This is a genomic window from Streptomyces sp. NPDC031340, from assembly GCF_055569945.1.
In genome coordinates, this window is record NZ_JBVIIE010000004.1 from 56,766 (window position 1) to 112,310 (window position 55,545).

Genomic DNA, 55,545 nt, shown 5'->3' on the forward strand with positions numbered 1-55,545 from the left:
ACCCGAGTCGAGTGATCATGCGACGATCGTTCCGGATTCAGCAGGCCGGACGAAGCACCGGGAGCGGGGGTCGGCGATGTTCCTCATGGTGCTCCCGGTGGTCGTCGTTCGGCCTCCGCCGTGGTCAGGCCTGGACGCTGTCCTTCGCGGCGTCTTCGCTCTCGGAGGGCGCCGTCTCGGCCTCCGCCTGCTTCCTGGACGCCCTGAGGCTGGTGAGCGTGGTGACCAGGAGGACCGAGCAGATCACGCCGAGGGAGACCGGTATGGAGATCTCCGGGACGTGGACGCCGGACTCGTGCAGCGCGTGCAGGACCAGCTTGACGCCGATGAAGCCGAGGATGACCGACAGGCCGTAGCTGAGGTGGACCAGCTTCTTCAGCAGGCCGCCGATGAGGAAGTACAGCTGCCGCAGACCCATCAGCGCGAACGCGTTTGCGGTGAACACGATGTACGGGTCCTGGGTCAGCCCGAAGATCGCGGGGATGGAGTCGAGCGCGAACAGGATGTCGGTGGTGCCGATCGCCAGCATCACGACCAGCATCGGGGTCATGACCCGCTTGCCGTTCTGCCGGATCCACAGCTTGGTGCCGTGGTAGCGGTCGGCGACGCCGAATCGGCGCTCGACTGCCTTGAGCAGCTTGTTCTCCTCGTACTCCTCGTCCTCCTCCTCGGCCCGGGCCTCCTTGACCAGCTTCCAGGCGGTCCAGATCAGGAAGGCGCCGAAGAGGTAGAACACCCACGAGAAGCTGGTGACGATCGCGGCTCCCGCGGCGATGAAGACCGCCCGCAGGACCAGGGCTATGAGCACGCCGATGAGCAGCACCCGCTGCTGGTACTGCGAGGGCACGGCGAACTTCGCCATGATCAGGACGAAGACGAAGAGGTTGTCGACGCTCAGCGACTTCTCGGTGATGAAGCCCGCGAAGAACTCTCCGGCGGGCCCGCCGCCGCCGAAGACGAGCAGGCCGAGGCCGAAGAGCCCGGCGAGAGTGATCCAGACGGCCGTCCAGATCCCGGCTTCCTTGAGGGACACGTCGTGCGGTTTGCGGCCGATGAAGAAGTCGACCGTGATCAGGGCGGCGAGGCCCACGATGGTCAGGACCCACAGGGTCGTCGAGACATCCACTGCGCCTCCGGCAGTACGTGAACGGCAAATGTCAGCGTCGTCGCTGCCGGAGGTCTCTTCCACCCAGTGACATCGCTCTGGGCCGGCGCCCCGGGATCTGGCCGGATCCGTATTGACGGGAACGCCGCAGCAGGCAGGGAGTACTCCCCTCCGTACGGAAGACAGTACCCCGATCACCAAGGAAAGGTAAAGAGATCGGTAAAGAATGTTCCAAAGTCGCTGGTCAGCGCGCTTTGCTCACGCTTGATGCTTGTCTTGACGGTCAGCGCTTCCACGCACGGCGGGCCTGCGCGACCTGCGCGAGAACCTGGTTCAGCACCTGGCTGTGGGGCGGCACGAGCGTCGGCTCGTAGGTCCAGGCGTGACCCACCCACGGGTCGGCGAGGTGATCGTCGGGCACCGGGGTGAGTCGCAGCAGCGAACGCCACAGCGGGTCGAGCAGGGGGCCGTACCCGGCGGCCTCCTCGCGGTCGGCGATCATCATCAGGTGGACGCCGACGGCCGGTCCCTCGTCCGCCAGGTAGCGCAGCTGGTTCACGGCGCGGTCGTCGAAGCCGTGCGGGAAGTCGTTGACGACCAGCAGTTGCTCGGCCGTGTCCAGGTCGCGCGGCAGCGAGTCGGCCACGCCGCCGCGTATGGCCATCTGCACCAGGTCGACGCGTTGCGTCAGCCGCGCCAGGACCTCCGAGACCCCGGCGGCGCCCAGGGCGGGCGGGCCCGCGAGCACGCCGTTCTGCACCAGCGGTACGAGCTGCTGCGCCGCCGACCCAGCCGGGTCGATGACGTGCACGGTGAACTCGCCCGCCGGGTAGACGGCGAGCAGCCGGGCGGCGAGCGCCACCGCGGTCTCCATCCCGAGGCGCCGCAGGTCGTGGGCGTCGGCGAAGGTGTCGTCGAGCATTCCGGCACGCCCGCTGTCGATCCACAGTCCGCGTTCGAGCGGCAGGCGGACCAGCATCGGGATGCGCAGCGGGTCGCTCTCGGGCAGGTAGAGGTCGCCCAGGCGCACGGCCATCGGGATCTCCATCGGCACCCGGTAGGCGTGCCAGACGGGGTTGTCCCAGCGCGCGTAGGCCGGCGGCAGCGCGGGCTCCACGACGTCGGCCTCGGCGCCGAGCTGGGCGAGGTCCCGGTCGAGGGCCTGCCGGGCCTGGTCGACGAGCTGGGCGTGCTTGGCGCGGGCCGCCTCCCGCGCGGCGTCGCCCTGCCCGCCGATCCTGCTGCGGGGGTCGGACAGGACCTGGTCGAGCTCCTTCTCCATGCGGGAGTCGGCGAAGTCGACGGCGCTGCGGTAGGCCGCCGTGGAGCGGGCCAGGTCCTCGAACATGCCCCAGACCTGGTTGTAGAGCCGCTCGTCCATGGACCAGCCGGTCGCGTCGCCCGCCACGGGCTGCGCGGGCCGGCCCGGCTGGGCCGGGGGCGCGGTCGGCGGGGGCGGCGGCGGGGCGCCGGTGTGCCGGCCCGGGTGGCTGTAGTCGATCGTGCCGCCCGCGGTGGGCGCGGACGGCTGGGTGCCTGCGGACGGACCCGCCGGAGGGGCGGGCTGCGCGCCCTGCGCCGCGTACGGGGACGCGCCGTCGGGCACCGGGTGACCGCTCGTGGGCTGGGGTACGGGGCCGCCGTGGTCGGGACCGGGTGCGGGTGCGGTCGTCCGGCGGCTGCGGTCGCCGTCCGCGGTGCGCGTCTGCGGCGCCTGCACCGAGCGGGCCAGGCCCTGGGCCACCGCCTCGTTGATGCCGGTCGCCAGCCGCTGGGCCTCGGCCAGACCCTGACCGGTGAAGAGCTCGGCGAGACCGCCGGCGTACCCCTGGCCGACGGCGCGCACCTTCCAGGCGCCCTGTCTGCGGTAGAGCTCCAGGGCGACGACCGCCGACTCGGCTTCCAGGCCGGTGATCGTGTAGCTGGCGACCTCGGTTCCGTCGAGGCCGGTGACCGCGACGAAGGGGGCGGCGACGGCGCCGAACCGGACCGGGCCGCCGACTCCCATGGGCAGGGCGAGCAGCACACTGACGCGATGCACGGCCTCCGGCATGGCGTCCAGGTCCACCGCGAGACGGTGGTCGGCGGCCGCCTGCCGGGAGACCTCGAGACCGGGCAGGGTGGGTGTGCCCGGATGGGCCACCCATTCGACGCCGCGAATCTTGCCGTTCTCGTCGCTGAGCGTGGCCGCCGCCACGATCGGCTTGCCGGCCGAGACCCGGACCTCGAGACGGGCCTGGGTAAGCGGGTGGTTCTGCCCCCGCACCAGCTCGGCCGTCATCGCCTTCGTCCCCCTGTGTCGCTGGTGTGTCGTGTCGTGTGCCGCTCGCCGGCCGCGCCGGAGACTAGAGAAGCGGCAGGATCGCCGGCATCAGGTCCTGGAAGGTGCGGCCGTTGGCCGGGTTACCGAGGGCCGTCATGGTCCAGCCCGCACCCGAGCGGTGCACCTTCGCCATGACCTGGGCGGTGTAGGCGCCGCCGCCCGCGAGCGTGTACCGGGCGAGCTCCTGGCCGTTGGTCTCGTCGACCAGGCGGCAGAACGCGTTCTGCACCTCCTGGAAGGTCTGCCCGGTGAAGGAGTTCACGGTGAAGACGATCTGGTCGATGTGGACCGGGACGCGCTGCAGGTCGACGAGGATGGACTCGTCGTCACCGCCCTGGCCCGCGCCGCCGACGAGGTTGTCGCCGGTGTGGCGCACGGAGCCGTCGTCGCTCACCAGGTGGCGGAAGAAGACGACGTCGACCGGCTGCTTGTCCGCGAACAGGACGGCGGAGGCGTCCAGGTCGATCTCCCGCGTGCGCGAACCGAACAGGCCGCGCCGGGGAGCCGCCTGCCAGCCGAGACCCATACGGACCGCGGACAGGCTGCCTCCGTCGTTCTTCTCCAGACTGATGGCCTGACCCTTGGTCATGTTGACGGTCACGCGCTGATTCCCCTCTCGTGCTTTCCCCTGTTGCCGCGGAATCCGCGGTTGATGAGCACCCTACGCAGGGCCACTGACAGTGCCGTACCCCGGCCCGTACTTTGTGTCGGTCTTGCAACACAGCGCGTGCGGAGGGGCCCGGACGACGTCCGCCGACGAGCCGTCAGGCCAAGCCCGCTTCCTTCATCTGACGCAGTTCCTTCTTCATCTCGGAGACCTCGTCGCGCAGCCGGGCGGCGATCTCGAACTGAAGGTCCGCGGCGGCGGCGCGCATACGCTCCGTCAGCTCCTCGATCTGCTCGGCGAGATCCGCCGCGGGACGGTCGGTCGGCACCGTCTGCTTGGCCTTGCCCTTGGCGGCCTTGGCGCCGGCCGCCTTGCCGAGGGAGGGCACGGGGGCCTTGGCGCCCTTGCCGTCCTTCATGTTGCGGTACCCCGTGCCGAGGAGCTGCTCGGTGTCGACGTCCTCGCGGGCGATCTGCGCCACGATGTCGTTGATCTTCTTGCGGAGGGGCTGCGGGTCGATGCCCCGCTCCTTGTTGTAGGCGATCTGCTTCTCGCGGCGGCGGTTGGTCTCCTCGATGGCCCGCTCCATCGCCGGTGTGATCTTGTCGGCGTACATGTGGACCTGGCCGGAGACGTTGCGCGCGGCGCGGCCGATGGTCTGGATGAGGGAGGTGCCGGAGCGCAGGAAGCCCTCCTTGTCGGCGTCGAGGATGGCCACCAGGGAGACCTCGGGCAGGTCGAGGCCCTCGCGCAGGAGGTTGATGCCGACCAGCACGTCGAACTCGCCGGAGCGCAGCTCGCGCAGCAGCTCCACGCGGCGCAGCGTGTCGACGTCGCTGTGCAGGTAGCGCACCTGGATGCCGAGCTCGAGGAAGTAGTCCGTGAGGTCCTCGGCCATCTTCTTGGTGAGCGTGGTGACCAGGACGCGCTCGTCCTTCTCGGTCCGCGTGCGGATCTCGTGCACCAGGTCGTCGATCTGGCCCTCGGTGGGCTTGACGACGACTTCCGGGTCGACGAGACCGGTGGGACGGATGATCTGCTCGACGATGCCGTCCGCGCGGGAGAGCTCGTAGGTGCCGGGCGTGGCCGACAGGTAGACCGTCTGCCCTACCCGCTCCTTGAACTCCTCCCACTTCAGCGGGCGGTTGTCGAGGGCGGAGGGCAGGCGGAAGCCGTGGTCGACGAGGGTGCGCTTGCGGGAGGCGTCGCCTTCGTACATGGCGCCGATCTGCGGGACCGTGTTGTGCGACTCGTCGATGACCAGCAGGAAGTCGTCCGGGAAGTAGTCCAGCAGGGTGTTGGGCGGGGATCCGGGCGAGCGGCCGTCGAAGTGCATCGAGTAGTTCTCCACGCCGGAACAGGTGCCGATCTGGCGGAGCATCTCGAGGTCGTACGTCGTCCGCATCCTCAGGCGCTGGGCCTCCAGGAGCTTGCCCTGCTTCTCCAGGCCGGCCAGCCGCTCCCCCAGCTCCTTCTCGATGTCGTTGACGGCCCGCTCCATGCGCTCGGGGCCCGCGACGTAGTGGGAGGCCGGGAAGACGTACAGCTGCCGGTCGTCGCTGATGATCTCGCCGGTGATCGGGTGGAGGGTGGAGAGTGCCTCGATCTCGTCGCCGAACATCTCGATGCGGACGGCGAGCTCCTCGTAGACCGGGAAGATCTCGATGGTGTCGCCGCGCACCCGGAAGGTGCCGCGGGTGAACGCCATGTCGTTGCGCGTGTACTGGATGTCCACGAAGCGGCGCAGCAGCTCGTCCCGGTCGATCTCGTCGCCGACCTTGAGCGGGACCATGCGGTCGACGTACTCCTGTGGCGTGCCGAGGCCGTAGATGCAGGAGACCGACGCGACCACGATGACGTCGCGGCGGGTGAGCAGCGAGTTGGTCGCGGAGTGGCGCAGGCGCTCGACCTCCTCGTTGATCGAGGAGTCCTTCTCGATGTAGGTGTCCGACTGCGGGACGTAGGCCTCGGGCTGGTAGTAGTCGTAGTACGAGACGAAGTACTCGACGGCGTTGTTGGGCAGGAGTTCGCGGAACTCGTTCGCCAGCTGGGCGGCCAGTGTCTTGTTCGGCGCCATCACCAGGGTGGGGCGCTGGAGCTTCTCTATCATCCACGCGGTGGTCGCGGACTTGCCGGTGCCGGTCGCGCCGAGCAGGACGACGTTCCTCTCGCCCGCTTCGATGCGCCGGGCGAGCTCGGCGATGGCCTGCGGCTGGTCGCCGCTGGGCTGGTAGGGGCTGACGACCTCGAAGGGCGCCACCGTGCGTTCGATCTGGGAAACGGGCCGCATGCAATCCACCGTACGACCCGCCACTGACAATGCGGCGGGATCAGCGGTTTTGCGGGGTCCGGGAGCCGCGGCGGCCCGGCTGCTGCCGGTCGGGGCGGTGCGGCGGGCGGCGGACCGGGTGCCGTGCGGCCGGACGGGCGGGGACCCCCGGCTTGTGCTCGGCCGGGGACCAGGACGGTTTGCCCATGACCATCAGCGGGTCGAACACCACGATCACCCCGGCGAGCAGCAGGAAGACCAGGGGGCCGATCAGCATGGGGGCGAGCAGCCCGGCCGGCGAGTCCCCGGTGGAGGAGTCGCCGGGGCCGTGCAGGTGCACGCTGAGGGCCGCCATGCCGGTGTAGTGCATGCCGCTGACGGCCAGCCCCATGACGAGGCTCGCGCCGACGCTCCACACGAACCCCCTGACCTGTGCGGCGGCCCACAGGGCGGCGGTGGCGGCGGCCATCGCTATGACGACGGAGACGGCGACGGTGAGGGTGTTGTACTCGAACTTGCCGTTCAGCTGCATGCCGGCCATGCCCAGGTAGTGCATCGAGGCGATGCCGAGGCCGGTGACGGTGCCCCCGGTGAACAGGGCCGCGCCCGTCGCGCCCCGGTAGCCGACGATGAAGATGCCGATCCCCACCATGAGGACGGCGACGCCCAGACTGGCGTAGGTCAGGGGTCTGTCGTAGTGGATGGGCGCGCCTTCGACCGTGAACCCCATCATCGCGACGAAGTGCATCGTCCAGATGCCGGAGCCGATCGCGGCGGAGCCGAGGGCGAGCCAGCCGGCGCGCCAGGAACGTGCCACGAGCATGGACCGGGTCGTGCAGCGCAGGCCGAGCGCACCGCCCAGGCAGGCCATGAGATAGCCCACCAGTGGTGTGACGAGCCCGTAGCTGAATCCGTCGACCGTGCCCTGCATGCGCGGCTGCCCTTCCGCCCTTTTTGCGTCCGGAATCCGTGGAAAGCGCCCCCCTCCCAGTACCGCCCGAGCGGTGCAGGGCTGACGCAGAGAGTATGACCCTCACCTGAATGGTCGAACGATTTTCCGGCAAAGAAACACGCGCCTGACCCAGTTGTGCGCCATGAGTGAGCGGAGTTGTGCGGATCTCTTCGCCGTGTGGCCGTTCTGCGCCCCGCCGCCGGTTACGCGATGCTGTCACAGTTGAGCTGTCCGTGATGTCGCCGACCGCTCGACGCGAGGAGTACGCATGCACGTGCGCGCCGTAGCCGCCCTGACCACCGCGCTGCTGGGGGCCGTCACCCTCCTGTTCCCCACCTCCGACGCCCGGGCCGGCGACGTCGGCCGGGCGCCCCTGGTCGTCGCCCATCGGGGCGCCTCCGCCGTCGCGCCCGAGAACACGCTGCCGGCCGTCGACGCGGCGGCTCTGATGGGCGTCTCCTGGGTCGAGAACGATGTCCAGCGCACGAAGGACGGAGAACTCGTCGTGATCCACGACGACAGCCTGCGGCGCACCACCGACGCCGAGGCGGTCTTTCCCGGGCGGGCGCCCTGGAAGGTGAAGGACTTCACCGCGGCCGAGATCGCCCGGCTGGACGCGGGAAGCTGGTTCGGCCCCGCGTACGCGGGCACGCGCGTGCCGACGCTGGAGCAGTACCTGCGCCGTGTCGGGCTGCACCGGCAGAACCTGCTCCTGGAGATCAAGAGCCCCGAGCTGTACCCGGGCATCGAGCGCCAGACGCTGAAGGTTCTCGGCAACGAGGGCTGGCTCGACGACCGGCACCTGGCCGGCCGGCTGGTCGTGCAGAGCTTCAGCGCCGGCAGTCTGCGGATCGTGCACGACCTGAAGCCGGGCGTCCGGACAGCCCTCCTAGGGACGCCTCCCCTGTCCGACCTGCCCGCGTACGCGGCCTTCACCGACGGGATCAATCCCTCGTACGCCTCGGTCTCGGCGGGCTACGTCTCCGCCGCCCACGCGCTCACCGGACCGCATGGCAGCCCGCTGTCCGTGTTCACCTGGACCGTGGACGACGCGGACACCGCCCGCCGGGCCGCCGGGTACGGCGTCGACGGCGTCATCACCGACAAGCCGGACCTGGTGCGGGCCGCGCTGCAGGCCCCCTGAGGCCTCCGCGGGAGGCCGTCGGCCGTTGCCTCGCAGGGCGTTGTCAGTGGCGGGCCGTACGGTGGGGCGCATGGACAGCCATGGGCAGCAGAACGAGCAGCGGGTCGTGTGGGCCGTCGTCGACACCGGGATCGGTCCGCTGCTGCTGGCCGCGACCCGCGAGGGCCTGGTCAACGTCGTTTTCCACGCCACGGACGCGGTGCGGGACAAGGCGCTGGGCCGGCTCGCGTCCCGGTTGGGCGGCGAGCCCGTCGAGGCTCCCGGCTCGCCACTGCTGGCCGAGGCGATACGGCAGGTCGGGGCGTACTTCGCGGGCGAACGGCGCGCTTTCGAGCTGCCGCTGGACTGGTCGCTGATATCCGGCTTCAACCGGCAGGTGCTGCGTGAGCTGGCGACCGGCGTGCCGTTCGGCCAGGTCGTCGGCTACGGCGATCTGGCCCGGCGGGTCGGCCAGCCCGGCGCGAGCCAGGCGGTGGGTGCGGCGATGGGGTCCAATCCGCTGCCGGTCGTGGTGCCCTGCCACCGGGTCGTCGAGAGCGACGGAGGCATCGGCGGCTTCGGCGGTGGTCTTGAGGCCAAGCGGAAGCTGCTCGCACTGGAAGGGGTGCTCCCGGAGCCGCTGTTCTGACAGGGGACCGGCTCGGTCCGCTCGACGGCGCAGGTGCCGCTCTGCCCCGACCGGGGAAGGGCCGGCCGGGAACGCGCCGATCGGGACCGGCCGACCGGGAAGGGGCCGCGCACAGGCGGCCCCGTGTCGCTAGTCGTAGTGCCGGGCCTCGAAGACGTTGCCGTCCGGGTCGCGGAAGTAGAAGCTGCGCCTGGCCATTCCGCGGGCGCCGTAGGCGTCGTACGAGAAGTCGGACATGGGGACGCCGTGTTCCTCCAGGCGGCTGCGGAGCGCCTCGAAGGCGGGGCCGGCGAGGGACACGCAGACGTGGTTGACCGGGTGACCGGCGCTTTCGGCGGCCCCCGGGACCATGTTCATCTCCTCCGCCATGGTGAGCGGTGCGAGGTCGAAGATGGTCTCGTCGTTGAGCCGTACGGAGGGGAAGGACGTCGTACCGGCGGCGAACTCGGTGACTCGCAGGGGCTCCAGTCCGACCACCTTTTCGTAGAAACCGGCCGAGGCGACCGGGTCGCGCACCCACAGGACGACGTGGTCCAGACGTGCCGTGTTGTCCGTCATGCATCCCAGGCTGAGGTCCTCCGCGACGGGCCGCAAGGGTTTGGCAGGGGGTGCCGCCCGCCAGAGATGAGGGAAGACCGACTGACAGGAGGCAGGCACGTGGTGCTGGTGGTGTCGGAAGAAGTGCGGGAGGCCGTCGACGCGCGTCGCCCCGTGGTGGCCCTGGAGTCCACGATCATCGCGCACGGCCTGCCACGCCCGCGCAACCTTCAGGTGGCACGGGAGCTGGAGGAGGTCGTACGGCGCGAGGGCGCTGTACCGGCGACGATCGCGGTGCTGGACGGGCGGCCCCATGTCGGCCTCGACAAGGAGCAGCTGGAGCGAGTCGCGAACGAGGACGGCATCCGCAAGCTGGGCCACCGTGACCTTCCGCTCGCGGTGGCCTCCGGCGCGAGCGGGGCGACCACGGTGTCGGCGACCGCGCTGCTCGCCGCCCTTGCGGGCGTGCGGGTGTTCGCGACGGGCGGGCTCGGCGGGGTGCACCGGGAGTGGACGGTGACGCAGGACGAGTCGGCCGACCTGGGGCTGCTGGCGCGCACTCGGATCACGGTGGTGTGCGCGGGCGTGAAGTCGATCCTGGACGTGCCGGCGACGCTGCAGCGGCTGGAGACGCTGGGCGTCGCCGTGGCGGGATACGGCACGGACCGCTTCCCCGGCTTCTACCTGTCGGACTCGGGCCACCCGGTGGAGTGGACGCTGGAGTCGCCCGATCAGGTCGCCGACGTGATGAGGGCGCAGGACGCGCTCGGCGGGCCCGAGTCGGCGCTGATCGTCGCCAACCCCGTACCGGAGGCGGAGCAGCTGGACCCGGGGCTGCACGCGCGCGTGCTCGCCGACGCGCTGCACGCGTGCGAGGCCGAGGGCGTCACCGGTCAGGCGGTCACGCCGTTCCTGCTGGACTACCTGGTACGGCACACCGACGGCGCCTCGCTGAGCGCCAATCTGGCGGCGGTGCGCGGCAACGTACGGCTGGCATCGCGGATCGCGGCGGCCTGGGCCGGGGCGTGACGGCGGAGCCGGGCGGAGCGGGGGCCGGCAGCGCGGGCGGAGCCGCGGGCTCCCCGGGCCCGGGGTCCGGTGCTCTGCTGGTGGTCGGGGATGTGATCACTGACGTCGTCGCCCGGCACCGGGGGCCGCTCGCGCCGGGGACGGACACGGCCGCGGCGATCCGTACGGTGCCGGGTGGCGCGGGTGCCAACGTGGCCTGCTGGGCGGCGCACTGGGGCTGTCCGGAGGTGCGGCTGCTGGGCCGGGTGGGTGAGGAGTCGGCCGCGTGGCACGAGCGTGAGCTGGTCGCCTGTGGGGTCCGTCCCCGCCTCGTCGTCGATCCTCGGGCGCCGACGGGGACGGTGATCTGTCTGGTGGACACGGATGACGCGGCCGAGCGGACCTTCCTCACCGACAGCGGCGCCTCGTTGCGGCTCGACCCCGGTGACTGGTCCGACGCGCTGCTCGACGGAGTCGCGCGACTGCACCTGTCGGGCTACCTGCTGTTCTCCGAACCGAGCCGGGCACTGGTGGCGGCGGCCCTGCGTTCGGCACGCGCGCGTGGCGTGCCGGTGAGTCTGGACCCGGCATCGGCGGGCTTTCTCACCCGGTTGGGCGTCGACCGTTTCCTGCGGCTCGTCGAAGGAGTGGACGTCCTGCTGCCGAGCCGGGGCGAGGCCTGCCTGCTCACCGGGTTGCCCGATCCGGGGGACGCGGCGACGAAGCTCAGTCGGCACGTCCCGCTCGTGGTCGCCAAGCAGGGCGCTGACGGCGCGCTGGTGGCCAGGTCCGGCGAGCTGTGCGCCCGGGTACCGGCCGTCCCGGCGACGGCCAGGGACACGACAGGGGCCGGCGACGCCTTCACCGGCGCATTCCTCGCGGCCCTGCTCACGGGCGCCGACCCGGAGCACGCGGCGCGGGAGGGCTGCCGGGCGGGGGCCCGCGCCGTGGAACGGGTGGGCGGGAGGCCGACGGCCGGGAAGTGACCGCGAGGCGGAGAACCGGGGGCGGCGGCCCGCAGGAGGAGGCCGGAGATCGCTACGCCTTGCGTCCCCACGCCGAGATCATCGGGGCGGTCGCCAGGTCCATGTCGCCGGACGCGACGTTCGCCAGGTGGCGGTCGATCTCCTCGTCCGTGGCCAGACCCGCGGCGACGAGACGTTCGCGGATCTGCCGGATCGTGGCGGATTCCAGGGCGGTGCAGGCCGGTGATGAGACCGGGAAGTACGCGTCGGCCTCGACCTGTCGCAGGCCGGCCTCGCGCAACAGTCGCGGCAGCCTGCGGCCGTAGGACAGGTCGGCTCCGCTGTCGGCCAGCAGTCGGCGGAAACCGTGCCGCAGCCGGTTGGCGAGGTGCTGTTCGGGGCCGTGCTCGTCGGGGCAGAGCAGCGGCTGGAGCGTGGGGTCGGCGTCCTCGACGAGGAGGCGTCCGCCGGGGCGCAGGGCCTTGACCATCGAGCGCAGTGCCCGATCGCGCTCCGGGACATGGACGAGGACCAGCCTGGCGTGCACCAGGTCGAACCCCTCCCCCGGCGGCTCCTCGGCGCCGACGTCGTGGACCCGGACGTCCACCGGGGGCCGGGCGACGGAGGCGAGGCGCGAGGTGTCGATGTCGGTGGCGACGACCTTGCCGGTCGGCCCGACCTTCTTGGCCAGCCAGGACACCACGGACGTGCCGCCGGCCCCGACCTCCCAACAGCGCCATCCGGGTCCGACACCGCACTCGGCGAGGTGCCGGAAAGTCGTGGGATCGAAGAGGGAGGCGAAGGCGTCGAAACGCTCACCCGCCTCGGACTGCCGGTTGTCGAGGAGGTATCCGTCGGATCGCATCATGGTTCGATCATCCCAGTTGTCCCCCTTGTCCGGCATCCCAGTTGTCCCCCTTGTCCCACAGGTCGAGGCACTGTCCCGTCAGCGCGAGGCGGTGCCCCGTCAGCGCGAGGCGGTGTCTTGTCGGTGCGGGGCGATGCGCCGTCGGGGCGATGTCCCGCTGAGGCCGGGCGACATCCCACCGGCGTGAGGGGCCACCCCGCCGGGCGCGGGCGACCGGCGTCCGCAGCGCCCGGCCCTCTTCGTCCACAGGAGGGAACAAAGCGGAGCGCTGAGTTCCCACAGGGTCACCCACGGTTCGCCGGAAACTGGCAGACTGGCGCGCCACGGGGCAGATACGCGACGCGCCGCAGGAGCACGGACCACGGCCCACAGCCCACGGCGCACCGCACGAACAGAGCATCAGGCCCGAGGAGTTGCACGCGAGGAGATCCAGATGTCGATGGCGGGGAACCTGCGGAAGGTCACGCGTCTCAGCAAGGTCGGCGGCCTCCGCAAGGTGGCACGGCTCGCCCGGCGGCGCCCCCGCGTCGACCTGAGCCACCCGGCCCGGTCTCCACTGGGGTCCTCGGTGGTGAACTGCGTGACGTACCGGGACGGTGCCCGGACCTCCGGTGGCGAGGACGTGGTCGAGGCGGTGGAGCGGGTGCGCAGCAGCCGCCACGGCTTCGTGTGGCTGGGCCTGCACGAGCCGACGGACCAGGAGTTCGCGGGCATCGCCGAGCTGTTCGACCTGCATCCACTGGCCGTGGAGGACGCGGTCGAGGCCCATCAGCGCCCGAAGCTGGAGCGCTACGGGGAGACGCTGTTCGCGGTGCTGAAGACGGTCTGCTACGTCGAGCACGAGGAACTGACGGCGACCAGCGAGGTGGTGGACACCGGCGAGATCATGGTGTTCGTCGGCGAGGACTTCGTGATCACGGTGCGGCACGGCCGCCACGGCTCGCTGGGCCCGCTGCGCGAGGAGCTGGAGGCCGACCCCGAGAAGCTCGCCAAGGGGCCGGCCGCGGTACTGCACGCGGTCGCGGACAACGTGGTCGACGACTACCTGAGCGTCACCGCCGCGGTCCACGAGGACATCGATCAGGTCGAGACGGACGTGTTCACGGAGAACGGCGCGCGGGCCGATCCGGGACGCATCTACCAGTTGAAGCGGGAGCTACTGGAGCTGAAGCGGGCCGTGGTACCGCTCGGGCGGCCGATAGAGGACCTCGCGACCCGGCCGATCCGGGTGGTGGACCCGGAAATACAGGCCTACTTCAGGGACGTCCTCGACCATCTGATACGGGCCAAGGAACAGATCGCCTCCTTCGACGAGCTGCTGAACTCGATCTTGCAGGCGCACCTGGCCCAGGTCACGGTCGCGCAGAACGAGGACATGCGCAAGATCACGGCATGGGCCGCGGTGATCGCCGTGCCGACGATGGTCTGCGGGCTCTACGGCATGAACTTCGACCACATGCCGGAGTTGCACTGGAGGTTCGGATATCCGCTGGTCATAGCCGTGATATCCGTCGCGTGCCTGGTGCTGTACCGCGGTTTCCGGCGCAACGGCTGGCTGTGATCCGGCGGGGTCAGCGCGCTCCGCTCCGGGCGTAGACGCTCTCGGCCCAGTCGGCGATCTGGTCCTCCGGCAGGTGCCTGGCGAGGTCCGCTTCGCTGATCATGCCGACCAGCCGCTTGTTCTCGATGACGGGGAGCCTGCGGATCTGGTGATCCTTCATCTCACGCAGGACGTCGGAGATGTCGGCCCTCGCGTCGATCCAGCGCGGGGTGCCGTGGGCCATCTCGCCGGCGGTGGTCCTGGCCGGGTCGTGCCCCATGGCCACGCAGCCGACGACGATGTCACGGTCGGTGAGGATGCCGCAGAGCCGTTCGTTCTCGTCGCTGATGGGCAGGGCGCCGACGTTCAGCTGGCGCATGAGCTGGGCCGCCCGGTCCAGCGTCTCGTGGGCGGGGATCCACTGGGCTCCCCGGTGCATGATGTCTCCGGCGGTGGTCATGGAGTACCTCCTGGTACCGGACGGCCGGCGCGGCACGGGACGCACCGCTTGTCCCGGCGACATACACATTCTCGCCGCGCAACGGAACGGGCGCATCCGGAGCCGGGCGGGGGCCGGGGCTGTGCGTCACCCGCTCCAGGCCGGGTGGCGTGGGTCGTCGGCGCGTACCAGCACGTCGGCGGTGCCGGCCGGGTCGGTCTCGGCCTCGTAGCGCTCGTAGGCGGGAAGCGTCCAGTGGTCGGTCTCGGGGGTGCGGCGGCGCAGGGCGTCGGGTGAGAGGCGGAGGTGCACGGTCAGGTCGAAGGGGAACCAGTGGCGCAGCAGGAGTGGACCATGCAGCAGCAGGCAAGAGCCGGGCCGGAGTGGGACGTACGGGCTGCGGGTGGCACGGTCGGTGGCCGGGTCCCGCAGATCGGGCAGGACGCGCCCGTCGCCGCCGGGTTCCAGGGGACCGAACACCTCACGCCACAGGGCGCCCGTGTCGAACCACCCGTCGTAGTAGGCGTCCACGTCCTGCCGGCCGTGTTCGAGGCGGAGCGAGGCCGGACGCAGGAAGCCCTCCGTGCCGACGACCAGCGAGGGGCGGCCGAGCGTGCGCAGTGCCTCGGCGACACGCTCGGCGAGGTCTCCGGGGCGGGCCGCCGGGGCGCCGTCGAAGGCGATGCGCGGCCAGGGGCTGCCGTCGGCCGGTTCCAGGTCGAGCAGTCGCTCGGCCAGGAGGTCGCCGAGCCGGTCCCAGGTGATCGCTTCGAGTCGCACACCGGCCATGATGCGTCAGGCGCGGAGCGCAATGGGGCGCGGGCGGGCCGCAGAGCGCCGGGCCGCACGGGGAACGGCCACACGGGGGACGCAGGTGCGGGCGCGGTGCCGGATCGCGGGCCGACTTCTCCGGTCCTTCCATGGTCGCGGGTCCCGTGCGGGAATGCACTTGTGGAGAGGCGACGCACCGGGGAAAGTCCCGGCTGGACAGGGGAGTTGATATTTGATGATCGATGGTCCGTATTACGTGCTGACGGTGTTGGGGGTGCTCGGGACCGCTCTGGTGGCCGGGGTTTTCTGCGCCTTCTCGACCTTCGTGATGCGAGGTCTCGCCGCGCTGCCGCCCGCACAGGGCGTCGCCGCGATGAACGCGATCAACGTGACGGCGGTGACACCGGCGTTCATGGCCGTGTTCGTCGGATCGGCGGTGCTGTGCTCGGTGATCGCCGTGGTGACGTTCGTGCTGTGGCCGGACGACGGGACGGTGGAGTTGCTGGTGGGGAGCGCGCTGTTCCTGCTCGGCTCGTTCGGGGTGACCATGGTCGCGAACGTGCCGCGCAACGACGCGCTGCTCCGGCTGGACCCCGGGACGCCGGAGGCGGCCGCGTACTGGCCGTCGTACGTGCGCGAGTGGACGAGGTGGAACCACGTACGGATGATCGCCTCGGCCGGCACGGCGGTGGCGTACGTGCTGGCACTCACCTGAAGCCCTGTCCAGCCCCCTGTCCGGCCCCCTGTCCGGCCCCGCCCGACCGCGGCAGGAGCCGCCTCGGTGAGGAGCATCTCGGAAGAGCACCGTCACGCCTCTGCACGCCCGGTCGACGGGTCGTATCGTGGCCGCAGGAGCGCCGCCCGATGACGCACGCCCTGTCGTACGCGGACGCAAGGAAGACGGCCATGGCCGATCCCAAGGGTTTCCTCACGACGCCTCGCCGGGACTGGCCCCGCCGGCCCGTCGCGGAGCGGGTCCGGGACTGGGACGAGGTCTACGTCCCCGGTGGCCTGCTGCCCATCATCAACCGGCAGGCCGACCGCTGCATGGACTGCGGGGTGCCGTTCTGCCACGACGCCTGCCCGCTCGGCAACCTGATCCCCGAATGGAACGACCTGGTCAGCCGCGACGACTGGCGCGTGGCCGCCGAACGGCTGCACGCCACCAACAACTTCCCCGAGTTCACCGGCCGGTTGTGCCCCGCCCCGTGCGAGGCGGGGTGCGTGCTCGCGATCAACCAGCCCGCGGTCACCATCAAGAACGTCGAGTGCGCCATCGCCGACCGGGCCTGGGCGGACGGACTCGCGCCGCCGAGCCCGCCGGAGCGGCTGTCGGGACGGACGGTCGCGGTGATCGGATCGGGACCCACCGGGCTGGCCGCGGCACAGCAGCTGACCCGCGTGGGGCACACGGTCGCGGTGTACGAGAAGGACGACCGGCTCGGCGGGCTGATGCGGTACGGCATACCGGCGTTCAAGATGGAGAAGCACCGTGTGGACCGGCGCATCGAGCAGATGCGGGCCGAGGGGACCGGTTTCCGCACGTCGACGGCGGTCGGACGGGACGTGGAGGCCGCGGAACTGCGCACCCGGTACGACGCGGTCGTGATCGCCACCGGGGCGACGGCATGGCGTGAGCTTCCCGTGCCGGGACGGGAGCTGGCCGGCGTCCACCAGGCGATGCAGTACCTGCCGCTGGCCAACCGGGTGTGCGAGGGGGATCTGGAGATCTCCCCGCTGTCCGCCGCCGGGAAGCATGTCGTCATCGTCGGTGGCGGCGACACCGGGGCGGACTGTCTGGGGACGGCGGTGCGCGAGGGTGCCGCGTCGGTCACGCAGCTGGACATCTACGCCCAGCCGGGGACCGAGCGGGACGAGGACACCGAGCCGTGGCCGACGTACCCGAAGGTGTACCGGCTGTCGCCCGCGCACGAGGAGGCCCGTGATCTTCGGACGGCGTCCGCGGCGGACGCGGACGCGCGGCTGTTCGCGGCGTCCACGCTCCGTCTCACCGGGGACGCGGGCGGGCACGTCCGGTCGTTGCACCTGGTCGAGGTGGACGCGGCGCGGCGCCCGCTGCCGGGTACCGGGCGTTCCCTTCCCGCCGATCTCGTGCTGCTTGCCCTCGGTTTCTCCGGGCCCGACCGGGGGGACGGGCTCATCGACCAGCTGGGGCTCGTGACGGAGCCGCGCGGGACGATCGCGCGGGACGCCGGGTTCGCGACGAACCGGCCCGGGGTGTTCGCGGCCGGGGACGCGGCGCGCGGGCAGTCGCTGATCGTGTGGGCGATCGCGGAGGGACGGGCGGTGGCGGCGGCCGTCGACCGGTATCTGACGGGCAGTACGCGGCTGCCGGCGCCGGTCTCCCCGCACGACCGACCGATGGCCGTGTGACGCCCGCGCGACGGCCACGCCGGAGCCGTCCGACGGGCCAAGCCCTGGCCGCCGAGAACAGCGGCCAAGGCTTACGGCGGAGCGAAAGCGTCCAGGGCCTCCGGCAAACGAAAACGGCCAGGGCTTCGGCGCAGAACGGCGGCTAAGGCTTGCGGGCCACCGCCCCGTACCCCGGGATCACCCCGTCGTCCTGGCCGGGGACCGGGTCGCCCAGTTCGGGGTGCCAGTTCTGCGGCACCTCGACGCCGGGTTCGACGAGTTCGAGGCCGTCGAAGAAGCGGGTGAACTCCTCGCGGGAGCGCAGCGCCAGGGTGACGCCGGCCGCCTTCAGCTTCTCGGTGGCCGCCTTGGACTCCTCGGGGGTGAAGTCGGCCGTGGCGTGACTGAGGACCAGGTAGCTGCCGGAGGGCAGTTCGGACAGCAGCCGGTTGACCAGCTCGTAGGCGCCGTCCTCGTCGGAGACGAAGTGCAGCAGCGCGATGAGCGAGAGGGCGACGGGCTGGGTGAAGTCGAGGATCTTCCGCGCGCCGTCGAGGATGGCGTCCGGATCGCGCGCGTCGGCCTGGAGGTACTCCGTCACGCCCTCGTCCGTACCGCGCAGCAGGGCGGCGGCGTGGGCGAGGACGATCGGGTCGTTGTCGCAGTAGACGACGCGGGCGTCGCGTGCGGTCTCCTGGGCGATCTGGTGGAGGTTCGGCTCGGTCGGGATGCCGGTGCCGATGTCCAGGAACTGCCGTACGCCGTTCCGGGCGAGCCAGCGTGTGGCCCGGTGCATGAACGCCCGGTTGACCCGCGCCATCACCGGCACGCGCGGGTCGAGGGCGAGCATCTGGCGGCCCATCGCCTCGTCGACGGGGTAGTTGTCCTTTCCGCCGAGATACCAGTCGTACATCCGCGCGGGATGGGGTTTGCTGGTGTCGATCCGGACGAATGGCTGCTGTTGCCCGGTCATGGGGAACTCCGTGTGAGTGTGCCGCAATTGACGTAATTAATGATCAACTCAGTGCCGGTGGAACGAGGGTCGGTGAACGCAATCGGCTGAAAACAGGCCTCAGGACAGCAGGAAGTCGGCCTCACCCGCCTTGGCGCCCTCGATGAAGGCGGTCATCTCGTCGGTGGTGTAGATCAGCGCGGGGCCGTCCGGATCCGTCGACTGGCGGACGGCGATCCGGCCGTCGGCGAGCTTCATCGCCTCCAGGCAGTTGCCGCCGTTGCCGCCGCTCCACGGCTTGTGCCAGCCCTCGCTGCCCAACTCCCGTGCGGGCATACCGTTGTAGACGTGTTTGCGCGGCTTGATGCGTTCCATTCACAGCTCCTTGCGGAGATCCCGGAGGATCTCCTTCGTGCGATGTGCCGTAGCGGCCTGCGCCGCCATGCGGTCCATGACCTCGAGGTGGGTCGCCACCTCGGTGCGCGCGTCGAGGTAGACGGCGCCGGTCAGGTACTCGCTGTAGACCATGTCCGGCAGTTCTGACATGGCAAATCGGAACAGCACGAAGGGCCCGAACGTGCCGGGATGCGGCCCGTTCGCAAACGGCGCGACCTGCAGGGTCACGTTGGGCAGCTTCGTGGCCTCGAGAAGTCTGTCGATCTGGGCACGCATCACCTCCGGGCCGCCGGCTGGGCGGCGCAGTGCGGTCTCGTCGAACACGGCCCAGAAGTGGGGCGCGTCCTCACGGGTGAGCAGTTCCTGTCGTTGTATGCGCAGCGCGACATGGCGCTCGATGTCCTCGGGCCTGGTCTGCCCGACGGCACCCGAGCGCATGACCGCGCGGGCGTAGTCCTCGGTCTGCAGCAGGCCGGGGACGAAGTGCGGGTCGTAGGAGCGGATGAGGCTCGCCGCGCCCTCCAGGCTGACGTACATCGAGAACCAGCCGGGCAGGATGTCGTGGAAACGTTGCCACCAGCCGGGCTTGTTGGCCTCCTCGGCGAGCTGGACGAAGGCCTCGGCCTCCTCGTCTGACACGCCGTAGGACTTCAGCAGCAGCTGGAGGTACGGGATCTTGAGACCGACCTCGGCCATCTCCATGCGGCGGACGGTGGCCGGCGCGACGCGGAGCACACGGGCGGCCTCCTCGCGCTTGAGTCCGGCACGTTCCCGCAGGTCCAGCAGACGGCGTCCGAGGACGACCTGACCGACCGTCGGCGCGGACCGCGGCTCGCTCACGCTCCACCTCCACGAATGAATGCTGACAGCCCGACGGCGCCATTCGAAGACCCACTCGAAGATCTGTGCGGATCTCCGTCGATCCCAACTGGCGCCGCTCGAGGTGCTGTTGCGAGCAGTGTGCCATGGCCGTCCAGAACGTCACACCGCACTCTGCATTTTTCAGAGTGACACTTGCCAAGTGTTCACGCCGGGGAGATAGTGGCAAGCGTGATTCCGTCCGCGCCCTTAGGAACAGACGCTGCCGCAGACCGCCCGCTCGGTCTCGGCGCCACCGCGGGGGTGACCCCTGACCGGGCCGCCGCCGAGCGCCGGTTCCGCTTCGAGCTGGCCGCACATCCGGGCTCTCCCGCGCAGGCCAGACGCCTGGCCAAGGCCTGGCTGAACGGCTGGTCGGTGTGCGAGGACGTCTGCGACACGGCAGCCCTGGTGATCTCCGAGCTGGTCACCAACGCCGTCGTGCACACCGCGAGCAGGCACATCGTCTGCGAGCTGCACGACGGCGACGACCTGGTGCGCATAGCCGTGCGCGACCAGGGGTGCACGCCTGGTGAGCCTCATCCGGCACGGGCGCGGCCCGAGGAGGAGCACGGGAGGGGACTGCTCCTCATCGACTCGCTCTGCAAGGCCTGGGGCGCCCAGGAACACGGCCCGGGGTTGCTGGTGTGGGCGGAACTGCCGCGCAAGGCCGACGAGCCCCGGCACGACTGCGGGCCGTGCAACGACCTGGGCTGGGGAGCCCGGCCCAAGCCCGGTCCGGCCGACGGCCCGGGCGACGAGGACGAAACGGAATCGCGGTACGGGACGGGGGGCGCATGGGCGTGAGGGCTGCGTCCGGCGGCCAGGTGCTGAGCCTGGACACGCTGGTCCGCCTGCGGCGCGGGCTGCACTCGCCGGGCACGCCCCGACGGCTGCCCGTACCGGAGGGCATGACGGCTCCGCTGGGCTGCGACGCGGTGTCGGTGCCCGCCCGCCTCGGCCCCCTGGTTCTGCCCCGGCTCCCCCGGGTGGGGTGCGTCTACGCCGACGAGACGCACTGGTGGTGGATCGTGCCCTCCGACTCGGACTACGCGCTGGAGTGGCCCGCGCCCGCCGAGTACGCCGCCGGGGCGGTCGTTCCGGACGCCCCGGCGGTCCCCGGCCTCATCCACAAACCGGACAGCACGGTGCCGTACACCCCGCCGATCCCGCTGTACCTGGCGCTGTGCCGGGTGACGGGCACGACCCCGACGTGGTCCCGTTCGGTGACCGCCTAGCTGTACCGGCCCGGGACGGCGGGGACTCGGCCGGCAGGGGGCTCAGGCCGTCGCGTCGGCGGCGTCGCCGGTGCGGACGATCACCAGGAACGTGTCGGTCGCGAGGTCCATGACAACCTCGGCGGGCAGACCTTCCTGACGTCGCGCGTGCGCGAACTCCTCCGCGGGCCACGATCCTCGCGGCCCGCCCGCGGGAAAGCGTTCGAGCACCGTTCGCCCGTTCACCATCCTGCACCTCCAGTAAAGCGTCGTAGCTTGTAGGAGTTAACGCCCTGGACACCTGGAAAGCCTCGTCCAGTTGCGGGACTGAGACGTACTTGACACTTGTTCCGCGCGGAGTGTGAGGGCTTGATCACTGTACGACGATCAATGTCACTTTCCGCTCCGACTCACCACCCACGGTGACCCTCCCGGATATGGGCGCGCGACACCTGGGAAGACCTGACTAGGACCGGACACGGCCCGCAAGCCCGGCGACGGACAGCTCGGACAAGCCGGACAGCTCGGGCAGTGACAGTCTCGCCGGTTCGCGTCGCTGCCCGAACTCCTCGACCAGTTCGGCGAGCTGCCGGGCGTGACGGGGTGAGATGCGGCCCGAGTCGTCGAGGTGGACGGCGCAGGCGGTGGTCGTGTCGACGAGCCGTTCGAGGGTGGCGACGAGCTGGTCCGCGCCCGCCGAGTGCCTTGCGAGGGAGGGCAGTTCGGCGGCGGTGAGGGCGATGGCGGCTCGGGCCTCGGCGAGCGTGCGGTAGGCCTCGCGGCGGAGCGTCCAGCGTTCCTCGCGGTCTGCGGACTCGCCGAGCACGTGGGTGAGGTAGGCCTGTGCGGCCGCACTCGCCGCCGCCAGGCGGGTCCGTACCGCGCCGCCCCGCTGCCCCGGCATCGGCAGGTGCCCGACGACGAGCACGATCGCGCACGCCAGCAGGGTCTCCCCGATCCGGCTGACGGAGGCCTGCGGCTCGCCGCCGACCATCACCAGGGCCAGCACCAGGACGGTGACGACGGCGGTCTGCGCGGCGAAGTGGCGCGTGGCGACGGGGATGAGGGCCCCGCTGACGGCGACCAGCGCGACGAGCCCCTCCGGCCGGGGCAGCACGGCGGCGAACCCGGCGAAGACGACGGCGCCCAGCACGGTCCCGGCCGCCCGGCACAGCACTCTCGACGCGAGCGGTCCGAGGTCGGGCTTGACGAGGAAGACGGCGGTGGCGGGCAGCCAGTACCAGTGCTGGTGCTGCCCGTGCCAGCGGGCGTGGTGCAGCGCCTGGGCGACGGCGGCGCCGGCCCCGAAGCACAGCGCGACCCGCAGACCGTATTCCCGGCCGCCGGCGCCACAGGCCAGACGCAGGAGTTCCCCGGCGGTGCGCCGCCGGGTGTGCAGGTCGCTCGGCCGGCCCCGGTCGAAGGCGTCAGCGGCGTGGAGCAGGGCGTCGTCGAGGGCGCGCAGGGCGGGCGCGGACCGGTGCGGCGCGGGCAGCGGCCCGGTGGGGGTGTTGCCGCGTACGGCGGCGGCGAGCCGCCGGGGCCCTTCGGAGGCGCGCCCGGCGACGGCGTCCCCGGCCCACGCGAGCGCGGTCGCCGCCTCGGCGAGCGGCAGCGCGGCGGCGTACTGCGCGTGCAGCCGCCGCTCGGCGGAGGAGGACGCGTACCGCCGCAGCCGGGGCCCGGCGAGCGCGTCCTGCGCGTGATCGAGGGCGGCGGTGAGCGCGGCACGCCGGGCGAGGGCGTCGTCACCGCCGACGGCGTCGAGCAGGTCGGCGACGGCGTCGTACACGGCGGCCACGGCGGCCCGCTCGCCGTCGAACCGGAAGTCGAACCGGAAGTCGCCGGCGAGCGAGCCGGGCGTGGGCAGCAGCAGCCGCAGGGCGAGCAGCCAGCCGGCGCCGGCGAGGAAGGCCAGCGCCCTGGCCGCTCCGCTGTCGGGCAGCGGCATCCCGGCCCCGACGGCGGAGGCGACGAGCAGTTGGGTACCGGCCCCGGAGGCCACGGGACCCACGGCGCTCACCGAGCCTGCCAGCAGCCCGAGACCGGCGAGCAGGAAGGTCAGCGCCACGGCCCCGGCGTGGTCCCCGGCATACGTCCCGACGAGCAGCCCGCCCGCCCCGGCGAGCGCCGGCCCTCCGATCCGCTGCACGGCCGCCCGACGGCTGCCCGGCCGGTCGTTGATCCCGGCGAGCATGGCGGCGATGGCGGCGACGACACCGAGCGAGGTACGGCCGAGCAGCACGGCACCGACGAGGAGCGGCCCGGCGGACAGGGCGCCCCGCGTGACCGCGCTCCAGGGGACGGGACCCCGCTGGGCGCGGAGGGCGTGGGCGAGCCAGGGCGGAACGGCGAGGGGACGCGACACGGGGCTCCTGTCCGGACGAGGGCGGGGTGTGCCTTCGGGCGACGGTGGCCGGGCGTGAAGAGGTGTGGTGTCCACGATAGATCGGCTACGCGGGAAAAGCGGAACGCGGGCATTTCGGTGACGTGACGATCTCCCCGCAACGGCGGCGGATCCACCGGCGGTTCTACGGCCTGCGGGATGCGGCCACGGCCCGGGCCAGGACCGCCTCGGCCTCGGTGACCGACCGAAGGAGCGCGTCCTGTCGCGGCGTCAGATCTGCCACGAGCGTGTCGACCTCGCGCAGGCCCGCCCGCTCCAGCAGACCTTTCTCGTTGGTGACCCACTCCCCCCGCGCGGCGAGGACCGCGTGCGCCGTCTGGACCGCGGCGAGGGCGACCGCGCCCGCGACCTGGGTGACGGCTCCCTTGGGCGCGTGCGCGGCCTTCGCGTAGTCCAGGGCCGCACGGGCCATGCCGTACCAGTACTCGGGGGCGGTCCGGCGCAGGGCCGGCGGGTACAGCGCGGGGCGCAGCAGTTCACCGCGCAGCACCCGGTTGACGGCCAGTTCGGCGACGACCAGATACGTCGGGATGCCGGCCAGGTGGAACAGCAGCGGCTCCACCCGGAAGCGGCCTTCCCAAGCGTGCGTCAGTTCACGTTCCACCACGTCGAGATCGCGGTAGTGCACGTCGACGCGGCGTTCGTCGATCGTCAGCCAAGCGCCGCCGTTGAAGACTCCGCCGCCCCAGGCGCCGATGTCGCAGACCTCGCCCTCCCAGCCGAGGGCGCGGAGGTCATCGGGGTCGAAGGAGCCGCGGTAGTAGACGGCCAGGTCCCAGTCGCTGTCCGGGCGGTGCGTGCCCTGGGCCCGGGAGCCGCCGAGGGCGACGGCGCGGACCGCCGGGAGGGCCGCGAGACGGTCGGCGGTGGCGTCGAGGAAGGCGGAGTCGGAGAGGGAGGGCGGCGAGGACGGCATGGGTGCGGCTCCTGGAGGTGGGGGCGGCGCGGGAATGCGGCTCGGGCGGCGCCCGGCTACGCGGACTGCCGGATTGGTAGCGGCCGCGGGTGCGGGGCGTCGAACGGTTTTCCGTCGGGGGTCGTCAGCGCTCGTCGCCGGTCGTCGGCGCTCGTCGGCGGCCATGGACGGTCGCCTCCGGTCGTCGCCGGACCTCAGGCCGCGCCGGCACCCCGCGGGATATTGGGATGCGCGCCCGGCGTCCGCGGCGGACGATCGGCAGGACGTCCGCTGCCCGTCCGCGGAGCATGTGTGGACCGACCAGTGCAGACCCAGGGCAGGAGAGCCGTATGTTGATCGAGCACCGTGGGCAGCGCCCTGTCGTCCCCGACTCCGCGTACGTCGCCCAGACGGCCGTCCTGTGCGGCGCCGTCGTCCTCGGCGAGCGGGCCAGAGTGCTCCACGGGGCCGTGCTCAGCGCCGAGGACGGTGAGGTCCGCGTCGGCTCGGACGTCGTCGTCATGGAGAACGCCCTGGTGCGCGGGCGGGCCGGACACCCCGCCGTCATCGGCGACGCCGTGCTCGTCGGTCCGCACGCACACGTCAACGGGGCGACCATCGAGGACGAGGTCTTCGTGGCCACCGGTGCCTCAGTCTTCCCGGGGGCGGTCGTCGGCGCCGGCTGCGAGTTGCGGATCAACAGCGTGCTGCAGGTCAACTCCGTGCTGCCGCCCGGCACCGTCGTACCGATCGGGTGGATCGCGGCCGGGGCGCCCACGGCCCGGCTCTTCGCACCCGGACAGCACGACGAACTATGGGCCGTGCAGCAGGAGCTGGACTTCCCCGGCACGGTGTACGGCGTGCCGCGCGGCACCTCCATGCGGGACCTCATGGCGCGCCAGAGCGAGTTCTACGGCGCCCACTCCGAAGACCGTCCCCTCGACGACTGACGACTGAAAAGTGAGCACTGCCAAGTGACAACTGACACGCACCGAAGGGATCCCCTCTTGTCTTCCGTATCGTCCGCCGTCACTCTGCGCCGGGCCGTGGCCGCCGACGCCTCGGCCGCCGCGGACGTCTGGCTGCGGTCCTTCCGCGCCGCGCTGCCCACGGTCGTCAGCCCGCGGTCCGACGACGAGGTGCGCGACTACTTCCGGGAGGTGGTCGTGCCGCTGCGGGAGACGTGGGTGGCGGCGGACGCCGGAGCGGGGATCGTAGGCGTGATGGTGCTCGCCGGCGACGAGTTGTCCCAGCTCTACCTGCGCCCCGACTGGCGCGGGCGGGGTGTCGGGGACCGGTTCGTCACGCTCGCCAAGGAACGCAGCCCCGGCGGGCTCGACCTGTGGACCTTCCAGGTGAACAAGCCCGCCCACCGGTTCTACGAACGCCACGGCTTCGTCGCCGTCGAGTACACGGACGGCAGCGGCAACGAGGAGCGCGAGCCGGACGTGCGCTACGTCTGGCGCCCCTGAGCGCACCACCGGCCGGGCGCCGGACCCGGCAGCGGACCGGCGCCCTGCGCCCCGGCGTCCGGCCGCACACGCTCAGTCCCCGGCCGCTGCCCCCGCCGCCTCCTCCGCCGGGTTCGGCGCGGACGGGCGGGACACTCCCGGGCCTCCAGTGCCTCCAGTGCCTCCGGTGCCGCCCGACTCTCCCGGGCCCCGGTGGCGGTAGGCCCAGTCGGCGGCCCGCGCGGCGAGCTGGACGAGGTCCGGTTCGCCGGTGTCGCCGTCGAGGTGGCGGTACTCGACGGCGGTCAGGATCACGATCCGTTCCGGCAGGCCGAGGTGGTCGTGGTAGCCGGTGGCGATGATGTCGGCGGCGGCCTCGGCCGCGCTCAGGCCGGCCGCGTGACGGGCGTGGACGAGCTCTTCGAGCCCGCGGAGATAGGCGAGTTGGTCGCGTACCTCCTGCGGGCCCATGACCGGGCCGTGTCCGGGGACCACGGTCTCGGGGTCCAGGCCGAGGATCGTCTCGCAGGCGGCGGCCACCCGGTCGAGGGGGCCGTTCCAGTGGACGGGGTGGTCGCCGTGGAAGAGGACGTCGCCGGCGCAGACGGTTCGTTGCGCGGGCAGGTGGACGACGAGGTCGCCGGCCGAGTGCGCCGGGCCGACCTCGATCAGCTCGGCCTCGACGGCGCCCACCCGCAGCTCGTGCCGGCCGCTGAAGGTGCGGGTGGGCGGGACGGCGTCGACGTCCTCGTACCGGTAGCGGCCGAAGTGCTCGCGGGCGTACCAGCCGAGGGGCTCGTCGGCCGGTGTGTCGTGGGTGAGGAAGTGCATCTGCCGGGGCGACGGTTCGCGGCAGACGTGCTCGGCGGAGGCCCGGGTGGCGATGATCTCGGCGCCGGGGAAGCAGCCGTTGCCGAACGTGTGGTCGCCGTTGACGTGCGTGTTGACGATCGTCTCCACGGCCGCGCCGTCGGGCAGCACCCGCCCGGCCGCCGCGATCAACGCCTCGGTCATCGGCCGGTCGTAGGGGGTGTCGACCAGGGCGGCCTGCCGGCCGGAGGTGATGAGCAGGCAGTTCGCGAAGCCCCAGGTGCCGGTGTGCCCGGGGGCCCACAGATGGAGCCCGTCGGCCAGGGGGGTGAGTCCGTCAGGAAGGTTCATGCCGGTCATTGTCGTGAAGACACGCGCGCGTGGCGCGGCAACTCCCCGGCCGCACGCACCCGTTGTCCGGATCGGCGCCGGCTCAGCCGGTCACCGGCAGCCCCGCCGTGCGCGCCGCCGTGCGCAGCACCTCCCGCAGCATCGCGGGTGTGAGCCTGCCGGTGAAGGTGTTGCGCTGGCTGACGTGGAAGCAGCCGAAGAGGTCGAGGCCGTCGAGCGGGACGCGGGCACCGTGAGCGAAGACCGGCCGCGGCCGGGGCACCGCCCAGCCCGCCTCGGCGAACGCGGGCAGCGCGGCCTGCCAGCCGAAGGCGCCGAGCACGACGACCGCGCGCAACGTCGGCCGCAGCAGCCGTAGTTCCCTTACGAGCCAGGGGCGGCAGGCGTCCCGCTCGGCCGGGGTGGGCTTGTTCTCGGGCGGGGCGCAGTGCACGGGCGCCGTGACGCGGACGCCGTGCAGCGTCAGCCCGTCGTCGACGGACGCGGCGGTCGGCTGCGAGGCGAGCCCCACGTCGTACAGCGCCTGGTACAGCACGTCGCCGGAGCGGTCGCCGGTGAACATGCGGCCGGCGCGGTTGCCGCCGTGAGCGGCCGGCGCGAGGCCGATGATCAGCAGGGAGGCGTCGGCGGGTCCGAAGCCGGGCACGGGCCGGGCCCAGTACATCCAGTCCCGGAAGGCGGCACGCCGGGTCCGGCCGACCTCCTGACGCCACTCCACGAGCCGTGGACACGCGGCGCACCCTGCGATACGGGCGTCGAGCTCGGCCAGGCTGTCCATGCGTCAACGGTACGTCGGTGGCGCCGCCGGGCAGCCGTGGTGCCGCCTCCGACGGGGAACCGGGCTCGGCGGTGCGGTCGCTGAGCCGTCCGCTGCCCCGTTCGGTCATGGCCGTGAGCGGTTGCCGCGCCGACTTGCCGACGTGTTCCGCACGGGGCGGGCCGGGACGGCGGTCCGCTGGATGCCGGCGTCGTACTCATCGGCGTCCTTGCCGGCGCCGCGTTCCCGGCCGGGCCACGTCCCAGCAGCGCCGGAAATCCCCCGGGGTCTTCCGACGCGGGGGACTAAGGTCGGAAACATGGCTTTGCAAGGTGACGAGGAGAGGGGTCCGCAGGCCGCGGGCCCCGACACGGGCGACGCGCAGGCCGCCGGCGACGCGCCGCACCCCGCGGGCGACATGCGGGCCCCCGAGGACGCGAAGGCCGTGGGCGACGCGGAGGCCGTGGGCGACGGCGCGAAGGCCGGCGATCCCGAGGCCGGCGATCCCGAGGCCGCCGAGTCCGAGGCCGTCGAGTCCAAAGCCGTCGATCCCAAGGTCGCCGCCGCGATCGCCGCGGCCGAGGCGGCCGGGCCGGCGCCCGGCGAGACCGTGCGCATCGACAGCTGGATCTGGGCCGTGCGCTTGATCAAGACCCGTTCGATGGGCGCCACCGCCTGCAAGGGCGGTCATGTGCGGGTGAACGGACAGAACGTGAAGCCCTCGCACTCCGTGCGGGTCGGCGACGAGGTGCGGCTGCGGCACGACGGCCGGGAACGGGTCGTCGTCGTCAAGCGCCTGATCCGCAAGCGCGTCGGCGCCCCCGTGGCGGTCCAGTGTTACGTCGACAACTCGCCGCCCCCGCCGCCGCGCGAGGCGATCGCGCCCGCCGGCATCCGCGACCGCGGCGCGGGCCGCCCCACCAAGCGGGACCGCCGCGAGCTGGAACGCCTGCGCGGCCTGATGGGCGGTGGCGCGGGACGGCCGGGCGGACGGTGACGCACGGCGGCGGTGTCCGGGGGCGCTCCCCCGGGGCTCCCTGAGCCCCCGGGCCCGCGCGGTCCCGCCGGACGCCGCCGTGGGCGGGGCGGGGCATTCAGCCCCGCCCGCGTACCAGCCGCAGCAGGTCCGCGTTGGAGCTCCGCCGCGCCCAGGCGATCAGCGCCAGCGGCACCATCAGGATCAGCGGCGTCGCCGCGTTCTGCCCGTCGAAGACGGTCATCTGGACGATGAACGCGCCCACCATGAGTGCGCTCAGGGCGACGGCCGCCACCGACTGCAGCACCGGCACCAGCAGGGCGACGGCACCGGCGAGTTCCAGGGCGCCGATGATGTACATGCCCGCGCTGCCCCAGCCGATCCTGTCGAACGACTCGACGGCCGCGGGATGGGCGATCAGCTTCGGCAGGGCGCTCGCGACGGCGTAGAACAGGGCGAGCAGCACCTGCACCGTGCGCAGGGCGATCCGCGCGCGGCGGCCGCGCGGGAACGCGGACCCGGCGACGGCGGAACGCGCGGCGCCGAAGGCGGTGGTGCCGGGAGCGGTGGCGACGGGAGCGGTGGTCTCGGACACGGGGATCTCCTGCGGAAGCGGTCGGTGACGCTGTCACAGGATTGGACCGGCGCTCCGGCCGGAACTCATCGGTGCCGCACCCGCCGAATCCCGTCCCGCGACGGAAAACAAGTCGACGGCCCGCCGGCTCGCGCGGACGAGTTCACCGACGTCCTCGCGGGGTACCGCGAGATCGAGCAGGATCTCGGCCCCGTCGTCCGGACGCTTCGGGCGGACATCCGCTCCGAAGCGGTACGTGCCAGGAAGGAGTGGTGCTCCGATGCGTACGGGCAGTGAACCCACGACCGCCCGCAGTCCGCTGCGGATGCGTTTCTGGCTGAGCCTGTGGGGGCTGGCGTGGTCGGTCTTCGGCACGGTCGCCTTCGCCCTCCTGGGGCAGGTGTGGTGGGCGGTCGCGTGCGGGGTGCTGTTCCTGCTGGTCATGACCGACATGGTCATGATCCTCAGGCACATCCGCCAGGGCCCCCACTACCAGCCGGGGCGGGAGGTCCCGCCCTACCTGCCACCGGACGAACCGAGGCGGTAGACCAGCCGGACCGGCGGGACGGGCCGGACGGACCGGACGGTCGGACCGGACCGGTCAGGGCGATTCGAAGCGGGCGCGGCGCAGGTACTGCGGGTTGGGGTCCAGCGCGGCCGCCAGCCGGAAGTGCCGCCTGGCCTGGTCGGGACGGCCCTGCCGTTCGTAGGTGCGGGCGAGCGCGAAGTGGGCGAACGCGTTGTCCGGTTCGCGCTCCAGGACGACGGTGAACTCCAGCTCGGCCGGCCGCAGCTGGGCGGCGGCGAAGAAGGCACGCGCGCGCAGCAGCCGGGCAGCGGTGTTCTCCGGGTGGGCGGCGATGACGGAGTCGAGCAGTTTCACCGCGCCCCGCGGGTCCCGCGCGTTGAGCAGCTGCTCGGCCGCGCGGAAGTCGATGACGTGCGTCTCCGGGGTACGTCCGGTCGAACCGCTGGTGTCGGGCACGTCGAATTCCTTCCCTCGCTGGAGGGGTTCAACGCCCGGCCGTGAGCCGCTATTCCTGTTCTGTCCCGGTCGCGTGGGCCCTGCGCTCCAGCTCCTCCCAGACCTCCCGCACGCGTCGTCGCAGGTCATCGAGGGGTACGTCGTTGTCGATGACGATGTCGGCGATCTCCCGGCGCTTCTCGCGGGTCGCCTGGGCGGCCATCCGGGCGCGGGCGTCCTCCTCGGTCATGCCGCGCAGCCGGACCAGCCGGTCGAGCTGGGTCTCGGGGCGGGCGTCGACGACGATCACGAGGTCGTACAGCGGGGCGAGGCCGTTCTCCGCGAGGAGGGGCACGTCGTGGACGACGACCGCGTCCTGGGCCGCGGCCGCCTCCAGTTCCCGGGAGCGGGCGCCGACCAGGGGGTGCACGATCGAGTTCAGGACGGCGAGCCGTTCCGGGTCGGCGAAGACGATGGAGCCGAGCCGGGGCCGGTCGAGGCTGCCGTCGGTGGCGAGCACCTCCTCGCCGAAGGCGTCCACGACCGCGGCGAGGCCGGGCGTGCCCGGCGCGACGACCTCGCGCGCGATGCGGTCCGCGTCGATCAGGACGGCGCCGTGTTCGACGAGCAGCCGTGACACTTCGCTCTTGCCGGCGCCGATTCCACCGGTCAGGCCCACCTTCAGCATGAGCCGAGCTTAGAGAACCCGGCGTGGGCCGGGGTGCGGGGGGCCGTCAGTTGTCGCCCTCCCGTTCCGCGAGGAAACGTTCGAACTCGCGCCCGATCTCGTCGGCGGACGGGATGTCGGCGGGTTCGGCGAGCATGTTGCCCCTGGTCTCGGCGCCCGCGACGGCGTCGTACTGGTTCTCCAGGCCCGACACCAGGGCGGTGAGCTCCTCGTCGCCCTCCTGGATCTGCCGGTCGATCTCCGTCTGGGTGCGGAGCGCCTCCGTGCGCAGGGCGTGCGCGACGCCGGGCAGCACCAAGCCGGTGGCGGCGGTGATCGCCTCCAGGACGGTCAGCGCCGCGTCCGGGTACGCGGAGCGGGCGATGTAGTGCGGCACGTGCGCGGCGACGCCGAGGACGTCGTGCCCGGCCTCCATCAGGCGGTACTCGACCAGCGCCTCGGCGCTGCCGGGGACCTGGGCCTCGTCGAAGGGGCTGCGGTGGCCCGGGACGAGGTCGGTGCGGTTGCCGTGCGGCGTGACGCCGACCGGGCGGGTGTGCGGGACGCCCATCGGGATGCCGTGGAAGTTGACCGACAGGCGCACGCCGAGCCGCTCGACGATCTGCTGGACGGCCGCGGCGAAGCGCTCCCACTCCACGTCCGGCTCGGGCCCGGACAGCAGCAGGAAGGGCGCCCCGGTGGCGTCCTGGACGAGCCGCACCTCAAGGGCGGGCACGTCGTAGTCGGTCCAGCGGTCGCGCCGGAACGTCAGCAGCGGACGACGGGCGCGGTAGTCCACCAGCCGGTCGTGGTCGAAACGGGCGACGACCTGGTGGGGCAGCGAGTCGAGGAGCCCGTCGACGATCTGGTCGCCGGTCTCGCCCGCGTCGATGTATCCGTCGAAGTGGTAGAGCATGACAAGACCGGCCGACTCCTGGGCGAGCGCCATGTCGACGACCGCCAGGCCCTTCGGCTCCCATGCGTACAAACCCTGCGGATCAAGCACAGTGACCGCTCCTCCTCGTGTTCGTACTGCACAACCACCCCCGGGACAGGGGCATTCCCGCCCGCGCCGCTGATCAGGCATCACCGGCGGTCACAGACGCGCGACTTCGGAGCGGGGCGTGGCCCGCGACTTCGAGGCGTGGCCCACGGCTTCGGGGCGTGATCTGCGACTTCGAGGCGTGGCCCGCGGCTTCCGGGCGTGATCTGCGACTTCCGGGCCGGGCCGGGGCAAGACCGAGGGCCCGCACCCCGGGAAGGGTGCGGGCCCTCGGCTGAAGGACCTACAGCTCAGCGAGCGGTCAGCTCTGGCCGCCGGCCAGCTTCTCGCGGAGCGCCGCCAGCGCCTCGTCCGAAGCCAGCGCACCGGAGGTGTCGCCGCCCTCGGAGGAGTACGAACCGCCGCCGGACGTGGCCGGAGCGGCAGCCTCGCCACCCTCGGCAGCGGCCTGGGCGTCCGCCTCGCGGGACTTGATGACCTGCGCCTGGTGCTGCTCGAAGCGCTGCTGCGCCTCGGCGTACTGGTGCTCCCACTCCTCGCGCTGCTTCTCGTAGCCCGGCAGCCAGTCGTTGGTCTCCGGGTCGAAGCCCTCGGGGTAGATGTAGTTGCCCTGGTCGTCGTAGGACGCGGCCATGCCGTACAGGGTCGGGTCGAACTCGACCGAGGCCGGGTCGGCACCGAAGGACTCGTTGGCCTGCTTCAGCGAGAGGCTGATGCGACGGCGCTCGAGGTCGATGTCGATGACCTTGACGAAGATCTCGTCGTTGACCTGGACGACCTGCTCCGGGATCTCCACGTGACGCTCGGCCAGCTCGGAGATGTGGACCAGACCCTCAATGCCCTCGTCCACGCGGACGAACGCACCGAACGGAACCAGCTTCGTGACCTTGCCGGGCACGACCTGGCCGATCTGGTGGGTGCGGGCGAACTGCTGCCACGGGTCTTCCTGGGTCGCCTTCAGCGACAGGGAGACGCGCTCGCGGTCCATGTCGACGTCGAGGACCTCGACCGTGACCTCCTGGCCGACCTCGACGACCTCGGAGGGGTGGTCGATGTGCTTCCAGGACAGCTCGGAGACGTGCACCAGACCGTCGACGCCACCCAGGTCCACGAAGGCACCGAAGTTGACGATCGAGGAGACCACACCGGAGCGGACCTGACCCTTCTGCAGGGTCGTGAGGAACGTCTGGCGGACCTCGGACTGGGTCTGCTCCAGCCAGGCACGGCGGGACAGGACCACGTTGTTGCGGTTCTTGTCCAGCTCGATGATCTTGGCCTCGAGCTCCTTGCCCACGTAGGGCTGGAGGTCGCGGACGCGACGCATCTCGACCAGGGAGGCCGGGAGGAAGCCGCGGAGGCCGATGTCGAGGATGAGACCACCCTTGACGACCTCGATGACGGTACCGGTGACGATCCCGTCCTCTTCCTTGATCTTCTCGATCGTGCCCCAGGCACGCTCGTACTGAGCGCGCTTCTTGGACAGGATGAGGCGGCCTTCCTTGTCCTCCTTCTGGAGGACCAGGGCCTCGATCTCATCGCCCACGGCGACGACCTCGTTCGGGTCGACGTCGTGCTTGATGGAGAGCTCTCGGCTCGGGATGACGCCTTCGGTCTTGTAACCGATGTCGAGCAGGACCTCGTCCCGGTCGACCTTCACGATGACGCCGTCGACGATGTCGCCGTCGTTGAAGTACTTGATCGTCTCGTCGATCGCGGCGAGGAAGGCTTCCTCGTTACCGATGTCGTTGACCGCTACCTGCGGGGTGGTGGCGGTGGTCTCGGTGCTGCTCGTCATGTGGGAAAGGGCTCCGGTACGGACATTGAGTCGTAGGTACTGCTTACGCCGGGAGCCCGTTTCGCTCTGCAGAAGCCGGACAGCCAAGGAAGCGCCACAGAAAACTGGTGGCGCCTCGACAACCGAGGGGACATACAACAGATGCGAGCGCAGCCTGCTACGTCTGAGGTGCGCAGGCCCGCAGCGCAACTTGTAGCATACGGGGGCAGCCGGGCAGGGTCAATGCGCGAACGCGCACACCCGGGGCGGATCGCCGCATACCCGGCACAAAACCTGTCTCCTGAGGCCACACAGGCCCCCGGCGTCCCTTCCGTGTCGCCACCGGGACGGGGTTGGACGGAAGAGTACGACGAGGGAGCCGATCATCCAAGAGCCCGTATCCCCCGAGCCCGTGACGCCCGAGCCCGAGTCCGAGCCGGAGGCCACCCGGCGCGCGGCCGACGTCACGGAGAGCTCCCGGGCCAACCGGGGCTGGTGGGACCGCAACGCCGACGAGTACCAGGTCGAGCACGGCACGTTCCTGGGCGACGACCGCTTCGTGTGGGGCCCCGAGGGCCTGGACGAGGTGGAGGCGGAACTGCTCGGGCCGCCGGAGGAGCTGAAGGGCAGGGACGTGCTGGAGATCGGCGCCGGCGCGGCGCAGTGCTCGCGCTGGCTGGCCGCCCAGGGCGCCCGCCCGGTCGCCCTGGACATCTCCCACCGCCAGCTCCAGCACGCGCTGCGGATCGGCGGATCGTTCCCGCTGGTGTGCGCGGACGCCGGCGCGCTGCCCTTCGCGGACGGCTCCTTCGACCTGGCGTGCTCGGCGTACGGCGCGCTGCCGTTCGTCGCGGACCCAGTGCTGGTGCTGAAGGAGGTGCGGCGGGTGCTGCGCCCGGGCGGCCGGTTCGTCTTCTCCGTCACGCATCCCCTCCGCTGGGCCTTCCCGGACGAGCCGGGACCGGAGGGGCTGACGGTGGCGGCCTCCTACTTCGACCGCACCCCGTACGTCGAGCAGGACGACGAGGGCCGCGCGGTCTACGTCGAGCACCACCGCACGATCGGCGACCGGGTGCGCGACGTGGTGGCCGGCGGCTTCCGGCTGGTCGACCTGGTGGAGCCGGAGTGGCCGGCCTGGAACACCTCGGAGTGGGGCGGCTGGTCCCCGTTGCGCGGGAACCTGATCCCGGGCACGGCGATCTTCGTGTGCGTGCGGGACTGAGCACGTGATCCGACACGACGCCCTGGCCGCCCTGCCGGTGCGCGGCGCCCTGCCCGCCCTGACCGGCGCGCTGGACGGGCACGGCACCGCCGTGCTCGTCGCCCCTCCCGGCACCGGCAAGACCACGCTGGTGCCGCTGGCGCTGGCGGGCCTGCTCGGGGAAGGACCGGCGCGGCGGATCGTCGTCGCCGAGCCGCGGCGGATCGCGGCCCGCGCCGCCGCCCGCCGGATGGCGTGGCTGCTGGGCGAGTCCGCCGGTGAGAGCGTCGGGTACACCGTGCGCGGCGAGCGGGTCGTCGGGCGCCGCACGCGCGTGGAGGTCGTCACCACCGGTGTGCTGCTGCAGCGTCTCCAGCGCGACCAGGAGCTGGCCGGCGTGGACGCGGTGGTGCTGGACGAGTGCCACGAGCGGCATCTGGACGCGGACACCGTGGCGGCGTTCCTGTGGGACGTGCGGGAGACGCTGCGGCCGGAGCTGCGGCTGGTGGCCGCCTCGGCGACGACGGACGCCGACGGCTGGGCGGCGCTGCTGGGCGGGGCGCCGGTGGTCGCGGCGGAGGGCGTGTCGTATCCGGTGGAGGTGGTGTGGGCGCCGCCGGCCCGGCCGGTACGTCCTCCGCACGGCATGCGCGTCGACCCGGCGCTGCTGACGCATGTGGCGTCGGTGGTGCGGCGGGCGCTGGCCGAACGGGACGGGGACGTGCTGTGCTTCCTGCCCGGCGTCGGCGAGATCGCGCGGGTCGCGGGGCAGCTCGGGGACCTAGGGGACCTGGGCGAGGTGGACGTGCTGCAGGTGCACGGGCGGGCGCCGGCGGCGGTGCAGGACGCCGTGCTGAGCCCCGGGCAGCGGCGGCGGGTGGTGCTGGCCACCTCGGTGGCGGAGTCGTCGCTGACGGTGCCCGGCGTGCGGGTGGTCGTCGACTCGGGTCTGGCGCGGGAGCCGCGGGTGGACCACGCGCGCGGGCTGAGCGCGCTGACCACGGTACGGGCGTCGCAGGCGGCCGGACGGCAGCGGGCGGGACGTGCCGGGCGGGAGGCGCCGGGCGCGGTGTACCGGTGCTGGGCCGAGGCGGAGGACGCGCGGCTGCCGCGTTTCCCGGCGCCGGAGATCAAGGTGGCCGACCTGACGGCGTTCGCGCTGCAGGCGGCGTGCTGGGGGGATCCGGACGCGTCCGGACTGGCGCTGCTGGATCCGCCGCCGGGCGGGGCGATGGCGGCGGCGCGGGCCGTGCTGACGGCCGTGGGGGCGGTCGACTCCGCCGGGCGGGCCACGCGGCGGGGTGTGCGGCTGGCCCGGCTGGGGGTGCATCCCCGGCTGGGGAGGGCGCTGCTGGACACCGGCGGCGCCGGCGCCGAGGTGGTGGCGCTGCTGTCGGAGGAACCGCCGCGGGAGTACGGCGACGACCTGGCGGCGGCGCTGCGGGCCGCCCGGCGCGGCGGCGACGCCTATGCGGGCCGGTGGCGTGCGGAGGTGCGGCGGCTGCGGGCCGCCGCGGCGGAGTTCACCGGCCCGCCGGCCGACGGCTCCGCCGCCGTGGGCGACGACGCCCTCGCCGGCCGGGTCGCCGCGCTCGCCTTCCCGGAGCGGCTCGCCAGGGCCGACGGCGCCTCCTACCTGATGGTCTCCGGCACCCGGGCCGAGACCGGCGAGGGCACCGGGCTGCGCGGCGCCCCCTGGATCGCGGTCGCCGTCGCCGACCGGCCGGTCGGCAGCAGGCACGCGCGCGTGCGGCTCGGGGCGGTCGTCGACGAGGAGGCGGCCCGGCTCGCGGCCGGGGCGCTGCGCCAGGAACGCGACGAGGTCCACTGGGCGGACGGGGACGTCGTCGCGCGGCGGGTGGAGCGGCTGGGCGCCGTCGAACTCGCCGTACGGCCGCTGCGGGACCCCGACCCGGCCCTGGTGCGCGAGGCGCTGCTGGACGGGCTGCGGCGGGAGGGGCTCGGGCTGCTGCGGTGGACGCCCGACGCGGCCGTCCTGCGGCAGCGGCTCGCCTTCCTGAGCCTGCACCTCGGCGAGCCGTGGCCCGACGTCGGCGACGACGCGCTGCACGCGCGCGTGGCGGAGTGGCTGGAGCCCGAGCTGAGCCGGGCCCGGCGGCGGGCCGACCTCGCCCGGATCGACGCCGGTCAGGCGCTCACCCGGCTGCTGCCCTGGGCGTCCGGGCAGGCCGCGCGCCTCGACGAACTGGCCCCGGAGCGGATCACCGTGCCGAGCGGATCCAGGATCCGGGTCGACTACGGGGACCCGGAGCGGCCCGTGCTCGCCGTGAAGCTGCAGGAGATGTTCGGGCTGCACGAGTCGCCCGCCGTCGCCGGCGTGCCGCTGCTGGTGCACCTGCTCTCCCCCGCCGGCCGGCCGGCGGCCGTCACCGCCGACCTCGCCTCCTTCTGGAAGGACGGTTACCGGGCCGTGCGGGCCGAACTGCGCGGCCGCTACCCCAAGCACCCCTGGCCCGAGGACCCGGCCACCGCCGAACCGACCCGGCACGCCGGCGCGCGGCTCAGACGGTGACCGGGCGCGCGGCTCAGACGGTGACCGGGCGCGCGGCTCAGGCAGTGGCGGGGCGGGCCCTCAGGCGGTGACCGGCTGCGGCGCCGGGGAGCCGGCCGGTTCCGGGTCGGCCGGGCGGCGGCCGCGCGCCTCCAGCCAGAGGGAGAGCACCATCAGCAGCGTGCCGAGAACCAGGAATCCCCACGGCAGGTAGGACGTCATCAGCAGCACGAGGGTGCGGTTGGACTTGACCAGCGCGACGGTGTGCTCGATGTAGTCCTCGCGCATCTTCACGTGGCCGGCGAACGCGGTGACCTTGTCGCGGCCGCCGAGCAGGGTGCCGCCGCGCAGTTCCTCCCGGTGGATCTCCTCGCCGTAGACCGGAGCGCCGGTGACGGGCTCCACCCAGAACCTGCGCACGGTGGTGTACCAGCGGGTGGTGCCGGTCTTCGCGACCGACTCGGGGGTGATGCCGGCGACGGGCATGGTCTTGGGGAAGGGGACCCGGGTCCAGGGGACGGTCTGCTCGAAGTAGTACACCCGCACGCCGCGGAAGTCCCGCGTGCCCTTGTAGTGGATGGGCGCGGTGACGCGGGCCTGCGCGTCGAAGTACCGGTAGTCCCGCTTCTGGGTCAGGAACGGCCACTTGAACTCGATGCCCTGCCGTCTCACCGGGTCGCCGTCGACCGACTCGCCGGTGGCGTGGACGGGTTCCTGGGTGTGGGCGTCGAAGATGTAGCGCTCGGGGACCTTGGAGACCATCTTGCCGTCGGGTCCCTGCACGTAGGACAGGCCGTCCCAGACGACGACGTCCCGGCCCGCCGTCCGCTCGATCCTCTCGGCGGCCTGCACATCGCCCTTGAGGGTCTGCACGATGGTCACCTTGGAGACCTTGCGGGCCTTCATGGTGCCGTAGTCGAGGAGGGTGGCGTTCTTCGCCTCCAGGACCATGTCCTGGTACGTGTTCGCCGGAACCTCGGCCAGGCGCGGGAAGGCGTACCAGCGCAGCAGCGGGGACAGCGCCGCGAAGAACACGGCGAAGGCGAGCAGGATCAGACTGGCCTTGCGTCGCATCTCGGCCTCCCTCGCGGGCGGTTACGGGTGTGCGGGCACCGTCGTCAGCAGCGGCTTCGGGGAGGTCTTCCCCGTCGGTGTGCCCAGGGCGGTGAGCGTGAGGACCAGGGCGAGCGCGACGGCGAGACCGGTCGCGGCGGCGATCAGGGCGCGCATGCGGGCCTCCCGGCGGACACGGACTGACAGTTCGTCAGATGCGGCACCGTAGCAACGCCGGGGCGAGATGAGAACACGTCGCACGCACAACGGCGGCGCCCCCTGCGCGAGGGGGACGCCGCCGTCGTAGGCAGGACTGGGCGCTGGGCTAGACGCTGGGGCTCGCCGACGTGCTCGGGTCGGCCGACGCGCTCGGCGACGACGACGCGCTCGGCGAGGGCGAGGTGCTCGGCGTGGGCGACGTCTCGGCCGCCGCGACCGTCAGTTCGACGGTCAGCGTCGCGCCGCCCGCGGTGGTGAGGCGCAGCAGGTAGGTGCCGGTGGTGTCGTCCGCGTACAGCTTCGGCAGCTTCAGCAGGCCGTTCGCGTCCGTCTCCAGGCCCGTCAGGGTGCGTACGGTCTTGCCCGCGGCGTCCTTGAAGTAGGGGCCCTTGTCGTTCTCGGTCGGGTCGTCCGCCGACTTCACCAGGGTGGCGGTGACCGCGACCTTGTCCGCGACGGCGCCCTTGTAGGTGGCCTTCACCTCGACCCGGTCGGCGAACTCGCCGCCCGGCGTGCAGGTCAGCGCGGTGTCGCTGGTGCGGGCGAGGGTGTCGGCGGCGCGCTCGGTGACGGTGGCCGTGTAGTCGAGGCCGGGCACGGAGCGGCCGACGACGGTCGCCCGGACGGTGAAGCCGCCCGTCTTCTCGCCCGCCCGCAACGCCGGGGCGACGGCCACGCCCGCACTGTCGGTGGACACCGTGGCGACGGTCTCGCCGCCGGTGAAGGTGGCGTCGGTGTCGCCCGTGATCGTGAAGCGGACGCGGACCTTGCCGACGGCCTTGTCGGCCTTGGTCTCGGCCTTGGTGCTGATCTTCTTGGCGAAGGTGTCGCCGGCCATCGCGGTGAGCTTGGCGGTGCCCGCGTCCGCCAGGTGGTCCACCGTGTCGGTGGGAGTGGGCGACTGGGACGGCGGCGTGCTCGGCTCGTCCGACTTCGGCGGCGTGGGGCGCGGGGAGCCGGTGCTCGGCGGCGTCGTCGGTGAGGAGCCGGCGCCGCCGTCGCTGCGGCCGGAGGGGACGGTGCCGGTGCCGTCCGGGATCTCGTGGGTGCCCTTGCGGTAGTACTCCAGCCACGACAGGACGGTGTTCAGGTAGTCCTGCGAGTGGTTGTAGCTGAGGATCGCGCTGTGCAGACCGGACTGCTGCGACAGGTCCCAGCCGTTGCGGCACAGGTAGTGGGCGGCGGCCAGGGCGGCGTCGTAGACGTTGTTGGGATCCTTCACCCCGTCACCGTTGCCGTCGCGGCCCGCCCACGCCCACGTGGAGGGGATGAACTGCATGGGGCCGACGGCCTGGTCGTAGGAGCTGTTGCCGTCGTACTCGCCGTTGTCGGTGTCCTGGATGAGCGCGAAGCCGTTGCCGTCGAGCTGCGGGCCGAGGATCGGGCTCAGCGTGGTGCCGTTGGCGTCGACGCGGCCGCCGCGGGCCTGGCCCGACTCGACCTTGCCGATGGCGGCGAGGAGCTGCCAGGGCAGGTTGCAGCCGGGCTTGGCGTCCCGCATGGCCGCCTCGGCCTTCTTGTAGGCGTCGAGGACGGTCGCGGGGATGCCGGCCTCGGCGCTGCCCTGGGCCACGGGCGTTCCGGTGGTGGGCGACGGGCTCGGGCTGTTGAGCGGCGGAAGGTCCGTGTAGTACGGCGAGTTGCCGGTCGCGCCGCCGTCGCCGGAGGTCGTCGCGTCCGGCGAGGGCTGGGCGTCGGCCGCGGTCGTTCTGCCGTGGTCGTCGGTCATGACCCCCGGAGCCTGGGACGCGGACAGGGCCGCGACCGCGAGCGCGGCCACGGCTGTGGTCGCCGCTCCCTTGTACAGCCTCCTGCCGAATTGCGCCGCCATAGGATGAACCCCTCCCGTGGACGCCCGAGCGCCCGTCTCTGTCTGCCGTGCGTCTGACTGCCCTGTGATGTTGTACTCGCCCTGCTGTGACGATCGAGCCGCCGCGGAGGTTGCCCTCCTTGCGCCGTCCGGGGTTCCGGTTCGACGCGCGCCCGACCCGGGGGCCCAGGCGACCCTACGACAACTTGCTTTGCACCGGCACCCGTTCGCACCCGCCTTTCACCAGTTGGCCATGTTCCGTTGTCCGGCGGCCACCCACCGATACTTGACACGACCGGTCACCCGGCCGGCCGCCCGGGCCGTGCACTGTCGCGAGGAGCTCCGTTGCCTTTCACCCTCAGCCACGCGGCGGCCGTGCTGCCCGCCGTGCGCACCGACGGGACCGGCCGGGGACGGCTCGTTCCGGCCCTGCTCGTGGCGGGTTCCTTCGCACCCGACATGACCTACTACGCGGCGAGCGCGGTGTCCGGGGCGATGGAGTTCGGGACGGTCACGCATTCCCTCCCCGGCGTCTTCTCGGTGGACGTGCTCGTCTCCTGGGCGCTGGTCGCGCTGTGGCTGCTGGTGCGCGAGCCGCTGGTGGCGCTGCTGCCGCGGGCCCGGCAGCCGCGGCCGGCGGCGCTGCTGCGGTGCGGGGCGCGACACGCGCGTGTGAACCCGCGCCAGGTGGCTTGGTGGTACGTCTCCGCCGTGCTCGGCGCGCTGACGCACGTGGTGTGGGACGCGTTCACGCACCACGACCGGTGGGGCGTGCGGCTGCTGCCGGTGCTCGACCGGGAACTGGCCGGCGCGCCCGGCTACTGGTACCTGCAGTACGGCAGTTCGGCGGCCGCCGCCGCGATGATCGCCGTGTTCCTGGCGCGTGCGCTGCGGCGGGCGCCCGCGCCACCCCGGCCGGCCGGGGTGGCGGTGCTGTCGGTCCCGGACCGGTGGTGGGCCGTGGCCGTGATCGGCGGGTGCGCGGTGGTGGGGGCGGTGCAGCGGGCGGAGCGGTGGTGGGCGTACTGGGGAGCGACGGCCAAGCCGTGGGAGCTGATCCCGACGGTGTGCTTCGGCGCGGGCGCGGGGCTGGTGCCGGGCCTGCTGCTGTACGCGGTCGGCGTACGGGTGTGGCGCCCGGCACCGGCCGGCGCGGAGCCGGAGCTGGTCACCGCGCAGGGGGGTCGCCCGGCCGGCCGGTGAGGCCGCCCGCGGGCACGACGAACACGGTGACGGTACGGGCGCGGCGGGGGCCGCGGGTCAGGAGCCCGGTGAGGCAGCTGCGGCCCAGCCCGGCCCACAGGCGCCAGACGGGCGGCTCCTCGGGCTGGATCAGTCTGCGCAGGGCCCGCGCCAGGCCGGCCCTCCCGCGCCGCAGGACGAGGGCCGGTCCGGCCGGGACACGGGCGGTGCCGGCATCGGCCGCGAAGACCGGCACCGCCGCGACGGACGGGGCGGGCCCCGCTCCGACACCCCACGGCCTCGTCGGCCCGGGCCGACGCTTGAGCATGCGTATACCCATGCCCGCATCCTGGCGGGACGCGGGAACGGGGGCGTGCCGACAGGGTCCAGGTGAGTGAAGCCCCCACCCCACCGCCCCGCCCACAGCACCCCCTCCGGCCGCCGACCGCCGGAACCTGCGGATGGCCTCCCGGTCTGGCCCTACCGACCGGGACCCGAGCGGGGCGCACGGCGGCCTGCCCCGCCGCCCCCGCCGGGACCTGGGCTCGGCGCGCACCTCCGATTGCCGCTCCGCTCCCGCGGGGGGCGCGCGGCGGAGGTGGCCCCGGTTCCGCCGGGCAGGCCTGGTGTGCGGCCGACTCCCAGGCCGGCTCGGCCTAGTGTGCCGCCGACTCCCAGTCCGGGCCCACGCCCACCGAGACGCCCAGGGGAACCCTGAGGTGGACGGCGTTCGCCATTTCGCGGCGGACGATCTCCTCGGTGGCCGTGCGCTCGCCGGGGGCGATCTCCAGGACGACTTCGTCGTGCACCTGGAGGAGCATGCGGGACGTCAGGCCGGCCTCACGCAGGGCCCGGTCCACGTTCAGCATGGCGATCTTGACGATGTCGGCCGCCGTGCCCTGGATCGGCGCGTTGAGGGCCATGCGCTCGGCGGCCTCGCGGCGCTGCCGGTTGTCGCTGTTGAGGTCGGGCAGGTAGCGGCGGCGGCCGAAGAGCGTCGCCGTGTATCCGGTCGCCCTGGCCTCGTCGACGACCCGGTGCAGATAGTCCCGTACGCCGCCGAACCGCTCGAAGTAGGCGTCCATCAGGGCGCGGGCCTCCGCCGCCTCGATGTTCAGCTGCTGGGAGAGGCCGAAGGCCGACAGGCCGTACGCCAGCCCGTAGGACATCGCCTTGATCTTGCGGCGCATCTCCGCGTCGACCGCGGCGGGTTCCACCGCGAAGACCCGCGCGGCCGCGGTGGTGTGCAGGTCCTCGCCGGAGGTGAACGCCTCGGTCAGGCCCGCGTCCTCGGAGAGGTGGGCCATCACGCGCAGTTCGATCTGGCTGTAGTCGGCCGTCATCAGGGACTCGAAGCCCTCGCCGACGACGAAGCCGCGGCGGATCGCCCGGCCCTCGTCCGTGCGCACGGGGATGTTCTGCAGGTTCGGGTCCGTGGAGGACAGCCGCCCGGTCGCCGCGACGGTCTGGTTGAACGTGGTGTGGATACGGCCGTCCGTCGCGATCGTCTTGATCAGGCCCTCGACGGTGACGCGCAGCTTCGCCTGCTCGCGGTGGCGGAGCATGATCACCGGCAGCTCGTTGTCCGTCTGACCGGCGAGCCAGGCGAGGGCGTCGGCGTCCGTGGTGTAGCCGGTCTTCGTCTTCTTCGTCTTCGGCAGACCCAGCTCGCCGAAGAGGACCTCCTGCAACTGCTTGGGCGAGCCCAGGTTGAACTCGTGCCCGGCGGCCGCGTGCGCCTCCTTCACCGCCTGCTGCACGGCGCCCGCGAACATCTGCTCCATGGCCTCCAGGTGGGCCCGGTCGGCCGCGATGCCGTGCCGCTCCATGCGGGCGAGCAGGGCGGAGGTGGGCAGCTCCATGTCGCGCAGCAGGTCAGCGGCGCCGACCTCCCGCAGCTTGTCCTCGAACGCCGTGCCCAGGTCGAGGACCGCGCGGGCCTGGACCATCAGCGCCTCGCGCTCGGCGTCGTCGTCCGCGCCGAAGGCCAGCTGGCCGTCGGCCGCGGCGGCCGGGGCCAGCTCGCGTCCCAGGTACTCCAGGGACAGCGCGTCCAGGTCGAAGGAGCGGCGGCCCGGCTTGACGAGGTAGGCGGCGAGCGCGGTGTCCATGGTGACGCCGTCGACGCTCCAGCCGTGCTCGGCGAAGACCCGCATCGCGCCCTTGGCGTTGTGCAGCACCTTGGGCCGGTCCGCGTCCGCCAGCCACGCCGCGAAGGCCCGCTCGTCGGCCTCGTCCAGCTCGGCCGGGTCGAACCAGGCGGCCGCTCCCTGGGCCGCGGCGAGCGCGACCTCGGCGACCGAGCCGGTGCCCAGCGCCCAGGTGTCAACGGTGGCGACACCGAGGGCTTCCGTGCCGTGCCCGGTGAGCCAGCCGGCCAGCTCGCCGGTGCCCAGGACGGTGCCGTCCAGCTCCACGCCGTCCGCCGCGACCGGCGTGGTCTCCGCCTCCTCGGCGCCCGGGTCCACCGCGAACAGCCGCTCCCGCAGGGACGGGTTGCGGATCTCCAGGGTGTCCAGGATCATCGCGACGGCCTTGCGGTCGTAGGCGGCCCGCTCCAGCTCCACGACCGCCTTCGGCAGCTCCACCCCCCGCTCCAGCTCGGTGAGCCGGCGGTTGAGCTTGACCGCCTCCAGGTGGTCGCGCAGGTTCTGCCCGGCCTTGCCCTTGACCTCGTCGACGCGCTCCACCAGCTGCGCGAACGAGCCGAACTGGTTGATCCACTTCGCGGCCGTCTTCTCACCGACCCCGGGAATGCCCGGCAGGTTGTCCGACGGGTCGCCGCGCAGCGCCGCGAAGTCCGGGTACTGCGCGGGCGTCAGCCCGTACTTCTCGAGGACCTTCTCCGGCGTGAACCGGGTCAGCTCCGAGACGCCCTTCGTCGGGTACAGCACCGTGGTGTGGTCGGAGACCAGCTGGAAGGAGTCGCGGTCGCCGGTGACGATCAGCACCTCGAAGCCCTCGGCCTCGGCCTGCGTGGCCAAGGTGGCGATGACGTCGTCCGCCTCGTACCCCTCGACGGCGAAGCGGGAGACCTGCATCGCGTCCAGCAGCTCGCCGATCAGCTCGACCTGGCCCTTGAACTCGTCCGGCGTCTTGGAACGGTTCGCCTTGTACTCCGTGAACTCCTCGGAGCGCCAGGTCTTGCGGGAGACGTCGAAGGCCACCGCGAAGTGCGTGGGCTCCTCGTCACGCAGGGTGTTGGCCAGCATCGACGCGAAGCCGTAGATCGCGTTCGTCGGCTGGCCCGTCGCGGTCGTGAAGTTCTCCGCGGGCAGCGCGAAGAACGCGCGGTAGGCCAGCGAGTGCCCGTCCATGAGCATCAGGCGGGGCCGCTTGCCGCCGGGGGTCTTCTCGGTCTTCTTCGAAGCTGTCTCTGCCACGCCCCCGATCCTGCCACGCCGCACTGACAGTCGGCCGCCACCCGTGATCCGGAGCAACCATCGCTCCCGCCGCCCGCGCCCGCCCGCCACCGGCCGCTGTCGGCGCCGCGTGCGACCATCGACGGCGTATCCCACACCGCGAAGGAGAGCGTGCGATGGCCACCAAGCCGCCCAAGGGCGATCCGGTTCAGGACGCGCCGCAGGTCGCCGGACCGCAGCACGCGGCGGCGGGGCTTCCGGCCGTCGGCCACACCCTGCGCGTCGCCCAGCGGCAGATGGGCGTGCGACGGACCGCGCTGACGCTGCTGCGCGTCAACCAGAAGAACGGCTTCGACTGCCCGGGCTGCGCCTGGCCCGAGGGCGACCACCGGCACACCGCCGAGTTCTGCGAGAACGGCGCCAAGGCCGTCGCCGAGGAAGCCACCCTGCGCCGCGTCACCCCCGAGTTCTTCGCCGCGCACTCCGTCGCCGACCTCGCCGCCCGCAGCGGCTACTGGCTGGGCCAGCAGGGACGCCTGACCCACCCCATGTACCTGCCCGAGGGCGGCGACCACTACGAGCCGGTCACCTGGGAACGCGCCTTCGACATCGTCGCCGAGGAGATCGCCGCCCTCACCTCCCCCGACGAGGCCGTCTTCTACACCTCCGGCCGCACCAGCAACGAGGCGGCCTTCCTCTACCAGCTCTTCGCCCGCGAACTGGGCACCAACAACCTGCCCGACTGCTCCAACATGTGCCACGAGTCCTCCGGCTCGGCACTGTCGGAGACCATCGGCGTCGGCAAGGGCAGCGTCCTGCTGGAGGACCTCCACCAGGCCGACCTGATCATCGTCGCCGGCCAGAACCCCGGCACCAACCACCCCCGCATGCTCTCCGCGCTGGAGAAGGCCAAGGCGGGCGGCGCGAAGATCATCAGCGTCAATCCGCTGCCCGAGGCCGGCCTGGAACGCTTCAAGAACCCGCAGACCCCGCAGGGCATCCTCAAGGGCGCCGCCCTCACCGACCTGTTCCTGCAGATCCGCATCGGCGGCGACCAGGCCCTCTTCCGCCTCCTGAACAAGCTGATCGTCGACACCGACGGGGCCGTCGACGAGGACTTCGTCCGCGAACACACCCACGGCTACGAGGAGTTCGCCGAGGCGGCCCGCGCCGCCGACTGGGACGAAACCCTCACCGCCACCGGCCTCACCCGCGAGGAGATCGACCGCGCCCTCGGCATGATCCTGGCCTCCCGGCGCACCATCGTCTGCTGGGCCATGGGCCTCACCCAGCACAAGCACTCCGTGCCCACCATCCGCGAAGTCGTCAACTTCCTCCTGCTGCGCGGCAACATCGGCCGCCCCGGCGCCGGCGTGTGCCCGGTCCGCGGCCACTCCAACGTGCAGGGCGACCGCACCATGGGCATCTTCGAACGCCCCGCCCCCGCCTTCCTGGACGCCCTGGAACGCGAATTCGGCTTCACGCCCCCGCGCGAGCACGGCTACGACGTCGTCCGCGCCATCCGCGCCCTGCGCGACGGCGAGGCGAAGGTGTTCTTCGCCATGGGCGGCAACTTCGTGGCCGCCTCCCCCGACACCGAGGTCACCGAGGCGGCGATGCGGCGCGCCCGCCTCACCGTGCACGTCTCCACAAAGCTCAACCGCTCCCACGCCGTCACCGGCGCCCGCGCCCTCATCCTGCCCACCCTCGGCCGCACCGAGCGCGACGTGCAGGCCGGCGGCGAGCAGTTCGTCACCGTCGAGGACTCCATGGGCATGGTGCACGCCTCCCGCGGCCGCCTGGAGCCCGCGAGCGAGCACCTGCTGTCGGAGCCCGCCATCGTCTGCCGCCTGGCCCGCCGCGTGCTCGGCGACAGAACCGTCGTCCCCTGGGACGACTTCGAGAAGGACTACGCCGCCGTCCGCGACCGCATCGCGCGCGTGGTCCCCGGCTTCGACGACTTCAACGCGCGCGTGGCCCGCCCCGGCGGCTTCGCGCTCCCGCACGCCCCGCGCGACGAACGCCGCTTCCCCACGGCCACCGGGAAGGCCAACTTCACCGCGGCCCCCGTCGAATACCCCCGCCTCCCCGAGGGCCGCCTGCTGCTGCAGACCCTCCGCTCCCACGACCAGTACAACACCACGATCTACGGCCTCGACGACCGCTACCGCGGCATCAGGAACGGCCGCCGCGTCGTCCTCGTCAACCCCGACGACGCCCGCCGCCTGTCCCTCGCCGACGGCAGCTACGTCGACCTGGTCAGCGAATGGCAGGACGGCGTCGAGCGGCGGGCCCCCGGCTTCCGGGTCGTGCACTACCCCACCGCCCGCGGCTGCGCCGCCGCCTACTACCCGGAGACCAACGTCCTGGTCCCGCTCGACGCCACCGCCGACGTCAGCAACACCCCGGCCAGCAAGTCCGTCGTAGTGCGTCTGGAACAATCGGCGACCGACTGAGCGTTTGCTCAGCCGCAGAAAGCGGATCAAGACAGCCGATCAAGACGAACGGAGCCCGGCGCCATGGGCGAGCAGCAGCACGTGAAGTTCCCGCAAGAGGTCGTCGACGAGTACGCCGCCCTGGGCGTCGACCTGCAGGCTCTGTTCTCCGCGGGCCACCTCGGCAACCGGATGGGCGTCCAGATACTGGAAGCCTCCCCCGACCGCGTCGTCGGCACCATGCCGGTGGAGGGCAACACCCAGCCCTACGGCCTGCTGCACGGCGGCGCGTCCGCGGTCCTCGCCGAGACCCTGGGCTCCGTCGGATCGATGCTCCACGGAGGCAGCTCCAAGATCGCCGTGGGCGTCGACCTCAACTGCACCCACCACCGGGGCGTCCGCTCCGGCCTGGTCACCGGCGTCGCCACCCCCGTACACCGGGGCCGCTCGACCGCCACGTACGAGATCGTCATCAGCGACGAGGAGGGCCACCGCGTCTGCACCGCCCGCCTGACCTGCCTGCTGCGCAGCACGGAAGGCTGAGCCCGCACCCGCCCACGGCGGAACCCTCCCCCGCCGTGGGCGCCACGCGCACCCCCCGAACCCGCACAGGCGCCGCCCACAACGCCGCGCCGGCCGCCGCACGCCGCCGCACGCACCCCCGGCGGAACCGAGACCCTGCGCCAGAATGCGGACGTCCCCTTTCCCGACGTAACACTGCGTAACGCACGCGCAATACAACAGCACGCTTTCCTCTTCGGCGGCGCATACTCCCGCGACCTTTCCGAGCTCCGGCACGCCACCTGCGACACGACAACCGCCCGACCCCCGCCCACGACCAACCGGAAGTGCGGGTTCTCACAATGCGGACCGAAGGGAAAGTCCCCCAAAACGGCCGAGAGTGATTTTCGCCCCGGCCTGTTCTCCACCTCGGCATAACAAGAAAGTCACAAGCCAGCGCACGGCGATGCCCCTGCCCACAGACCGGGCTTAGAGTCACGGCCAGTCACCGCTCCATCGGGAGTTCGGTACCAGCGCGGCACCATCGCCCCCACCGGGGCGGGCCCGCCTGCGGAAAGGACTGATTGTGCGACAGCGTTCCTTGGTGATACTTACCTCCGTTCTTGCGACCGGAGCTCTGACACTCACCGCCTGCGGCTCCCGAGACGACAGCGGTGACAAGAGCAACGGCGACTCCTCGACGACCTTCACGATCGGCGTCGACGCCCCCCTCTCCGGTGAGAACTCCACCACCGGCCTCGGCATCCAGTACGGCGTCCAGGTCGCCGTCGACGACGCCAACAAGAACAACTGGGTCCCCGGCGTGAAGTTCAAGGTCGAGGCGCTGGACGACAAGGCCCAGCCCGCCAACGGCCAGCAGAACGCCACCAAGCTCGTCGGCGACAAGACCGTCGTCGGCGCCGTCGGCCCCCTCAACTCCGGCGTCGCCCAGTCGATGCAGCAGGTGTTCGCCTCCGCCAACATGGTCGAGATCTCCCCCTCGAACACCAACCCCGAGCTGACCCAGGGCAAGAACTGGCAGACGGACAAGAAGCGGCCGTACAAGACGTACTTCCGCACCGCCACCACCGACGAACTGCAGGGCAGCTTCGCCGCCGACTACGCCGCCAAGAACCTCAAGAAGAAGAAGGCGTTCGTCGTCGACGACAAGCAGACCTACGGCGCCGGCCTGGCCAAGATCTTCGGCGAGCAGTTCAAGAAGCTCGGCGGCAAGGTCGTCCAGACCGACCACGTCAACACCGGCGACAAGGACTTCGGCTCCCTCGTCACCAAGATCAAGAACTCCGGCGCCGACCTGCTCTACTACGGCGGCCAGTACGACGAGTCCGCGCTGATCACCAAGCAGCTCAAGGACGCCGGCGTCAAGATCCCGCTGTTCGGCGGCGACGGCATGTTCGCCACCACCTACATCGACGTCGCCGGCAAGGCCGCCACGGGCGACCTCGTCACCTCCGTCGGCGTCCCCGTCGACACCCTGCCCGCCGCCAAGCAGTTCATCGAGACCTACAAGGCCAAGGGCTACAAGGGCGACTACGGCGCCTACGGCGGCTACTCCTACGACGCCGCCACCGCCATCATCAAGGCCGTGAAGGCCATCAAGGACGCCAACGGCGGCAAGCTGCCCAGCGACATCAACGACCTCCGCTCCAAGGTCGTCGACGAGGTCCAGAAGTCCGACTTCCAGGGCATCACCGGCAAGGTCTCCTTCGACGAGTACGGCGACACCGGCAACAAGCAGCTCACCGTCTACCAGGTCGAGAACGGCGAGTGGAAGGCGGTCCACTCCGGCACCGCCAACCTCGGCTGACCCAACACAGGCAAGACCGCACCACGGGCCGCGCGGAAGGAGGATCCCGACCGCGCGGCCCGTTTCCACACCCCCACCCCGCACACGACCAGTGCACACAGCAACTGAATCTGTGCACCAGACCACCAGCGACATGGAGGCCACGCGGTGAACACCCTGCCGCAGCAGCTGGCCAACGGGCTGCTCCTCGGCTCGATGTACGGGCTGATCGCCATCGGCTACACGATGGTGTACGGCATCGTCCAGCTCATCAACTTCGCGCACGGCGAGATCTTCATGACCGGGGCCTTCGGCGCCCTCACGGTCTACCTCTACATCCTGCCCGACGGCACCCCCATGGCCGCCGCCATCCCCCTGATGCTGATCGGCGGCGCCATCGTCGCCGTCCTCATCGCGGTCGGAGCGGAACGGTTCGCCTACCGGCCCCTGCGCGGAGCACCACGCCTGGCACCGCTCATCACCGCCATCGGCCTCTCCCTCGCCCTGCAGGAGGTCGTCCGCAACTTCTACCCCGACGCCGACAAAGCCCGCTCCTTCCCCGGCCTCGACGCCACCCACGACATCGGCTCCATCACCATCAAGGACGCCGACATCTTCCTCATCGTCGCCGCCGTCCTCTGCATGTCCGCCCTCGCCTGGTTCGTCCGCAAGAGCCGCACCGGCCGCGCCATGCAGGCCACCGCCCAGGACCCCGACACCGCACAGCTCATGGGCATCGACACCAACCGCATCATCGTGATCGCCTTCGCGATCGGCGGCTTCTTCGCCGCCGTCGCCGCCCTCTCCTTCGGCCTCAAATACGGCAGCATCGACTACCGCATGGGCTTCCTGATGGGCCTCAAGGCCTTCACCGCCGCCGTCCTCGGCGGCATCGGCAACATCTACGGCGCCATGCTCGGCGGCGTCGTCCTCGGCATCGCCGAGACCCTCGCCTCCGCCTACATCAACGACATCCCCGGCATGCAGCAGCTCGGCGGCCAGAGCTGGGCCAACGTCTGGGCCTTCGTTCTCCTCATCCTGGTGCTCCTGTTCAGGCCACAAGGCCTGCTCGGCGAGCGCGTCGCGGACAGGGCGTGATCACATGACCGAGACGACCAAGACCCCCGCCACCCCGCCCGCGGACGCGATACCCACGCCCGCCCCCCGCGGACTCCTCCCACTGCCCCTCGCCACCGCCCGCGCACTCCTCCTCGGCGGCGGCATCGCCACCGCCGCGTCCACCTTCCTGGCCTGGACCTGGACCTCCGAGTTCCCCGGCGACCTCACCGTCACCGGCTACCCCGGCGGCCTGCAGTGGCTGACCTTCATCGCCGGCGCCCTCGTCGCCCTCTTCTCCCTCGCCGTCTACGGCGTCCGCGGCCTGCGCTGGCTCGTCCCCGCCCGCAACAACGCCCCCCTCGTACTCCTCGCCGTCGGCGCCTTCGGCGTCACCTGGTACACGGTCATCTCCATCAGCGCCGAACTCGGCGGCCTCGCCAACCTCGAACCCGGCGGCTGGGTCGCCGCCGCCGCCTCCCTGCTGCCCCTCCTCGGCGCCCTCGCCCTGCCCGAGCACAAGCACGACAGCGGCAAGGAGACCTTCAAGGCCTACACCGCCAAACCGGAGAGGATCCACGCCCCCCAGGCCGTCAACGGCTGGATACAGCGCGCCGTCATCACCGCCATCACCGCCATCGGCCTCGGCGTCTTCACCTACGGCATCGACACCGAATACGGCGAACTCTTCATCGGCTACCTCATCGTCGTCGTCTTCACCGTCTGGGCACTGCACACCGCCGGCCTCCTCGACCGGTTCTCCCACATGGTCGCCGCCAACCGCAGCTTCACGCTCGCCATGGGCTTCGTCGCGGCCATCGCCTTCCCCTTCACCCAGAGCGACGACCACTACGCCAACATCGGCGTCAACATCCTCATCTTCGGCACCGTCGCCCTCGGCCTGAACATCGTCGTCGGCCTCGCCGGCCTCCTCGACCTCGGATACGTCGCCTTCCTCGGCGTCGGCGCCTACACCGCCGCCCTCGTCTCCGGCTCCGAGTTCTCCAAGTTCTCCGGCGTCCAGTTCCCCTTCTGGGCCGCCGCCCTCACCGGCGCCGCCGCATCCCTCGTCTTCGGCGTCCTCATCGGCGCCCCCACCCTGCGACTGCGCGGCGACTACCTCGCCATCGTCACCCTCGGCTTCGGAGAGATCTTCCGCATCGCCGTCAACAACATGGACGGCGACTCCGGACCCGACCTCACCAACGGCCCCAACGGCATCCCCGCCATCCCCGACCTGAACCTCTTCGGCTTCAAGTTCGGAGACCCCCACGACATCGGCGGGATCACCCTCGGCCGCTTCGCCAACTACTACCTCCTCATGGTCCTGATCATGGCCATCGTGGTCCTCGTCTACACCCGCGCCGCCGACTCCCGCATCGGCCGCTCCTGGATCGCCATCCGCGAAGACGAAACCGCCGCCACCGCCATGGGCATCAACGGCTTCCGCGTCAAACTCATCGCCTTCGCCCTCGGCGCCTCACTCGCCGGCCTCGCCGGCACCGTCAGCGCCCACGTCACCTACAGCGTGGTCCCCAACCCCTACCAGTTCGCCGGCTCCACCCCGCCCAACTCGGCCTTCCTCCTCGCCGCCGTCGTCCTCGGCGGCATGGGCACCGTCGCCGGACCCCTGCTCGGCGCCGCCCTGCTCTACCTGCTCCCCGAGAAGCTCGACTTCCTCCAGGACAAGTCGCTCCTCGCCTTCGGCATCGCGCTCATCCTCCTGATGCGCTTCCGCCCCGAAGGCATCATCGCCAACCGCCGCCGCCAGCTCGAATTCCACGAGACCGGCCAACTCGACGTACCAGAAACCGAAACGCTGACCGACGAACCGGCCGCCACCAAGGCAGGGGCGTAACGAACCATGACGACACCTGTACTCGAAGCCCGCGACGTCACCATGCGCTTCGGCGGCCTCACCGCCGTCCGCTCCGTCGACTTCACCGTCAACAAGGGCGAGATCGTCGGCCTCATCGGCCCCAACGGCGCCGGAAAGACAACGTTCTTCAACTGCCTCACCGGCCTGTACGTCCCCACCGAAGGCACCGTCTCCTACCAGGGCACCGTCCTGCCGCCCAAGCCCCACCTGGTCACCAAGGCCGGCATCGCCCGCACCTTCCAGAACATCCGCCTGTTCGCCAACATGACGGTCCTCGAGAACGTCCTCGTCGGCCGCCACACCCGCACCAAGGAAGGCCTCTGGTCCGCCCTCCTGCGCGGCCCCGGCTTCAAGAAGGCCGAAAAGGCGAGCGAGGAACGCGCCATGGAACTCCTGGAGTTCATCGGCCTCGCCCACAAACGCGACCACCTCGCCCGCAACCTCCCCTACGGCGAACAGCGCAAGCTGGAGATCGCACGAGCCCTGGCGAGCGAACCCGGACTGCTCCTCCTGGACGAGCCCACCGCCGGCATGAACCCCCAGGAGACCCGGACCACCGAAGAACTCGTCTTCGCCATCCGCGACATGGGCATCGCCGTCCTCGTCATCGAGCACGACATGCGCTTCATCTTCAACCTCTGCGACCGCGTCGCCGTCCTCGTCCAGGGCGAGAAACTCGTCGAGGGCACCTCCGACGTCGTCCAGGCCGACGAACGCGTCGTCGCCGCCTACCTCGGCGAACCCTTCGAGGGCGAACCGGCAGAGGACAGCACCGCCGGCACCACCAAGGGAGAAGCCCAGTGACCGCACTCCTCGAGGTCGAGGACCTCCGGGTCGCCTACGGCAAGATCGAGGCCGTCAAAGGCATCTCCTTCACCGTCGAAGCAGGCCAGGTGGTCACCCTCATCGGCACCAACGGCGCCGGCAAGACCACCACCCTGCGCACCCTCTCCGGACTCCTCAAGCCCAGCTCCGGAAAGATCCTCTTCGACGGCCAGCCCCTCAACGGCGTACCCGCCCACAAGATCGTCGCCCTCGGACTCGCCCACTCCCCCGAAGGCCGGCACATCTTCCCCCGCCTCTCCATCGAGGAGAACCTCCAGCTCGGCGCCTTCCTCCGCAAGGACAAGGAAGGCATCGACAAGGACATCCAGCGCGCCTACGACCTCTTCCCCATCCTCGGGGAACGCCGCAAGCAGGCCGCGGGCACCCTCTCCGGCGGCGAACAGCAGATGCTCGCCATGGGCCGGGCCCTGATGTCCCAGCCGAAACTGCTCATGCTCGACGAACCCTCCATGGGCCTCTCCCCGATCATGATGCAGAAGATCATGTCGACCATCGTCGAGCTGAAGGCCCAGGGCACCACCATCCTGCTCGTCGAACAGAACGCCCAGGCCGCCCTGTCGCTCGCCGACCAGGGCCACGTCATGGAGGTCGGCAACATCGTCCTCTCCGGCAGCGGCCAGGACCTCCTGCACGACGAATCCGTCCGCAAGGCCTACCTCGGCGAGGACTGACCCGCACGACGGCCGCACGACGCGAGGCCCGCGTCCCTGTCAGACAGGGACGCGGGCCTCGCGTCGTCTCACCGGCTCACCGGCCCGCCCGGGCTCAGCCCTTGGCGGCCTTCTTCTCCTCGGCGTCCTGGATGACCGCCTCGGCCACCTGCTGCATCGACATCCGGCGGTCCATCGACGTCTTCTGGATCCACCGGAACGCGGCCGGCTCCGTCAGCCCGTACTCCGTCTGCAGGACCGACTTCGCCCGGTCCACCAGCTTCCGCGTCTCCAGCCGCTGGGAGAGGTCGGCGACCTCCTTCTCCAGCTCCTTCAGCTCGGTGAAGCGCGAGACGGCCATCTCGATCGCCGGCACCACGTCACTCTTGCTGAACGGCTTCACCAGATACGCCATCGCACCCGCGTCCCGAGCCCGCTCGACCAGGTCGCGCTGCGAGAAGGCGGTGAGCATCAGCACCGGGGCGATACGCTCCTCGGCGATCTTCTCGGCCGCCGAGATGCCGTCCATCTTCGGCATCTTCACATCGAGGATCACCAGGTCCGGCTGGTGCTCACGGGCGAGCTCGATCGCCCGCTCGCCGTCACCGGCCTCACCGACGACGCTGTAGCCCTCCTCCTCCAGCATCTCCTTGAGGTCGAGCCGGATCAGTGCCTCGTCCTCGGCGATGACGACACGGGTCGTCAGCGGAGGCACGTGCGACTTGTCGTCGTCGGGCGCGTCTACGGGCTGGGGCGACTCGGGGGCGGTCACGGGGGCTCCTCGTTGCGGGCCGGGCACGTCTTGCTGCCTTTGCAGCCTACCTACAGGCAGGAAGCTGCGGTGAACCGGTACACTTTCCGACAGCTCCACAGCCTGCCCGGTTGGAGGAATAGGCGAGACTCGCGGCACTCAAAATGCCGTGCCCTTTGGGCATGTGGGTTCGAATCCCACACCGGGCACCCCTGAAAGCGGAGGATCACGTTCGCGTGATCCTCCGCTTTTTGCTGCGCACAGTCGCGGCCGGTCGCACATAGTGACCGCATGAACTTCCATGGCACAGAGGTACGACAGAGGGCTCTCACCATGCTCCGCGACGGCATGAAGAACGCGGAAGTGGCGCGCAGGCTCAACGTTCCGCTGGGCACGATCGGCTACTGGAAGCACCTGGACCGGGCAAAGCGAGGCGAGTGTCCGGGCAGGCACGGCCCCGAGTGTCCACGCTGCGACGGACGCGACCTGGACCGGGCGGCGTACAGCTACCTGCTCGGTCTTTACCTCGGCGACGGCCACATCAGTCACTACTCGGGGCACCGCGTGCCCACTCTGATGATCTCGTGCACCGAGACGTGGGGCGGTCTCATCGACGCGTGTGAGCAAGCCATGCGTTCCGTCTTCCCGGACAACTCCGTCTGGCACCGCCGCCGTGCCGGGTGCCGCGACGTCAAGGTGT

Annotated in this window: 53 protein-coding genes and 1 tRNA gene (2 of these 54 running past the window's edge); 25 read left to right on the forward strand and 29 right to left on the reverse strand. The window is 71.7% G+C overall.

Going from position 1 to position 55,545, the window contains the following annotated elements; all coding sequences use genetic code 11:
• The 6 genes from ACZ5GT_RS03885 to ACZ5GT_RS03910 form a co-directional block, all read right to left on the reverse strand.
• Positions 1-19, reverse strand: partial view of a calcium:cation antiporter gene (locus ACZ5GT_RS03885; RefSeq protein WP_469013855.1) — the 5' portion only. Its footprint begins 1,082 nt before the window's first position; only the first 19 of its 1,101 coding nucleotides appear in the window; its start codon is at positions 17-19; its stop codon lies off the left edge, out of view.
• 105 nt (positions 20-124) lie between these two features.
• Complete coding sequence (locus ACZ5GT_RS03890) at positions 125-1,126, reverse strand: TerC family protein (RefSeq protein ID WP_469013856.1); 1,002 nt, start codon at positions 1,124-1,126, stop codon at positions 125-127.
• A 262-nt stretch (positions 1,127-1,388) separates the two neighbouring features.
• Complete coding sequence (locus tag ACZ5GT_RS03895) at positions 1,389-3,386, reverse strand: TerD family protein (RefSeq protein WP_469013858.1); 1,998 nt, start codon at positions 3,384-3,386, stop codon at positions 1,389-1,391.
• A gap of 64 nt (positions 3,387-3,450) precedes the next feature.
• On the reverse strand, positions 3,451-4,029 hold the full coding sequence (locus tag ACZ5GT_RS03900; RefSeq protein WP_469013861.1) for a TerD family protein: 579 nt from the start codon (positions 4,027-4,029) through the stop codon (positions 3,451-3,453).
• Positions 4,030-4,192: 163 nt separating this feature from the next.
• Positions 4,193-6,325 carry an excinuclease ABC subunit UvrB gene (uvrB, locus tag ACZ5GT_RS03905; RefSeq protein WP_469013863.1) on the reverse strand — a complete coding sequence of 711 codons (2,133 nt, stop codon included), beginning with the start codon at positions 6,323-6,325 and terminating at the stop codon, positions 4,193-4,195.
• Between the two features lie 40 nt (positions 6,326-6,365).
• Positions 6,366-7,235 carry an MHYT domain-containing protein gene (locus ACZ5GT_RS03910; RefSeq protein WP_469013864.1) on the reverse strand — a complete coding sequence of 290 codons (870 nt, stop codon included), beginning with the start codon at positions 7,233-7,235 and terminating at the stop codon, positions 6,366-6,368.
• 289 nt (positions 7,236-7,524) lie between these two features.
• On the opposite strand from ACZ5GT_RS03910, the gene ACZ5GT_RS03915 reads away from it, so the two are divergent.
• Both ACZ5GT_RS03915 and ACZ5GT_RS03920 read left to right on the forward strand, forming a co-directional pair.
• Complete coding sequence (locus ACZ5GT_RS03915; RefSeq protein WP_469013867.1) at positions 7,525-8,400, forward strand: glycerophosphodiester phosphodiesterase; 876 nt, start codon at positions 7,525-7,527, stop codon at positions 8,398-8,400.
• Positions 8,401-8,470: 70 nt separating this feature from the next.
• Entirely contained in the window at positions 8,471-9,028 is a 558-nt protein-coding gene (locus ACZ5GT_RS03920) for a methylated-DNA--[protein]-cysteine S-methyltransferase (protein ID WP_469013870.1), read from the forward strand.
• Between the two features lie 129 nt (positions 9,029-9,157).
• Here ACZ5GT_RS03920 and ACZ5GT_RS03925 read toward each other — a convergent pair whose 3' ends face one another.
• A complete protein-coding gene (locus tag ACZ5GT_RS03925; protein WP_469013873.1) occupies positions 9,158-9,586 on the reverse strand; it encodes a VOC family protein in 429 nt (142 codons plus the stop codon).
• A gap of 102 nt (positions 9,587-9,688) precedes the next feature.
• Between ACZ5GT_RS03925 and ACZ5GT_RS03930 the strand changes: the two genes are divergently transcribed.
• Together ACZ5GT_RS03930 and ACZ5GT_RS03935 are read left to right on the forward strand one after the other, a co-directional pair.
• Complete coding sequence (locus tag ACZ5GT_RS03930) at positions 9,689-10,594, forward strand: pseudouridine-5'-phosphate glycosidase (protein ID WP_469014172.1); 906 nt, start codon at positions 9,689-9,691, stop codon at positions 10,592-10,594.
• A 74-nt stretch (positions 10,595-10,668) separates the two neighbouring features.
• Positions 10,669-11,559: a carbohydrate kinase family protein gene (locus ACZ5GT_RS03935; RefSeq protein ID WP_469014174.1), complete on the forward strand. Its 891-nt coding sequence runs from the start codon at positions 10,669-10,671 to the stop codon at positions 11,557-11,559.
• Between the two features lie 52 nt (positions 11,560-11,611).
• Here ACZ5GT_RS03935 and ACZ5GT_RS03940 read toward each other — a convergent pair whose 3' ends face one another.
• A complete protein-coding gene (locus ACZ5GT_RS03940) occupies positions 11,612-12,406 on the reverse strand; it encodes a methyltransferase (RefSeq protein ID WP_469013875.1) in 795 nt (264 codons plus the stop codon).
• 433 nt (positions 12,407-12,839) lie between these two features.
• Between ACZ5GT_RS03940 and ACZ5GT_RS03945 the strand changes: the two genes are divergently transcribed.
• Positions 12,840-13,967: a magnesium and cobalt transport protein CorA gene (locus ACZ5GT_RS03945; protein ID WP_469013877.1), complete on the forward strand. Its 1,128-nt coding sequence runs from the start codon at positions 12,840-12,842 to the stop codon at positions 13,965-13,967.
• A 10-nt stretch (positions 13,968-13,977) separates the two neighbouring features.
• Here the strand turns inward: ACZ5GT_RS03945 and ACZ5GT_RS03950 are convergent, their stop codons facing one another.
• Together ACZ5GT_RS03950 and ACZ5GT_RS03955 are read right to left on the reverse strand one after the other, a co-directional pair.
• Positions 13,978-14,406: a CBS domain-containing protein gene (locus tag ACZ5GT_RS03950; RefSeq protein WP_469013879.1), complete on the reverse strand. Its 429-nt coding sequence runs from the start codon at positions 14,404-14,406 to the stop codon at positions 13,978-13,980.
• Positions 14,407-14,532: 126 nt separating this feature from the next.
• Positions 14,533-15,174, reverse strand: coding sequence for a nucleoside/nucleotide kinase family protein (locus ACZ5GT_RS03955; protein ID WP_469013881.1), 642 nt, complete (start codon positions 15,172-15,174; stop codon positions 14,533-14,535).
• A 217-nt stretch (positions 15,175-15,391) separates the two neighbouring features.
• On the opposite strand from ACZ5GT_RS03955, the gene ACZ5GT_RS03960 reads away from it, so the two are divergent.
• Both ACZ5GT_RS03960 and ACZ5GT_RS03965 read left to right on the forward strand, forming a co-directional pair.
• A complete protein-coding gene (locus ACZ5GT_RS03960) occupies positions 15,392-15,871 on the forward strand; it encodes an anthrone oxygenase family protein (RefSeq protein ID WP_469013882.1) in 480 nt (159 codons plus the stop codon).
• 191 nt (positions 15,872-16,062) lie between these two features.
• Positions 16,063-17,550 (forward strand): glutamate synthase subunit beta, encoded by a 1,488-nt coding sequence (locus ACZ5GT_RS03965; protein WP_469013884.1) that lies wholly within the window; start codon positions 16,063-16,065, stop codon positions 17,548-17,550.
• A 142-nt stretch (positions 17,551-17,692) separates the two neighbouring features.
• Here the strand turns inward: ACZ5GT_RS03965 and ACZ5GT_RS03970 are convergent, their stop codons facing one another.
• The 3 genes from ACZ5GT_RS03970 to ACZ5GT_RS03980 form a co-directional block, all read right to left on the reverse strand.
• Complete coding sequence (locus tag ACZ5GT_RS03970) at positions 17,693-18,502, reverse strand: SAM-dependent methyltransferase (protein ID WP_469013888.1); 810 nt, start codon at positions 18,500-18,502, stop codon at positions 17,693-17,695.
• Positions 18,503-18,601: 99 nt separating this feature from the next.
• Positions 18,602-18,856, reverse strand: a complete 255-nt coding sequence (locus ACZ5GT_RS03975) for a DUF397 domain-containing protein (protein WP_324783627.1) — start codon at positions 18,854-18,856, stop codon at positions 18,602-18,604.
• Positions 18,857-19,717 (reverse strand): helix-turn-helix domain-containing protein, encoded by an 861-nt coding sequence (locus ACZ5GT_RS03980; protein WP_469013894.1) that lies wholly within the window; start codon positions 19,715-19,717, stop codon positions 18,857-18,859.
• A gap of 201 nt (positions 19,718-19,918) precedes the next feature.
• On the opposite strand from ACZ5GT_RS03980, the gene ACZ5GT_RS03985 reads away from it, so the two are divergent.
• Positions 19,919-20,542: an ATP-binding protein gene (locus tag ACZ5GT_RS03985; RefSeq protein ID WP_469013896.1), complete on the forward strand. Its 624-nt coding sequence runs from the start codon at positions 19,919-19,921 to the stop codon at positions 20,540-20,542.
• On the forward strand, positions 20,533-20,973 hold the full coding sequence (locus ACZ5GT_RS03990) for a hypothetical protein (RefSeq protein ID WP_469013897.1): 441 nt from the start codon (positions 20,533-20,535) through the stop codon (positions 20,971-20,973). Before ACZ5GT_RS03985 ends, ACZ5GT_RS03990 begins: the two co-directional genes overlap by 10 nt.
• A 42-nt stretch (positions 20,974-21,015) precedes the next feature.
• On the opposite strand, the gene ACZ5GT_RS03995 is transcribed toward ACZ5GT_RS03990, so the two are convergent.
• The 3 genes from ACZ5GT_RS03995 to ACZ5GT_RS04005 form a co-directional block, all read right to left on the reverse strand.
• Positions 21,016-21,201, reverse strand: coding sequence for a hypothetical protein (locus ACZ5GT_RS03995; protein ID WP_469013899.1), 186 nt, complete (start codon positions 21,199-21,201; stop codon positions 21,016-21,018).
• Positions 21,202-21,418: 217 nt separating this feature from the next.
• Complete coding sequence (locus ACZ5GT_RS04000) at positions 21,419-23,320, reverse strand: FUSC family protein (protein WP_469013900.1); 1,902 nt, start codon at positions 23,318-23,320, stop codon at positions 21,419-21,421.
• Between the two features lie 163 nt (positions 23,321-23,483).
• Positions 23,484-24,275 carry a nucleotidyltransferase domain-containing protein gene (locus tag ACZ5GT_RS04005; protein WP_469013901.1) on the reverse strand — a complete coding sequence of 264 codons (792 nt, stop codon included), beginning with the start codon at positions 24,273-24,275 and terminating at the stop codon, positions 23,484-23,486.
• Positions 24,276-24,604: 329 nt separating this feature from the next.
• On the opposite strand from ACZ5GT_RS04005, the gene ACZ5GT_RS04010 reads away from it, so the two are divergent.
• Positions 24,605-25,204 (forward strand): gamma carbonic anhydrase family protein, encoded by a 600-nt coding sequence (locus tag ACZ5GT_RS04010; protein ID WP_469013903.1) that lies wholly within the window; start codon positions 24,605-24,607, stop codon positions 25,202-25,204.
• Positions 25,205-25,261: 57 nt separating this feature from the next.
• Positions 25,262-25,726: a GNAT family N-acetyltransferase gene (locus tag ACZ5GT_RS04015; protein WP_469013904.1), complete on the forward strand. Its 465-nt coding sequence runs from the start codon at positions 25,262-25,264 to the stop codon at positions 25,724-25,726.
• Positions 25,727-25,798: 72 nt separating this feature from the next.
• Here the strand turns inward: ACZ5GT_RS04015 and ACZ5GT_RS04020 are convergent, their stop codons facing one another.
• Together ACZ5GT_RS04020 and ACZ5GT_RS04025 are read right to left on the reverse strand one after the other, a co-directional pair.
• Complete coding sequence (locus ACZ5GT_RS04020; RefSeq protein ID WP_469013905.1) at positions 25,799-26,866, reverse strand: MBL fold metallo-hydrolase; 1,068 nt, start codon at positions 26,864-26,866, stop codon at positions 25,799-25,801.
• 82 nt (positions 26,867-26,948) lie between these two features.
• The gene (locus ACZ5GT_RS04025) at positions 26,949-27,644 is read right to left on the reverse strand and encodes a uracil-DNA glycosylase (protein ID WP_469013907.1); all 696 of its coding nucleotides are present in this window, start codon (positions 27,642-27,644) and stop codon (positions 26,949-26,951) included.
• A 397-nt stretch (positions 27,645-28,041) separates the two neighbouring features.
• Between ACZ5GT_RS04025 and ACZ5GT_RS04030 the strand changes: the two genes are divergently transcribed.
• Positions 28,042-28,620, forward strand: coding sequence for an RNA-binding S4 domain-containing protein (locus tag ACZ5GT_RS04030; RefSeq protein ID WP_469014177.1), 579 nt, complete (start codon positions 28,042-28,044; stop codon positions 28,618-28,620).
• 97 nt (positions 28,621-28,717) lie between these two features.
• On the opposite strand, the gene ACZ5GT_RS04035 is transcribed toward ACZ5GT_RS04030, so the two are convergent.
• Positions 28,718-29,194 (reverse strand): DoxX family protein, encoded by a 477-nt coding sequence (locus ACZ5GT_RS04035; RefSeq protein ID WP_469013908.1) that lies wholly within the window; start codon positions 29,192-29,194, stop codon positions 28,718-28,720.
• 259 nt (positions 29,195-29,453) lie between these two features.
• Here ACZ5GT_RS04035 and ACZ5GT_RS04040 point away from each other — a divergent pair, with 259 nt between their 5' ends.
• Positions 29,454-29,720, forward strand: coding sequence for a DUF6343 family protein (locus ACZ5GT_RS04040; RefSeq protein WP_469013910.1), 267 nt, complete (start codon positions 29,454-29,456; stop codon positions 29,718-29,720).
• Between the two features lie 54 nt (positions 29,721-29,774).
• Here ACZ5GT_RS04040 and ACZ5GT_RS04045 read toward each other — a convergent pair whose 3' ends face one another.
• The 4 genes from ACZ5GT_RS04045 to rpsA all read right to left on the reverse strand — a co-directional run bounded on the left by ACZ5GT_RS04045 (position 29,775) and on the right by rpsA (position 33,602).
• The gene (locus ACZ5GT_RS04045) at positions 29,775-30,158 is read right to left on the reverse strand and encodes a tetratricopeptide repeat protein (protein ID WP_469013913.1); all 384 of its coding nucleotides are present in this window, start codon (positions 30,156-30,158) and stop codon (positions 29,775-29,777) included.
• Positions 30,159-30,207: 49 nt separating this feature from the next.
• Entirely contained in the window at positions 30,208-30,825 is a 618-nt protein-coding gene (gene coaE / locus ACZ5GT_RS04050; protein ID WP_469013915.1) for a dephospho-CoA kinase, read from the reverse strand.
• A gap of 46 nt (positions 30,826-30,871) precedes the next feature.
• Complete coding sequence (locus ACZ5GT_RS04055; protein WP_469013916.1) at positions 30,872-31,810, reverse strand: PAC2 family protein; 939 nt, start codon at positions 31,808-31,810, stop codon at positions 30,872-30,874.
• Positions 31,811-32,108: 298 nt separating this feature from the next.
• A complete protein-coding gene (gene rpsA / locus ACZ5GT_RS04060) occupies positions 32,109-33,602 on the reverse strand; it encodes a 30S ribosomal protein S1 (protein WP_469013918.1) in 1,494 nt (497 codons plus the stop codon).
• Positions 33,603-33,993: 391 nt separating this feature from the next.
• Here rpsA and ACZ5GT_RS04065 point away from each other — a divergent pair, with 391 nt between their 5' ends.
• A complete protein-coding gene (locus tag ACZ5GT_RS04065; RefSeq protein WP_469013920.1) occupies positions 33,994-34,803 on the forward strand; it encodes a class I SAM-dependent methyltransferase in 810 nt (269 codons plus the stop codon).
• 4 nt (positions 34,804-34,807) lie between these two features.
• Positions 34,808-37,315 (forward strand): ATP-dependent helicase HrpB, encoded by a 2,508-nt coding sequence (gene hrpB / locus ACZ5GT_RS04070; RefSeq protein WP_469013922.1) that lies wholly within the window; start codon positions 34,808-34,810, stop codon positions 37,313-37,315.
• A gap of 60 nt (positions 37,316-37,375) precedes the next feature.
• Here the strand turns inward: hrpB and pgfA are convergent, their stop codons facing one another.
• The 3 genes from pgfA to ACZ5GT_RS04085 form a co-directional block, all read right to left on the reverse strand.
• Positions 37,376-38,368, reverse strand: a complete 993-nt coding sequence (gene pgfA / locus ACZ5GT_RS04075; RefSeq protein WP_469013924.1) for a cell envelope lipid trafficking protein PgfA — start codon at positions 38,366-38,368, stop codon at positions 37,376-37,378.
• Between the two features lie 21 nt (positions 38,369-38,389).
• A complete protein-coding gene (locus ACZ5GT_RS04080) occupies positions 38,390-38,524 on the reverse strand; it encodes an SPW_0924 family protein (RefSeq protein ID WP_107472664.1) in 135 nt (44 codons plus the stop codon).
• 148 nt (positions 38,525-38,672) lie between these two features.
• Positions 38,673-40,397: a lytic transglycosylase domain-containing protein gene (locus ACZ5GT_RS04085; protein WP_469013926.1), complete on the reverse strand. Its 1,725-nt coding sequence runs from the start codon at positions 40,395-40,397 to the stop codon at positions 38,673-38,675.
• A 324-nt stretch (positions 40,398-40,721) separates the two neighbouring features.
• Between ACZ5GT_RS04085 and ACZ5GT_RS04090 the strand changes: the two genes are divergently transcribed.
• Positions 40,722-41,579: a DUF4184 family protein gene (locus ACZ5GT_RS04090; RefSeq protein ID WP_469013927.1), complete on the forward strand. Its 858-nt coding sequence runs from the start codon at positions 40,722-40,724 to the stop codon at positions 41,577-41,579.
• Here the strand turns inward: ACZ5GT_RS04090 and ACZ5GT_RS04095 are convergent.
• Together ACZ5GT_RS04095 and polA are read right to left on the reverse strand one after the other, a co-directional pair.
• A complete protein-coding gene (locus ACZ5GT_RS04095; RefSeq protein ID WP_469013929.1) occupies positions 41,545-41,898 on the reverse strand; it encodes a hypothetical protein in 354 nt (117 codons plus the stop codon). The two genes, ACZ5GT_RS04090 and ACZ5GT_RS04095, sit on opposite strands and share 35 nt — an antisense overlap.
• 316 nt (positions 41,899-42,214) lie before the next feature.
• The gene (polA, locus tag ACZ5GT_RS04100; RefSeq protein ID WP_469013930.1) at positions 42,215-44,941 is read right to left on the reverse strand and encodes a DNA polymerase I; all 2,727 of its coding nucleotides are present in this window, start codon (positions 44,939-44,941) and stop codon (positions 42,215-42,217) included.
• Between the two features lie 155 nt (positions 44,942-45,096).
• Between polA and ACZ5GT_RS04105 the strand changes: the two genes are divergently transcribed.
• The 7 genes from ACZ5GT_RS04105 (at position 45,097) to ACZ5GT_RS04135 (ending at position 54,115) form a co-directional block, all read left to right on the forward strand.
• On the forward strand, positions 45,097-47,376 hold the full coding sequence (locus tag ACZ5GT_RS04105; protein WP_469013931.1) for an FdhF/YdeP family oxidoreductase: 2,280 nt from the start codon (positions 45,097-45,099) through the stop codon (positions 47,374-47,376).
• Between the two features lie 63 nt (positions 47,377-47,439).
• The gene (locus tag ACZ5GT_RS04110) at positions 47,440-47,898 is read left to right on the forward strand and encodes a PaaI family thioesterase (RefSeq protein WP_469013932.1); all 459 of its coding nucleotides are present in this window, start codon (positions 47,440-47,442) and stop codon (positions 47,896-47,898) included.
• A 559-nt stretch (positions 47,899-48,457) separates the two neighbouring features.
• Entirely contained in the window at positions 48,458-49,684 is a 1,227-nt protein-coding gene (locus ACZ5GT_RS04115) for a branched-chain amino acid ABC transporter substrate-binding protein (RefSeq protein ID WP_469014179.1), read from the forward strand.
• Between the two features lie 147 nt (positions 49,685-49,831).
• A complete protein-coding gene (locus ACZ5GT_RS04120) occupies positions 49,832-50,761 on the forward strand; it encodes a branched-chain amino acid ABC transporter permease (RefSeq protein WP_469013934.1) in 930 nt (309 codons plus the stop codon).
• A 4-nt stretch (positions 50,762-50,765) separates the two neighbouring features.
• Positions 50,766-52,577: a branched-chain amino acid ABC transporter permease gene (locus ACZ5GT_RS04125; RefSeq protein WP_469013935.1), complete on the forward strand. Its 1,812-nt coding sequence runs from the start codon at positions 50,766-50,768 to the stop codon at positions 52,575-52,577.
• A gap of 6 nt (positions 52,578-52,583) precedes the next feature.
• A complete protein-coding gene (locus ACZ5GT_RS04130) occupies positions 52,584-53,402 on the forward strand; it encodes an ABC transporter ATP-binding protein (RefSeq protein ID WP_469013937.1) in 819 nt (272 codons plus the stop codon).
• The gene (locus ACZ5GT_RS04135) at positions 53,399-54,115 is read left to right on the forward strand and encodes an ABC transporter ATP-binding protein (RefSeq protein ID WP_469013938.1); all 717 of its coding nucleotides are present in this window, start codon (positions 53,399-53,401) and stop codon (positions 54,113-54,115) included. Before ACZ5GT_RS04130 ends, ACZ5GT_RS04135 begins: the two co-directional genes overlap by 4 nt.
• Positions 54,116-54,209: 94 nt before the next feature.
• Here ACZ5GT_RS04135 and ACZ5GT_RS04140 read toward each other — a convergent pair whose 3' ends face one another.
• Positions 54,210-54,866: an ANTAR domain-containing response regulator gene (locus ACZ5GT_RS04140; RefSeq protein WP_469013940.1), complete on the reverse strand. Its 657-nt coding sequence runs from the start codon at positions 54,864-54,866 to the stop codon at positions 54,210-54,212.
• Positions 54,867-54,970: 104 nt separating this feature from the next.
• Here ACZ5GT_RS04140 and ACZ5GT_RS04145 point away from each other — a divergent pair.
• Positions 54,971-55,054 (forward strand) — tRNA-Leu (locus ACZ5GT_RS04145).
• 82 nt (positions 55,055-55,136) lie between these two features.
• Positions 55,137-55,545, forward strand: partial view of an RNA polymerase sigma factor sigma-70 region 4 domain-containing protein gene (locus ACZ5GT_RS04150; RefSeq protein ID WP_360744724.1) — the 5' portion only. 380 nt of this gene lie beyond the right edge of the window; the window shows 409 of its 789 coding nt (coding positions 1-409); its start codon is at positions 55,137-55,139; its stop codon lies off the right edge, out of view.

Coding starts and splice junctions, on each gene's coding strand:
- ACZ5GT_RS03895 (WP_469013858.1), bottom strand. CDS start 3,386: ATGACGGCCGAGCTGGTGCGGGGGCAGAACCACCCGCTTACCCAGGCC.
- uvrB (WP_469013863.1), bottom strand. CDS start 6,325: ATGCGGCCCGTTTCCCAGATCGAACGCACGGTGGCGCCCTTCGAGGTC.
- ACZ5GT_RS03910 (WP_469013864.1), bottom strand. CDS start 7,235: ATGCAGGGCACGGTCGACGGATTCAGCTACGGGCTCGTCACACCACTG.
- ACZ5GT_RS03915 (WP_469013867.1), top strand. CDS start 7,525: ATGCACGTGCGCGCCGTAGCCGCCCTGACCACCGCGCTGCTGGGGGCC.
- ACZ5GT_RS03920 (WP_469013870.1), top strand. CDS start 8,471: ATGGACAGCCATGGGCAGCAGAACGAGCAGCGGGTCGTGTGGGCCGTC.
- ACZ5GT_RS03925 (WP_469013873.1), bottom strand. CDS start 9,586: ATGACGGACAACACGGCACGTCTGGACCACGTCGTCCTGTGGGTGCGC.
- ACZ5GT_RS03940 (WP_469013875.1), bottom strand. CDS start 12,406: ATGATGCGATCCGACGGATACCTCCTCGACAACCGGCAGTCCGAGGCG.
- ACZ5GT_RS03945 (WP_469013877.1), top strand. CDS start 12,840: ATGTCGATGGCGGGGAACCTGCGGAAGGTCACGCGTCTCAGCAAGGTC.
- ACZ5GT_RS03950 (WP_469013879.1), bottom strand. CDS start 14,406: ATGACCACCGCCGGAGACATCATGCACCGGGGAGCCCAGTGGATCCCC.
- ACZ5GT_RS03955 (WP_469013881.1), bottom strand. CDS start 15,174: ATGGCCGGTGTGCGACTCGAAGCGATCACCTGGGACCGGCTCGGCGAC.
- ACZ5GT_RS03960 (WP_469013882.1), top strand. CDS start 15,392: ATGATCGATGGTCCGTATTACGTGCTGACGGTGTTGGGGGTGCTCGGG.
- ACZ5GT_RS03965 (WP_469013884.1), top strand. CDS start 16,063: ATGGCCGATCCCAAGGGTTTCCTCACGACGCCTCGCCGGGACTGGCCC.
- ACZ5GT_RS03970 (WP_469013888.1), bottom strand. CDS start 18,502: ATGACCGGGCAACAGCAGCCATTCGTCCGGATCGACACCAGCAAACCC.
- ACZ5GT_RS03975 (WP_324783627.1), bottom strand. CDS start 18,856: ATGGAACGCATCAAGCCGCGCAAACACGTCTACAACGGTATGCCCGCA.
- ACZ5GT_RS03990 (WP_469013897.1), top strand. CDS start 20,533: ATGGGCGTGAGGGCTGCGTCCGGCGGCCAGGTGCTGAGCCTGGACACG.
- ACZ5GT_RS03995 (WP_469013899.1), bottom strand. CDS start 21,201: ATGGTGAACGGGCGAACGGTGCTCGAACGCTTTCCCGCGGGCGGGCCG.
- ACZ5GT_RS04005 (WP_469013901.1), bottom strand. CDS start 24,275: ATGCCGTCCTCGCCGCCCTCCCTCTCCGACTCCGCCTTCCTCGACGCC.
- ACZ5GT_RS04010 (WP_469013903.1), top strand. CDS start 24,605: ATGTTGATCGAGCACCGTGGGCAGCGCCCTGTCGTCCCCGACTCCGCG.
- ACZ5GT_RS04020 (WP_469013905.1), bottom strand. CDS start 26,866: ATGAACCTTCCTGACGGACTCACCCCCCTGGCCGACGGGCTCCATCTG.
- ACZ5GT_RS04025 (WP_469013907.1), bottom strand. CDS start 27,644: ATGGACAGCCTGGCCGAGCTCGACGCCCGTATCGCAGGGTGCGCCGCG.
- ACZ5GT_RS04030 (WP_469014177.1), top strand. CDS start 28,042: ATGCGGGCCCCCGAGGACGCGAAGGCCGTGGGCGACGCGGAGGCCGTG.
- ACZ5GT_RS04040 (WP_469013910.1), top strand. CDS start 29,454: ATGCGTACGGGCAGTGAACCCACGACCGCCCGCAGTCCGCTGCGGATG.
- coaE (WP_469013915.1), bottom strand. CDS start 30,825: ATGCTGAAGGTGGGCCTGACCGGTGGAATCGGCGCCGGCAAGAGCGAA.
- rpsA (WP_469013918.1), bottom strand. CDS start 33,602: ATGACGAGCAGCACCGAGACCACCGCCACCACCCCGCAGGTAGCGGTC.
- pgfA (WP_469013924.1), bottom strand. CDS start 38,368: ATGCGACGCAAGGCCAGTCTGATCCTGCTCGCCTTCGCCGTGTTCTTC.
- ACZ5GT_RS04080 (WP_107472664.1), bottom strand. CDS start 38,524: ATGCGCGCCCTGATCGCCGCCGCGACCGGTCTCGCCGTCGCGCTCGCC.
- ACZ5GT_RS04085 (WP_469013926.1), bottom strand. CDS start 40,397: ATGGCGGCGCAATTCGGCAGGAGGCTGTACAAGGGAGCGGCGACCACA.
- ACZ5GT_RS04095 (WP_469013929.1), bottom strand. CDS start 41,898: ATGGGTATACGCATGCTCAAGCGTCGGCCCGGGCCGACGAGGCCGTGG.
- ACZ5GT_RS04105 (WP_469013931.1), top strand. CDS start 45,097: ATGGCCACCAAGCCGCCCAAGGGCGATCCGGTTCAGGACGCGCCGCAG.
- ACZ5GT_RS04110 (WP_469013932.1), top strand. CDS start 47,440: ATGGGCGAGCAGCAGCACGTGAAGTTCCCGCAAGAGGTCGTCGACGAG.
- ACZ5GT_RS04125 (WP_469013935.1), top strand. CDS start 50,766: ATGACCGAGACGACCAAGACCCCCGCCACCCCGCCCGCGGACGCGATA.
- ACZ5GT_RS04130 (WP_469013937.1), top strand. CDS start 52,584: ATGACGACACCTGTACTCGAAGCCCGCGACGTCACCATGCGCTTCGGC.